Genomic DNA, 55,393 nt, shown 5'->3' with positions numbered 1-55,393 from the left:
GATCGTCACCGCCCCCGAGGTCTCCGACCACCGCCCCCTCCTCCTGGACCTCTGACCCGGTCGGCGATCCGCCCTCCCGCGGCGTCCCGCGCCCTGCCGCCGGATCAGCGACGGCCCCCGCTGCCGCACCGCCAGGCCCTGACCGCTCCCGATCCAGACCGCGCCCGGCCCGGCAGGCTCCGCAGCGCCCTTCGGCGAGCGTGCCCTCAGAGGGCTCACCGCAGGAGCGAGCGGTCGGTGGGGGCCAGGCGTAGGCGCTGGGGGTCTCTGGCCCAGCGCTTCGAAAGGTTCGGCAGGACGTCGTCACGCCAGGATCGTGAATTCCGGAGACGGTTCAGGTGGTCGGTGAGACGGGTTTCGTCGGGGAAACGGGCGAACCAGACGAAGACCTCCTCGTTCGTGCGAACCGGGAGCGCCGGGAAGGTGTTCGGGGCGTGTTCGGACTGAAGGCAGGCCAGGGGTTCGGCGCCGGTCTCGGTGAGCACGGGGCGGACCCGGCGTTCGAAGAAGTCGAGGAACGCGGCGTCGAAGGGGTCGTGGGCGTACCAGACGGTGGCGAGGACGAGGCCCGGGGGCGAGGCCGCCAGCACGCCGGGAGCCGGTCGGGGGTCGGCTGGCGCGGGGAACCCGGCCTGTTCCGAGCACGGGCGCAGCAGCAGGACGTCGTCGGAGTCGACCATCGTCGCGTTCGCCCTGTCGCGGTGCGCCCGCCAGACCGGGCCGCCGTAGAAGCCCGCCAGGGCCTCGGCGCGGCTCGGCATGTCCGCGAAGCCGCGGAGCCAGACGAAACGGTCGGGGTCGTCAAGATCGCGGAACTGGCCCAGGACGGTCATGCCCGCCGCCTCCTGGGATTCGACGAACTCCCGGTCGAACAGATCGATCAGGACGTCACGCCGTCCCGGATGCAGCGTGTACTGCCGCAGTTCGACGATCGGACACCTTACGGCTTCCATCCTCGCTCCTCTTCAGGTGATGTAACTAATCCTGTTACAACAAACGGCATGGTGAACGTCCGGCACCATGATCGATCGGTCAGTTCACCAGCGTCTCGCGCAGTACATCGGCGATAGACGTGTCCGCCAGTTCCCGTCGCATGGCCCGCTCGGCCCGGCCGTAGACCTCACTCAAAGCGGGTCGGATACCCCGGCCGACAGGACACTCCAGGTTGGGTTCGGTGTGGTGCAGGCCGAACGGCGGCTCCGCGTCGACGGCGTCGTGCACCTCGAGGAGGCTGATCTCCTCCGGCGCGCGGGCGAGGCTCCAGCCCGCCCCGGCGCCGCGGCGCACCTCCACCAGACCGGCCCGCCGCAGATCACCGAGACTGCGCCGGATGATCACGGGATTGGTGTTGACGCTGGCCGCGACCTGATCCGAGGTGAGCACCTCCCGCCCATCCCGCTGCGCCAGCGCCAACCACGTCAGCACATGCGTCGCGATCGTGAGCCGACTGTTCGCCGCCATCACACCCCCCTCGTTGCAACATCTTCTGTTACAACCAACCCGCGGTCAAGCGCTCCAGCCCGTACACGACGGGCCTTCCGCGAAGGATCCACGACGGGCACCAAGAGGAATTCACCCGCTCGGGTTCCGACGAACCAGTCGCGATCAGCCTCCTGCGCCAGTACGTCGAGTAGCAGAACCGCCCCGGCCAGGGCCCGCCCGGGCCTGGCGGCCCTTCTGCGCGAGGAGTCGTCCCAGCCGATGGAGCCCGTCTCGTGTTCGGACGGCCTTCGGCGACGAGGCGGGCGACGCGGCTCCGCTCGCCGTGGTCAGCCGCCGTGGACGGTGAGGGCGTAGCCCTCGGGGCCGGTGAAGGTGAACATGCGGCCGAAGGGCCCGTCCTGCGGAGCGCTGAGGACGGGGACGCCCGCGGCGGCGAGGCGGTCGTGCACGGCTTGCGCGTTGTCGGCGGCGAGCCAGAGGGCGACGCCGAGACCGGGCCGCCCGCTGTCGAGGTCGGTGCCGGGCAGGGGCTCGCGGACGGCGAACGGGATCGGCCGGGTGGCGAAGACGACGGCGTGCGGCGGCGAGACCGGAGCCCGCACCAGGCCGAGGTGCTCCTCGAAGAAGGCCGCGGCGGCCTCGACGTCGCGGACCTGGAGGGCGAGGAAGTCGGGACCGGTGACGGTGGTCATGGGCGCTCCTGGGCTGGTTGTTCACCAAGTCCTCATGTCAGGACTTTGACATGAGGAACGGTACGCGCAGCCCGCCGTTCATGTCAAAATACTGACATGGGAGAGGGAGGGCGGCCCGAGCCGCCGCACGAGGCCGGAGACATCACCGAGCACGTGGGATACCGGCTGAAGCGGGCTGCGGCCGCCCTGCGCGGGGCGATGGACCAGGCACTGCGCGAGCACGGCCTGACGGTGCCGCAGTACTCGTGCCTGGAGCTGCTGGACGAGCGTCCGGGCATCTCCGGCGCGGAGCTGGCGCGGGGCACGTTCGTGACCCGCCAGTCCTCCGCGGTGGTGCTGCGCGGCTTGCAGGAGGCCGGCCTGGTGACCCGGCCCGCGACCGCCGAGCACGGCCGGGCGCTGCCGGTGCACCTCACCCGGGAGGGGCTGGCCCGGCTGGAGGCGGCGCGCGGCGCCGTGTACGCGGTCGAGCGGCGCATGATCGACGCGATTCCACCCCGCCGCCTGGATGCCCTGCTGAGCGACCTAGACCGGATGGCCGACGCCCTCGGCGATGGGTGAGAGAACGGCCCGGGGTGAAGAAGGGCCGAGGGAACCGGAGCCGCTCGGGGTTCAGGCGACCAGGCCGGAGAGCAGGCCCCTGACCCGTTCCCGTCGATAAGACGAGATCACGCCGTCCCGTTCCCTTCGGGGGGCGGGACATCGTCCCGGGTGGGAGGGACAACGAGCCGGTTACAGTGGCCGCCTGCCGTGGGGAGGTCTGGGTGTCCAGAGCGCTTTGGGGGCTCGGATGGGCCGGGAGCACGGTCGGGCTGGTCGTGGCCGCTCTCTGGCTGGGGGTCGCCAACGGGAGCGGGCTGAAGGACCTGAGCCACCTGGCCTATGTGACGGCCTGCGCGGTGGTGGGCGGGCTGATCCGGTACCGGCAGCCAGGGAACGTGGTGGGGCGGCTGCTGCTGGTCAGCGCGTTCTCGTTCGCGGCGATGGACGCGTGCGGGGGGTACGCGATCCGGGGGGAGGGGCCGCTGGCGGGGGCTGCGGGGTGGCCTCAGACGTGGCTTTGGGTGCCGGCGAATCTGGCGCTCACCCTGCTGCCGCTGTACTTCCCGGAGGGGCGGCTGCCGGGGAGGCGGTGGCGGCCGGTGGTCGTCGCGGCCGTCGCGGCGGGGGTGGTGACGGCCGGGGTCTCGGCGCTGCGGCCCGGGGAGAACGGGCAGGTCGGCGGCGGCGAAGTGCCCAACCCGTACGGGTTGGCGGGGGTCGGGGGTGTCGCGGACGTCCTGGAGACGGGCTTCGACCTGATGATCAGTGCGGTGTTCCTCGTCGGAGTGATCAGTGTGGTCGTCCGGGCCCGGCGGGCCGTCGGGGAGGCGGCGCGGCCGTTCAAATGGCTGGCCTACGCGGTGGGGCTGTCCGCCGCCGGGGTGGTCGGGCGGCTGGCGATCGGGTTGACGGACGGACATCCCGATCTGTGGCCGGTGGAGAGCCTGGCGGGCGAGTTCCTCGGCACGTCGGCCATGCTGCTGATCCCGGTGGCCCTCGGCATCGGGATCTTGCGGCACGGGCTGTTCGACATCGACCTCCTGATCAGCCGGACGCTCGTCTACGCGGTCCTGACGGGGTGCGTCGTCGGCGGGTACGTCGTGGCCGTCAACTACCTGGGGGCGCTGTTCGAGGCCGAACTGCTGGTCTCGCTGGTCGCCACGGGGATCATCGCGCTGGTGTTCGCGCCGCTGCGTGAGCAGGTTCAGCGCGGTGTCGACAGGCTCATGTACGGGCAGCGCGACGAGCCGTACGCCGTCCTGACGAGGCTGGGACGGCATCTGGAGGAGCCCGAGGCCGCGGCGGGGGCGGCCCGGACGGTCGCCGAGGCGCTGCGGCTGCCGTACGTGGCGGTGGAGGTCTCCGCCACGGGGGCGGTGGTCGCGCACGGGAAGGCGAACGGGGAACCCGTCCCGCTTCCACTCGTCCACAACGGGGAGACCGTCGGGCGGCTGCTCCTCTCCCCCAGGCCGGGTGAGCGTGAACTCGGCGCCGCCGACCTCCGGCTGCTCCAGGACCTCGCCGGGCAGATCGCGGTGGCCGTGTACCTCCAGCGGTCCAGGGAGCGGCTGATCACGGCGCGGGAGGAGGAGCGTCGCAGGATCCGCCGTGAACTGCACGACGGTCTCGGCCCTACGCTGGCCTCGCTGACCATGCGCGCCGAGGCCGTCCAGGAACTGATGGACGGGCATCCGGAGCGCGCCCGGACGCTGCTGGAGGAGATCGTGACGGGCGCGGAGTCCGCGATCGGCGAGGTGCGGCGGCTGGTCGACGGGCTGCGCCCGCCCGCCCTCGACACCCTGGGACTGGCCGGAGCACTGCAGGCGTTCGTGGACGGGCAGCCGCCCGGCGGCCCGAAGATCAGGCTGAGCCGTCCGGACGGGTTGCCGCCGCTGGGCGCCGCCACCGAGGTCGCCGCCTACCGGATCGCCACGGAGGCCGTCGCCAACGTGTGGCGGCACGCGGGCGCCGGCGACTGCCTGCTCGCCCTCACCGCCGGGGCCGGGACGCTCACCGTGGAGGTGGCCGACGACGGCAGGGGGGCTGCCGAGCCCGGAACGGGAGTGGGCCTCGGGTCGATGCGGGAGCGGGCCGTCGAGCTCGGCGGCGCGTTCACGGTGGAGTCCGAGCCGGGCCGGGGCACCACGGTGCGGGCCGTCCTGCCGCTGGGGGCCTGAATGTTGCGGGTGCTGATCGTCGACGACCACGAGCCGTTCCGCAGCGGGTTGCGGGCGCTGCTGTCCTCCGTGCCCGACATCGAGGTGGTGGAAGAGGCCGCCAGCGGCGAGCAGGCGCTGGCGCTGCTGCCCGGCGTCCAGCCGGACGTCGTCCTGATGGACCTGGCCATGCCCGGCATGGGCGGCATCGAGGCGACCGGCCGGATCCTCAGGACGCACCCGCACATCCGGGTGCTGGTGCTGAGCATGTCGGACGACGACGACTCGGTGCTCGCCGCGATCAGGGCGGGCGCCCGCGGCTACCTGCTCAAGGGGGCGCGGCGGAGCGAGATCCTGCGTTCCCTGCGCGCGGTCGCCGAAGGCGAGGCGATCTTCGGCCCGGCGATCGCCGCCCGGCTGACGGACTACTTCGGGCAGATGGGCCGGCGGCCGGAGGAGCCTTTTCCCGAGCTCACCGGACGGGAGCGGGAGGTCCTGTTGCTGCTCGCCCGGCACCTGACCAACCCGCAGATCGCCGCCCGGCTCGGCCTCAGCGACAAGACGGTCCGCAACCACGTCTCGAACGTCTTCGCCAAGCTCCAGGTCGCCGACCGGGCCCAGGCGATCCTGCGCGCCCGCGAGGCGGGCCTCTGAGCCGTCGCTCAGAAGAGCGTCAGCGGCTCGTCGTCGACGATCGGCTCGGGGAGCGGTTCCAGTTCCGGCAGGCGGGCCCGGACGTCGTCGTGGAAGCGGCGGGCCAGGGCCGGGGCCTCCCGGTTGTCCGGGGTGTGCATGAAGAAGGTGGGCGAACGCCCCTCCTTGAGCCAGGCGACGACCGTGTCGACCCACGGATGCCAGCTCTCGGCGGTCGCCTCGGCGTCGTCCCGGCCCAGGTAGCGGATGACCGGGCGGTCCGTCAGCGCGCGGGTGCGGCGCGGCATGCGCGGTTTGCGCGCCCACCCCTCGCGTTCGGCGTCCGTGGTGGGCGGCCGTTCGAAGAAGAAGGTGGTGTCGAACGGCACCCATTCGGCGCCGACCTCCGCCAGCACCTGCTCCAGGAGCCGGGCGGAGCGCTCGTCCTCGAAGAACGCCCTGTGCCGGACCTCGACGACGTAGCGGTAGGAGCGGGGCAGCCCCCGCAGGAAGCCCGACAGCAGGGCCAGGTCGAGCGGCCCGAACGACCCCGGCAGCTGCACCCACAGCGCGTGGACCCGCGGCCCGAGCGGCTCGATCACGTCCAGGAACGGGTCGAGCTCCGCCTCGACGCCGGTGAGCCGCCGCTCGTGCGTGACCGGCTTGGGCAGTTTCAGCACGAACCGGAAGTCCGGGCCGGTCTGCCGCGCCCACGACTCCACGGTGCTCCGCGCGGGCGTGGCGTAGAACGTCGTGTTCCCCTCCACCGCGTCGCACCAACTCGCGTACGACCGCAGCCGCTCCCCCGCCGGAAGCCTCGACGAGAGGTACCGCCCCTGCCACGTCGTGTGCGTCCACATCGCACATCCCACATGAAGCCGCATGCATCCGACGTTATCCGAACCGGGACTCAGGCCCCTGGGGGTCGGGACACGGGGTGGGAGATCTTGCTCGCATGGGAATACGCGGGTTTCTGCGGGTCGTGCTCGGGGCGGGGCTGACGGCCGGGTGCTCTCCGGGAGCGCCCTCGGTGGACAGGGGCGTGCTGGAACGGGAGGTCAAGGAGAAGTACACCCGGGAGGGGCTGGAGGTCCTGGGGGTGAAGTGCTCGGACGACCTGTCCGGCAAGGCGGGGGACTGGGTGTTCTGCCACGTCACGGCCCCTCACGGGGTGGTCTACCCGGTGAAGGCGACCATCACCGGCGTCAAGGACCGGCGGCTCTCCTATGAGATCCGGATAGGCGGGACGGAGACCGACCCGGCCCAGTAAACGGACATCCCCCACCGAACAGGACCCGGGACACTGGGAGGGGGGACAGCCGTCCGGGGATCGTCGGGTCCATCACCACTCACGGACCCGAGGAAAAGACCATGCGCAAGCTCCTGGCCCCCGCCCTGCTGGGCGCCGCCCTCCTGACCGGCCTCACCGCCTGCGATTTCTCCGTCGGCGGCACCAAGGTCGCCGCCTCCGACGTCGAGCAGCAGATCAAGGACAAGCTCGGCAGCCAGCTCGGGGGCATCACCAGCGCGACCTGCCCCGGCGACCTGAAAGGCGAGATCGGCTCCACCCTCACCTGCACCATGGTCACCGGCGACGGCACCTCACGCACGGTCAACGTCACCGTCACCTCCGTCGAGGGCTCCCAGGTCAACTTCGACATGGAGGCCCCGCCCGTCGGCTGACCACTCGCCCCGAAGAGATCATGGGAAGATCGGGGCTTAGGGTGCATTCAGTGAATTTTGTCGCTGCGTAGTCGGGTTCGCGCGTGGCCTCAGAGAAGGGGAGAGGCCGTGGGGGACCTGCGTGCTTCGAGTGCCGGTGATCGGGAGCCGACGATGGGCGCGGAGGAGCTGTTCTTCTCCACCACTGATCGACGCGGGGTGATCCGGCAGGGGAACTCCGTGTTCGTCCGGATCTCCGGGTATCCGCTGGAGGAACTGGTCGGGGCGCCGCACAACACCGTGCGTCACCCCGACATGCCGGGCGGGGTGTTCCGGCTGATCTGGGACAGGCTCACCGCGGGCCGGTCGGTCGGCGCCTACATGAAGAACCGCACCAGGGACGGCGGCTCCTACTGGGTGTTCGCGGCCATCAGCCCGCTGCACGACGGCTACGTCTCGGTCCGCATGGCCCCGTGCGGACCGCGGTTCGAACTCGTCAAGCGGGTGTACGCGCAGGCGTCGCGCGTCGAGCGGGAAGCGGTCCTGCGGGACGGGATGAACCGCCACGACGCCGCCCTGCTCGGCATGGCCGAGATCGAGGCCTCGTTGTGGAAGCGCGGATACGCCTCCTACGAGGAGTTCATGCTCCAGGCGCTGCCCGAGGAGATCTCCGCCAGGAGCCAGCGGACGTCCACGGCCTACGCCAGGCCCGACGCGCGCGGCTCCATCGCGGAGGTCCTGTCCGGGACGGGGGCGCTGGACGAGGTGCTCGACGAGCTCGTCGGACGCCTCGCCGCCTACCAGAAGGTCGGCAATGAGCTCGCCTCTACCTCCGCCAAGGTCCTCGACATCGCGCACCGGCTGAACACCTCCGTGGCGGCCGCCCAGCGGGCGTCGGAGCTCGTCGCGGACTCCGCGCCGGTACTGGTGAACGTCGCCCGCGTCATGGCGAAGCCGATGGACAGGTCCGTCGCGTCCCTGGAGCGCCTGCAGGCGGAGTGCGGCCGGCTGCGGGACGACGTGGCGCACCTGCGGTTCCAGATCTCGCTGGCCAGCCTCTACAACGACATGGCCGCCGCGTTCGCCGCCGAGGTCTTCGACCGTGCCGCGCCGCCGGAGTCCCTCACCGCGGTGCCGCTGCTGTGCGACGCCGCCGGATCCTGCATCGAGGAGATGTCCGAGCAGGTGCAGCGGGTCAACACCTCCCTGCACGACGTCGCGAACCTCGTCGCCGAGACCGGGACCCTCCTGGAGGAGTTCCGCAGGTTCATCGGCCAGTGGCGCAACCTCGTCCTGCGCCACAACGCGGGCCCCGCCCTCGGCGACGCGGTCCGCCCGATCGACGAGGAGATCTCCGTGAGCTGGGAGTGGATGGAGCTCCTGCGCCACCTCGGCGGCCAGTACGAGTCCGCGATCGTCCCCTTCGACCCGGCCTTCCTCCAGACCCACCTCGACAAGATCAGGACCGCCCCGGCCGCCCTCTGACCCGGCGTCCCCGGCGTTTCCGGTTCACCCGGCGAAGGCCGCGGCCAGGCGGGCGAGCAGCCGCTCTCCCCCGGCGTCGAGGGAGGGGCAGAGAGCGGGGTGCTCTTTGCGGAACTCGTCCCGGTCGACTTCCCTGAAAGCGGCGGCCAGGGACTCGAACGTCGGCGGGTTCCGCTCGAAGTACGGGTCCCCGGCGACGCACATCTCCCGGAGCATCCGGACGTCCGGCTCCGCGATCTCGGCCAGCAGCATCGCGTCGTACAGGTCCTTGGCCTGCGGGTACATGTCGCTGATCAGCCACATGAGCTTCCAGGCCAAGGACAGCTCCGGCGTCGCCGCCAGGAGCACCAGGGGGTCCCCGCCGCCGGGACGAGGGATCTCCACCGGTTCGGGCGGCAGGGGCAGCGGTTCGTCGAAGACGAAGTCGAGCTGGACCGCGCCCGCGGGCAGGCCCTCGGCCCGCCAGGGCAGGACCAGCCGCCGTCCGGGCACCCTGTCGTAGGTCCAGATCTCGTCGCTGACCGCGCCGGACGCGGAAAGCCGGACGCCCTCGGGGCCGCCCTGCCGTGAAGCCTCCTCGGCGAGGTCCGCCACTTCGTCGAACATGCGTCCGGTGCGCCCGTCCTCCAGCTTCCAGGAGCGGGGTACGACCACGAAGTCCAGATCGCCCGGAGGACGCGCCGCCGATCCGAACCAGGCGGCCAGCAGGACGCTGCCGCGGAGCACCAGGTGGTCGACGTAGGAGGATCCGGCGATCGCGGTGAGAACGCGGTCGAAGGCGACGGCGCGGGCCGCGTACCAGCGGGCGGCCACCTCCTGGTCGGCGAACTCCGGGTCGCCCGCCCTCATCGCATGGGGATAGTGCTTCAGCGCCGGATCGAACACCGGCCGCTGCACCACGCCCTTGCCGGAGATCGGCCGCAGCGTCCTGGGCAGCTTCCGGCCCTCTTCCGGAAGCGCCTCCGGAATCCGGCTGTCCACGGGCCACGGGCCCCAGCCCAGTGCGCCCCATTCATTCGTCATGCCCGCCCCGTTCCTCCTCGATCCAACCGTCGTCCAGCGACTCGCCGTCGTCGAAGACCACGAACTCCCGTTCCACCTCGGCGATCCGGTGCGTCTTCAGCTCCGCGATCAGCGCGGCGAGGCGCCTTTCCGCCTCGAAAGCGCCGACCAGACGGCAGCGCTGGGTCACGAACCGCTCCGCCACCCCGTCGTCCCGGACCCGGCGCGCGTTGCGCGACAGGTGCGCGGCGTGCGGTTCGACCAGCCCCGCGAGCGCGGCGGTGTCGGCTCCCGGCTCCAGCAGGAGCTTGAGATGGTGTTCGAAGTAGTGCCCGGGGCCCAGCGCCAGCGCCTCCTCGTCGGCGGCGGGAACGCCCTCGTTCCAGGGGGCGGCCTCGACCTTCGTCCGCGTCACCTCGAAGCCGTCGGCCGCCAGGGCCGCCTTCGTCCGGTCCGCGGCCGCCAGGACGTCGGCGAGGTCGCCGGAGCCGCGTGCCGTCAGCATCGGCTGAGAGGCGACGCGGCCCCGGGCGAGCACGATGTGGCTGAACTTCAGGCCCCTGGCGGCGGCCCACCGCGCCAGGGCGTCGAGTTCTCCCGCACCGCACCGGACGGTCAGATGGGTCTCGAAGTCACCCGCCGTCTCCCGATCTCTCACCGACATTCCGGCATGATCGCAGGGAAGTGAGACAGAGACCTCTGGATTTCCGACCGGACGATCTTGCGGAAGCGCCGCTCAGGTCAGGGTGTAGCGGATGGGAAGGTGCTTGAGGCCGCCGACGAACGTCGTGGACGTCCAGCGCGGGGTGCCGGCGAGCTCGATCGAGGACAGGCGGGGCAGCAGCTCGCGGTACAGGGCCTGGATCTCCATACGGGCCAGGGCGGCGCCCAGGCAGTAGTGGACGCCGAAGCCGAAGGCCAGGTGGCGGTTGGGGTCGCGGCCCACGTCGAAGCGGAAGGGGTCTTCGAAGACGTCCTCGTCGCGGTTGGCCGACGGGTACGACAGCAGCACCGACTCGCCCTTCGCGATCGGCACGCCCCGGACCTCGGTGTCGGCGGAGGCCGTGCGCATGAACTCCTTGACGGGGGTGACCCAGCGGATCATCTCGTCGGTCGCCGTCGGGAGCAGGGACGGGTCGTCCTTCAGGCGGCGGAGCTGGTCGGGGTTCTCCAGGAGGGCGTGCAGGCCGCCGGAGATCGTGGCGCTGGTGGTGTCGTGCCCGGCGGTCGCGACGATCACGTAGTAGGAGGCGGTGTCGGTGTCGGAAAGCGGACCGCCGTCGACGACGGCGTTGGCGATCGCCGAGGCCAGGTCATCGGTGGGGTTCTCGCGGCGGGCGGCGGTCAGCGCGTTGAAGTAGTTGAAGAACTCGAAGACCGTGTTCATCTGCTCCTCGGCGCTCTCGCCGCGGCGCATCTCCTCGTCCTGCCCGCCGAACAGCTCCTGGGTGAGCTGCAGCATGCGGGAGAAGTCCGACTCGGGCAGCCCGAGCAGCGACAGGATGACGTACAGCGGGTAGTGCACGGCGATCTGCTGCACGAAGTCGCACTCACCGCCGAGCTCCGCCATCCGGTCGACGTACTGGCGGGCCAGTTCGTCGATCCGCGTCTGCATCGCCCGCATCGCCTTGGGCCGGAACCAGTCGGCCCCGATGGCCCGCACCACCCGGTGCTGCGGGTCGTCCATGTGGACGAGCGTGCGCAGCTCCATGCCCAGCTCCCGCTGCTGCGCCTGCAGCTCGTCCATCTCCGCCGTGGACAGCAGGGTGCGCTGGCCGCTGAGGAACAGCTTGTTGTCCCGCTCGATCTCCATGATGTCGGCGTGCTTCGTGATCGCCCAGAACGGGTTGTAGCCGGGCGCCTCGACCCGGTGCACGGGCGATTCCCGCCGCAGCAGCGTCAACGCCTCGTGCAGCCGCTCCTCGTCGGAGTACGCGGCCGGATCGGCCACGGCGAGACCTGCTTCATGGACGGAGAGGGTGCGGCTCATCTCATTCCTCCAGCTGGGGCGGGCCGGAAACCACGCAAGTAATCGAACACTTGCAGATCTTCGCGCGCCGGGACAACCCTTTCTCCGGGTTTCCTCCTCCCGGAACCGTCCCGAGCGATCAGCGCGGAGGGAGGAGCGGGCCGAGCGGGCCGAGGTCGAGGTTCAGGTCGCGGGGGTCGATGTCGAAACGCTCCTCCAGCTCCGTCATCGCCTCCTCCAGCCGCATCAGGGCCAGACCCAGCTGCTCGACCTTCTCGTCGGGGAGGTCCCCGACCTCCACCCGGCGCAGGGCTTGGCGTTCCATGAGCTGGCGGATGAGCTCGATGAGGGTGAGCACCAGGCGTACGAGGTCGCGCTGCACCGCCTCGGGGTCGGTCTCGATCCGGTGCGCCAGGCGCCTGCCCGGCTCCGGACGGCGCGCGCTCACGGCGCCGTGTCCTCGTCCAGGATCCGCGCCATCTCGGGCCGGATCGAGGCGATGACCGCGCGCAGGGAGATGTGGACGAGGTCGACGTCCGCGATGGAGATGGTGATGTCGCCCGTGATGACGACGCCGCCCGCCAGGAGCCTGTCCAGCAGGTCCACCAGCGCGACGGGCTGCCCCCTCGCCGGCCCCGTCGTGCGGAGCCCCGGGCGTTCCTCTACGACCCCTGCCATGCCTCTTCCACCTCCTCTTCGGGCTCCTCCTCGGTCGCGAAGGAGTAGGGCGCCCACGGGCCGGTGAGCCGCACCCTGACGTCGGGATCCAGGCGGGTCAGGTGCTTGACGGCGTCGCCGAACTCCTCGACACGGGTGTCGTCGACGAGGTAGGCGGCGTTGAGGAGCATCCAGCCCTGCTCTCCGGACAGCTGCGGATCCTGAGGGCGGTGCAGGCGCGTGGCGACGGCGAGGTCGCGGAGCTGGCAGTGGATGTACTCCGCGACGTCCAGGACCCTCCTGCGCTCCTCCTCCGCCGTGTTCCGCTGCACGAGCCGGCGCTGCAGATAGGACGTGCCGGGACGCGAAGGGGCTTCCTTCCCCGCCGGAGCGGCGGCCTCGGGCTGCTTCACGTCCGCGTACACCTTCACACCCCATTCGGTGCGCCCGGTGACGCGGTCCAGCGCCCTGGCGAACTCCTCATGGCGTGCCCCGAGCGCCTCACGCACCCGCTCCTCACTCCGGTAGACGGTGACCAGGCCCAGGGGAACGGTGGCCGCGCCGTCCGAGACGGCGTCCACCACCGCGTGGTGCGCGCGGGCGGTGGACTCCAGCCATTCGATGTCCTCCAGGTTCTCGCGCAGAGCCGCCTCGCCGAACTCCGACAGGCTCACCTCGCTCGCCAACGCGGTCAGCCCGTCCTTCTCTATGAGCCGTACGGGCGCGCCGGACACCCCCCGGACGTCCCCTACCTCCTCACCCGTCAGGCCGCGGGTGACGCCGTACACGTAGAACCCGGATCCAGGAGCCTGCACGTCACTCACGGCGGTCCTCCTCGTAGTACTCCTCGACCTCCTCCTGGTAGTCGTCCGTCCCGGCTTCCAGGTCGGCGATCCGGTCCCGCAGCCTCCGGTTCTCCTCCACCATGTCGCGGTGTCCGGAGGACAGCGTCGGATCGTGCTCCCACCAGTCGATGCCCATCTCCTTGGCCCGATCGACGGACACGATCACCAGCCGCAGCTTGATGGTCAGCAGCTCGATGTCGAGCAGGTTCACCTGGATGTCGCCCGCGATGACGATGCCCTTGTCCAGGACCCGCTCCAGAATGTCGGCGAGGTTCGCGGACTCGGTGCGCCGGTAGGGAGAAGGAGCCCCCCTTCCGTAGCCCCCGTAGCCCGACATCTCCCTGCCCGGCGGCTCGCTCATGACCGACCACCCGCCCGCCCGGAGACCATCCGGCTCAGCAGCTCGTTCTGAAGGTCCGCCGCCTCGTCCTCGGAGAGCTCACCGGAGGCTCGTGCCCGGTCGATCTCCGAGAGCCGCCTCCGGACCTCCGCGGGGTCGTACATCTGCCGTTCCGCCTCCTCCTGGATGCGTTCCGCCAGCCACATGACGCCGCGTACGGGAGCCAGAGGAAAGGTGAGCAGACCGCTGATCAGTCCCATGGCTCACGCCTCCTCCGGGGGCTGCGGCACGAAGTCGTACGGGGCGAGCGGGCCGAGCAGACGCAACCGGATGCGTCCGTCCCAGCGCTCTCCCAGCTCGTCCACCTCCTGCTCGAACCGCGGCCGGACCTCGTCGTCGACGAAGAAGGCCACGTCCGCCGCCGTGTCCTCGTCCTTCGGCTCACGCGGGGCCACCGCGAGCGCGTGGGGGGAGAGCGCCTCCACCAGGGTTTCGGTGTCGACCTCGCGTTTCGCTTCCAGCGCCTGGACGATGAGTTCCCCGAGCCGTATCCGGTCGTAGTACGCGGCCGCCTCCGGCAGATCACGGGTGGTCCGCTGAAGCCGCCGTATCTCCGGTTGCTCCTCCAGGACCTCGCGGAGCACCGTCTCCTCCACGTACGTGCCGGTGACGACGAACTCGTGACGACCCTTCAGGTCCTCCAGGACGGACACGAACCAGTCGTGGTGCGGGGCCAGCAGCTCCTCGGCCACCGCCTCCACCGTGGTGACCACGGCGCCGAACCGCAACGGGAGCACCGTCGTGCGCTCGGCTATCGCCGCCACGACGCCCTCGTGCGCGAGCAGGTCGTCACGGGTTCCGAGCGGCCCGCTGGGGAGGAACTCGCTGACCGCGGCGGCCACGTCCCCCTCCTCGACCAGGAACACCTCTCCTCCGCCGGTGCCCTTCAGCCCTCCGGGGAAATCGGCTTCGGCCAGGACGACCCCGTAGACGTAGCAGACGGGATTGGCTATATCCGTTCCGTCTTCCGGCCCGGTCATCGCTCACGCTCCTCGTGCGACGGCCTGCGGCGGCTCGGTTCCCGTACCTCCTCCTCGAAAGGCTCCTCTTCCGCCTCGTCATCGCCCCGGTCGAGCGCGCCGGTTCCCCCTCCCTCGTCCAGCTCCCCCCGGGACTCGCCCTCGACTTCCTTGGGCGCCCCGCCCCCGCTCATGCCCTGCACCAGGTCGGGCAGGCCCTTTCCCCCCTTGTCGTACAGGTCGAGCCGGTTGGTGGCCTCGGCGAAGCGCAGGTAGGTGTCCACGCTCGCCACCACGATGCGCGCGTCGATGGTGATCAGCTCGATGCCGACCAGGGACACCCGGACGAACGCGTCGATGACCAGGCCCTTGTCCAGGATCAGGTCGACGACGTCCGCCAGCCCCCCGCCGGACGAGCGCTGGACGGGAGAGCCCGCCCCTCTTTGCGGAGAGACCGTCATGGGTCCGCCTCCTCGTTCTCAGGATCCGCGTCTCGACGGCTGGCGCCCCCGCGTCGGCCGCTCCTCCTGCTCCGTCCCCGGACGCCTCCGGGCGGGCCGCCGGGACCGCTCTTCCTCTCCCGACGGGGCCGGCTGACGTCGCGGCCGGCGCTGCCTCTCCCCCCTCGGCTCTTCTTCGCCTTCCTCCTCGTACGGCTCCTCCTCGTACGATTCCTCCCCCTCCCGGGGCTCTTCCTTCTCCCGGGGCTCTTCCTCCTCCCCGGACTCGGCGTCCTCGTAGGACTCCTCCTCGTCGTAGGGCTCCTCCTGCTCCGACTCCTCCCGGCCGCTCCGCTCCCGCTCGGCCGTCTCCTCCTCATGGCCGGACCGCTCCTCCTCGAGCGCGTCCTCGTGGCTCTTCACGACCTCCCCGTCGCGGATCTCGCCGCGCCAGCCCTGGATCTCGTCCGCCTCCAGGATCGCGTGCGCCATCATGTGCCGCCGGAAGTGCTTGAGCTCCAGCCGGGCCCGCCGCCCCTGGGCCCGCCAGAGGTTCCCGGTGCGCTCGAAGAGCCCCTGCGGGTGGTACTCCATGACCAGGCAGATCCGGGTGAGGTTCGGGGCCAGCTCCGAGAACGACACCGCCCCGTCGACGTGCCCCTTGGCGCCCTTGGACTTCCAGATGATGTGGTCGTCCGGCACCTGCTCGACGATGCTCGCCTCCCAGGTGCGGTGCGACCACCACACCTGCGCCTTCCAGGTGCTCTTCCCCTCGTCGGTCTGCTCGGCCTGCTCCACCTTCTTGGTGAAGGTCGGGAAGTCCTCGAACTGGGTCCACTGGTCGTAGGCGAGCCGCAGCGGCACCCCCACGTCGATGGTCTCGACGATGTTGGTGAGCTTCAGCTTCCGCTGCCCGCCCCTGCCCGCCTTCTTGATCTTCTCCTTCAGCCCCGTCATCCCGGCGCTGACCGCGGCCCGGACCGGCCCCTTGCCCTCGGTGAGCGCCCCGACCCCGCTGAGCGCGGCCTTCACCTTCGGGCCTCCACCGTCCTCCTGCTCGGCCCTCTGGAGGAGGTTGTGCGCGGTGTCGCTCACCTTCTGCCCGGCCTTCTCCCCGGCCGACGCCAGCGCCTTCTCCGCGTACGCGCCCAGGAAGTCCTTCGCCTCGTGCGCAAGCCTGCCCACGGGCAGGTCATCGAGCAGGCCGGCGACCTTCCCCTTGGGGCTGCCTTCCTCGTTCATCCCCGCCACCTCGATCCCGTCATCCGCGACGGCCCCGTCAGAGGCCCTTACTCCCCGCCGGCCTCCCGCCGCCGGGCCTTCACCCTCCGAACCGGCTTCTCCTCGGATCCGCCTTCGTCCCGGTCGTCGTCCCGCTCGTACGCGCTGTACTCGTCCTCGTACTCACCGCCCTCGTCCCGCTCCGCCCCGCGCTCGCGTCCGCGCGTCTCCGGAGCCCCGCGCTCCTCGCTCTCCCGGTGCTCGGGACGTTCGTGCTTCTCGTGCCGCTTGCGCCCGGGTCCTCCGGGAGCCCCAATGCTGCCGGGAGCTCCAAAGCCGCCGTGTCTTCCATGCCTACGGCCGTGCCTCTCGTGCTCCCCGCGCTCTTCGTGCTCCCCGTGCTCTTCGTGCTCCCGGGACTCCCGGGGGCCGCCTCCGGAGGGCTCCTCCTCCCCGTGCTCTTCGTGCTCCCGGGGGCCGCCTTCGGAGGGCTCCTCGCGCCGGGGCCTCTCGTGTGTCTCCTCGCGCTCCTCCGTCTCCAGGAGCGATCCGGCTCTTCCGCCGAGCCCGCCGAGCCCGCCGACCCCGGCCTTCACGGTCTTCGCGGCTTTCTCGGCCTTCTTTCCGGTCCAGCCCTCCGCGTGCAGCGCCTCGGTGCGCTCGTGCAGGATGTCGCTGAACGACTCCACGGGGCTGCTCGCGGCCTTCTTCGCCAGCTCCGACCCCGAAGCGGCCAGCCTGCCGCGCAGGTCGCCGGTGATCTGGTCCAGTGAGCCGCCCAATGCCGTGCGGCGCAGCAGGTCCCCCGCGTTGCCCGGCAGCCTGCCGCCCGCGGCCATGAGCGCCAGCATCACGGCCAGCCTGGCCTTGTGGCTCCGCCCCAGCGCATAACCCCCGAGCACCGAGACGGCTATTCGGCCTCCGCCTTTCATGCCTACCCCCTGTGCGATCGCGGACGGCAGCATGCGGATGGACGAGAACGCGCCCTGGGGCACGTGATGACGCGGACAACCGCAGGTCGCCGCACATGTTTCCGTTGTCCCTTGCGAGACTAATGCCGCAAATAGCCACAGAACCGGACGTAAACCGACCCGCAGCGATTCTTTAAACCCTCTTCGCCTCCCTCGGGTCCTCCGCCGATCACCGCTTGCCCGATCAGGCCCCGGCCCGCCGCCTCTCTGGACGGCGGGCCGGGGGCGGATCAGGGACTCACCAGCGCTTCGGTCGGGGAGACCCGGGCGGCGCGGACGGCCGGGTAGAGGCCCGCCAGCGCGCCGATGAGCAGGGTGGCGGCCAGACCCCCCGCCGTCGCCCACACCGGGACGAGGACGGGCCACGACCGGGACGCGGCGTAGCCCGCCGTCACCGCGGCGCCCGCGGCCACACCCGCCGTACCGCCCAGCGCCGACAGCAGGAGGGATTCGGCCAGGAACTGCGCCAGGACGTGGGCCCGTGTCGCGCCCAGGGAGCGGCGCAGGCCGATCTCGCCCCGCCGCTCCAGCACCGAGACGACCATGGTGTTGGCGATGCCGACCCCTCCGACCAGCAGCGCCACCGAGCCCAGGCCCAGCAGCAGCCCGGTGAAGGCCCGGTCGGTCGCCTGGCGGGCGGCCAGCGCGTCCGAGGGGCGGGAGACCTTCACCTCGCTGGGCGCCTGCGGGTTGGCCGTCGCGGCCAGCACGGTCCGCACCGCCTCGACCGCCGAGTCCCCGGTACGGGTGTAGACGGTCGTGGCATGGCCGTCGAAGCCCAGGCGGTCCTCGGCCGCGGGCCAGCCGATCAGCGCGGCGGAGTCCAGTTCCGGGGCGAGGGGCGCGGGGGCGAGGACTCCGATGACGGTGAACCACTCGCCGCCGAGGCGGATCCGGACGTCGGGCCCCGCGGAGCCGATGCCCAGGCGCCGAGCCGCCCGGGCGCCGAGGACGACGGCGGGATGGCGGGCCGTCGCCGCGTTGAGCCAGACCCCGTCGGCCACGGCGGCGCCGACCGTCCCGGGCAGGTCGAGCCCCGCGGCCAGGACGGAGATGCCGCCGCTCTCGCCCTCGGGGATCTCGTCGCTCCGGTAGACCTTGGCCCCGGGCACCTCGCCCGCGGCCGAGACCCGGCGGACCGGGCCGATCCTGGAGATCATCCCGACGGCCTCGTCGGGGAGCGAGGCCTGCTCCCCGAACATGGTGTTCCCGGGGGCGACGGTCAGGAGATCGGTGCCCAGGGAGGCGAGACGGCGGTCCAGTTCGGCGCGGCTGGACGAGGAGACGCCGACCACGGCGACCATCGCGGTGATGCCCAGGGCGATGCCGAGGGCCGAGAGGAACACCCGGACCGGGCGGGTGCGCAGGCCGGCGACGCCCACGCGCGGCAGGTCGCGCGGGCGCAGCCGGGAGGGGGGCGGCGGGGCGCTCATCCGGTCACCTCGCCGTCGCGGATCGAGATCCGCCGGGGCAGAGAGGCGGCGATCTCCCGGTCATGGGTGATGATCACGATCGTGGTGCCCGCCGTGTTCAGAGCGCTCAGAAGCCCCATCACCCCGGCCCCCGACACCGAGTCGAGGTTGCCGGTGGGCTCGTCGGCGAGCAGGAGGGGCGGCTCTCCGGCCAGAGCCCGGGCGATGGCCACGCGCTGCCTCTCGCCTCCGGACAGCTCGTTCGGCAGGTGGTCCAGGCGATCGCCCAGCCCCACACGGGCCAGGGCGGCCTCCGCCCTGCTCCTGCGCTCCTTCATGGGGATGCCGGTGTAGAGCAGGCCGTCCGCGACGTTCTCCAGGGCCGGCTGGCCGGACGTGAGATGGAACTGCTGGAACACGAAGCCGATCCGGTGCGCCCTCAGCGCCGACAGCCGGCGGTCGGGCAGCACCGAGACGTCGTGCCCTTCTATGCGCACGGTGCCCGCCGAAGGACGGTCCAGCGTGCCGATCAGATGCAGCAGGGTGGACTTCCCCGAGCCGGAAGGGCCCACGACGCCGACCATCTCCCCCGGTTCTATGGAGAGCGTGACGTCGCGGAGGGCCGTGATCCCGCCCGGGTAGGTCTTGGTGACGTCCTCCAGTTCGACCACGGCGGTCATGAGGCCGTCCCCACCTTCATGCCCTCGGTGAGCCCGTCACCGGAGACCTCGACCCAGCCGTCGGCGAACAGCCCCGTCTCGACCGCCAGGATGCGGGTGGTCGTGCCCTCCACGACCTCCAGGCCGTGGCCGCCCTCGGAAAGCGCCAGGAGGGACGCCACCGGCACGGCGAGCACGTCCTTCCGCCGGGAAGCGGTGAAGACGACGTCCACCGAAGCCAGGCCCAGCCCCTTCAGCTCCTTCTCGTCCAGGAGGACGACGGTGACCTCGAGCTTCGTCTCGGCTTCGTCCCCCTCTTTCTCCGCCGCCTCGATCACCGTCTCGGCCTCGGAGACCTTTCCGCGGATGGTCTTGCCGTTCGGCAGTTCGACGTCCACGGAAGTCCCCTTGCGGGCCAGCTCCTGATCCGACGCCTCCAGCTCGACCGTGACGGCGCGTTCCGTCTCCGTGCAGGTGAGCACGGCCGCACCGGGTCGCACGTCTTCACCGATCTCCGCGTCGTGCGCGCTTATGCGCACCGGCCCGTAGGCGTAGACGACACGGCTCTCCTCGACCGTGCCGGTCTCCGCCAGGCCCAGGTCCTCCTGCCATTCCTTCACCGCGGTGCCGGTGGCGTACGTGTACTCGTCATCGACGGTGAAACCCCGGTAGCCCAACGCCCACAGGTTCTTCTCGAACTGCTCGACGTCTGCGCCCTCCACACCTGTCGACAGCGCGCGGTAGGAGGGCAGCCTGCCGTACAGGAGCACGACAGGATCATCGTCCAGACGGTAGAGGGCTTTTCCTCGCTTGACCGTGGAGCCGGTGGCGGAGAGGGCCGTCACGGTCCCGTTCAGACGGGTGTTCACCGTACGGGCGGAGGCATAACCCAGGTCACCTGACTCTGTCCGGGTGTCGACAAGGGTCTTCTTCGTCACCTCGGCGGTGGCCGGAGGAAGAGCACTGTGCGCGTCCGCGGATCCGTCGTCGTTCTGGAAGCCGAAACCAGTGGCCGTCACGGCCGCCGCCCCGAGGGCGAGCAGCGCCGTCCCCCAGAGCGCCGCCCGGCCCCTGCGCGGCTGGGAGCGCCTCACCGGCCGCTCTCGATGCTGGTCCGCTTCTTGGGGCCGCCCATGCCGCAGGCCTTCTCCGCCTTCTTCAGCTCGGGGTCCGTCGGGTCGAAGCCCTCGTCGCCGTCGATACGGATGCCGCCGTTCTCGTCCGGGTCGGGGAAGTTCGGGAAGCCGTGCTCCCGGATGCATTGGGAAGCCTGCCGCGCCCTCTCCAGCTGCTCCGGATCGGCCTTCTCGGGAACGCCTCCGTTGGGCAGGTACTGCCGGCACTTCTCCGTCGCGGCCTCGACCTTCTCCTTGTCCGTGCCCGCGGGCACCCTCATATTGATGGCCTCGCCGTCACGCTCCGGATCAGGCATGTCGACGCCCTGCTCCCGCATGCACTTGACGTGGTCCAGCATCGCCTCGTACCCGTCCTTCTCGGCGGTGGGACTGCTGCTGGCGGTGGCCGTGCCGCCTGCCGTGGCCACCCCGTCGTCGCCGTCCCGCCCTCCGCATCCGGTGAGGCCCAGGACCAGCAGCAGGCCCAGAGCCGTACCCGTCTTCAAGCGCATGGTCGTCTCCGCTTCCCGGCCGGGCGAGTCCCGGCCGCCGGCTCCGAGTAGAGCGAGACGGGCGTTTCCCCGCCGTTTCCGAAAGGCTTAACGCCGAGGAAACGCCGCCTCGGGTAATCCAGAGGGTGTGCGAATCCTGGTGGTCGAAGACGAGCCGCTGCTCGCGGACGCCGTGGCCGAATGGCTCCGCGGAGACGCGCACGCGGTGGACGTGGTGCATGACGGAGCCTCCGCACTGGAAAGGATCGACGTCCACGACTACGACGTGGTGGTCCTCGACCGTGATCTGCCCGCCGTGCACGGAGACGACGTGTGCCGTGCCGTCGCCGCGGGCCGGTCGGCCGCACGGGTGCTGATGCTCACGGCCGCGTCCGGAGTGGAGGAGCGGGTGGCGGGGCTGACGCTGGGCGCGGACGACTACCTGCCCAAACCGTTCGCGTTCCCGGAGCTGGCCGCGCGGGTCGTGGCGCTGGGACGGCGCTCCCGTCCGGCGTTCCCGCCGGCCCTCGAACGCGCCGGCATACGCCTGGACCCGCACCGCCACGAGGTCTACCGGAACGGCCGGTACGTACCGCTGTCACGCAAGGAATTCTCGGTGCTCGCCGAGCTTCTGTACGCGGAAGGCGGGGCGGTGTCCGCGGAACGGCTGCTGGAGAAGGCATGGGACGAACACGCCGACCCGTTCACCAACGCGGTCCGGATCACGATCCTCAAGCTGCGCCGCAAACTCGGGGAGCCGCCCGTGGTGCTGACCGAGCCCGGAGTCGGGTACCGCGTCCCGTGAACGGGCCGCGCCCTTCCAGGATGACGATCCGCGCCCGGCTGACCCTGGTCTACGGCGGGCTGTTCCTGGCCGCCGGGATCGTCCTGCTCGGTGTGACGTACGTCCTCGTCTCCGCCCGGCTGTCCGGCCAGAGGGTCACCTCTTTCACAAGGTCTCCGACGACTCCCCCGGACGTGGTGTTCACCGAGGCGCCGGAACCCGGCGGCATCCTGAAGGAGGGGCAGTTCATCCAGAACGCCCAGCAGGATGTGCTCGGCTCGCTGCTCACCCAGGGCTCCGTCGCGCTCGTCGTGGTCGGGGCCGCCTCCGTGGCCTTCGGATGGCTGCTGGCGGGCCGCCTCCTCCAGCCGCTGCACCGGATGACCGAGACCGCCCGGCGCATCGCCGAGGCCCCCGCCGCCGACCGGGGCCTTCACGAGCGCATCGCGCTGTCCGGCCCGAACGACGAGGTCAAGCAGCTCGCCGACACCTTCGACGTCATGCTGGAGCGGCTCGACCACTCCTTCGACGGCCAGCGCCGTTTCATCGCCAACGCCTCGCACGAGCTGCGCACCCCGCTCACTCTCAACCGGGCCCTGCTCGAGGTGGCCGTCCACCGCAGGAACGCCTCCTCCGAGGTCCTCCAGCTCGGCGAGACGCTCCTGGAGATCAACGCCCGCCACGAGCGCCTCATCGACGGCCTGCTCATGCTCGCCCGCACCGAGCCGGAGGTCGTCGACGCCTCCTTCGTCGACCTGGCCGACATCGTGGAACACGTCTGCGCCCGGCTCCCCCAGGGCCCCGTCACGGTGCGCACCGAAGCCGGCGAGGCCCCCACCTCGGGCGACCCCGTGCTCCTGGAACGCCTGGTCCAGAACCTCGTGGAGAACGGCGTCCGCCACAACGTCCCCGAAGGCGGCCGGCTCCACGTCGCCACCCGGACCCTCCCCGACGGCTCCGCGTCCCTGGTGGTGAGCAACACCGGCCCGGTCGTCCCCCGTTACGAGGTCCCGTCCCTCTTCGAGCCGTTCCGACGTCTGAACGCCCAGCGCCTCGCCTCCCCCGGCGCGGGCCTGGGCCTGTCGATCGTGCGGTCGACGGCCCGCGCCCACAACGGCGACGTCCGCGCCGAACCGCGCGAAGGCGGCGGCCTGACCGTCACCGTGACGCTCCCCTGCGGCCCGGCGTCGTGACCGCCTCCGCTCCTGTCTCTGATCTGTCTCCGCCGGTTCCCGGAGAGGAGATTCCCGTGTGTCTCTTTTGTGTCCTGTCAGAGACACGGTGTTTCGCGCCGGTAAAACCCGGCTAGCTGCGTAAATGTGCGATTAAGAGGAAGTTTCGCCTCTTCAGTCCCCCTTGCTGCTGTGGTTGCATCCTCCTGACAGCAACAGGAGACAAGGCCGACGACGCTCCCGCAGCCGCCCTGTTGCTCGCCGGAGGCACACATGGCAGAGGAAAAACTCGACCTCAAAGTGATCAACGGCACGGTGGTGCTGGGCGACGGAAAGTACAGGCTCGGGATCGGCGTCAAGGACGGCGTCATCGTCGCGCTGGCCCCGGACGAGCTGCTGCCCGACGCCAAGGAGGTCGTGGACGCCCGAGGGAACTACGTGATCCCCGGCGTGGTCGACTCCGAGGCGCACCCGGGATGCTACGTCCCGTTCGAGTACGACATGCGGACCGAGTCGAAGGCCGCGGCCTGCGCGGGCATCACGACCTGGGGGATCCAGGCGCCCGTCACCCGGATGGGGACCGAGCCGTTCAAGGAGATCGTGGGCAAGGCCGACGTCGTCTCCTTCCACGAGGCGTTCCCCTCGGCCAAGCGCGTCATCGAGGACGTGTCGTTCACCGACGCGTACCTGACGTACATGCTGGAGACCGACGAGCAGGCCAACGAGATCCCCGAGTACGTCGAGCAGCACGGCGTCACGGACTACAAGCTGTACCTCCAGACGCGCGGCATGAAGGGCATGTCCGACGCGGAGGACAACAACTGGCCGTCGCGCCGCGCGGGGCTCGGCACCGGCATCGACGACGGCACCGTCTTCCGGGTGATGGAAGAGGCCGCGCACTACGGCGGCATGGTCCACATCCACCCGGAGAACTGGGAGATCGGCCGCATCTTCGAGGAGCGGCTGCGCAAGGCCGGACGCACCGACTTCGGCGCGTGGACCGACCGTTCGCCCGACTTCCTAGAGGCGCAGCACATCCGCGCCTACTCCTACATGGCCCAGCAGACTCCCGGCCGCGTGTCCCTCTACCTCCAGCACTGCACGACCCAGCTCAGTTTCGACGAGGTGCTGAAGGCGCGCGGCGAAGGCGTCGACGTCTACGCGCAGACCGGCCCCGCGTGGTTGTGGGCCGAGCCCGAGTACGGCTGGCGCATCAACGTCCCGCTGCGCCGCCGCGAGAACATCGAGGCCCTGTGGGTGGCGCTCGCCGACGGCATCGTCGACGTCGTCGGCTCCGACCACGTGGTGGGCTGGGAGCCGGCCACCTACGAGGAGATGTACAACGCCAACATCTGGGACTGCCGCACCGGCTTCTCCCGGGTCGAGATGCTGCTGCCCGTCCTGCTCTCCGAGGGCGTGGCCAAGGGCCGCATCTCCATCGAGCGCATGGTCCAGGTCGTCTGCGAGAACCCGGCCAAGACCGCAGGGCTGTGGGGCAAGAAGGGCTCGCTGCTGCCCGGCTTCGACGCCGACATCACGATCGTCGACGCGGGCCGCGAGGTCACCGTCGGCAAGGAGCACTTGAACACCCGCTCCGGCTGGTCAATCATGGAGGGACACACCTTCACCGGCTGGCCCGTCAAGACGATCCTGCGCGGCAAGGTCACCGCCGAGTGGGCCGACGATTCCCCCGGCATGCGCCCGGTCGGCGAGGCCCGCGGCCTCTACCTTCCCCGGACTCCCGCCGGCTCCAAGCAGGCGTACGCCGTCACCGAGCCGACCCGCGTCGCCCCCAGCAACCGCTGGCTGGGCACCGACTTCACCCGTCCGGGCTTCTCCAAGGAGACCCTCAAGTACACCGCCATGAAGGGGAACTGACGTGGGCGCCCTCTACGAGCGGGGCACGGCCCCGTGGGACGACGTTCTCGACGACACCGACCGCACCGTCTTCGAAGCGGCCGGATGGGGCCGCCGGGCCGGTTTCGGCTCGCGCCCGGCGATCGTCGTCATCGACGTCAACTACAACTTCTGCGGCGACAACGCCGACCCGATCCTGGAGTCCATCAAGCGCTGGCGCTACGCCTGCGGACCCGAAGCATGGACGCGCGGTGTGCCGGCCATCATCCGGATCCTGGAAGCGGCCCGGAGCAAGCGCCTTCCGATCATCTACACCACCAACCCGCGCCGCCCTGACGGCTTCGACCTCGGCGTATGGAACGACAAGAGCCACCGCTCCGAGGACGTCGTGGACGTCATGGGCCACCGCGGCAACGACATCGTCGACGAGGTGGCGCCCGAAGACGGCGACATCTTCATCGAGAAGCGCAAGCCGTCCGCGTTCTTCGGCACCCCGCTGATGAGCCACCTCACCAATCTCAAGGCCGACTCGCTGATCCTGATGGGCTCCACCACGAGCGGCTGCGTACGGGCCACCGCCGTGGACGCCATCTCCTACGACCTGAAGGTGACGATCCCGCACGAGGCCGCGTTCGACCGCTCCCAGCTGTCGCACAAGGTCGCGCTGATGGACGTCCACATGAAGTACTGCGACGTCACCGACACCGACGACGTCGTCGAGTACCTGGAGTCGCTGGAGGCGGGTCTGTTCGACGCCCAGTTCCCGCCGTCGGCGGCGAAGGCGGGGTCGTGATGGCGGGTTTCCCGATCCGCAGGTTCATCACCCAGGTCACCGAGGACCTCAGCTGCGAGGGCATCACCGCCGACAAGCCGCTGCGCAAGGTCGTCGTCGGAGCCGTCCTGGCCAACCCGTTCGCCGGCAAGTACCACGAGGACCTGTCCGCGGCCGTGGAGTGGTCGCCGGAACTCGGCAAGCTGCTCGGCGGCATGGCCGTGGAGGTGCTCGGCGAGCCCGCGCTCAGCTACGGCAAGGGCGGCATCGCCGGGACCGGCGGCTCCCAGGAGCACGTCGTCTCCTTCGTCACCACGCCGTTCGGCAACGCGCTGCGCGACGCGGTCGGCGGCGGCGCGGCCTGGGTCTCCTCGGCCACCTGCGTGGGCGCGGCGGGCACCCCGCTGACCCTCCCGCTCGCGCACAAGGACGCCCTGTACGTCCGGGACCACTACGACGCGGTCACGCTCTACCCGGCCGACGCGCCGTACCCGGACGAGGTCCTGGTCGCGGTGGCCGTCGCCAACCGGGGACGTCTCAACGCCCGTCTCGGCGGCATCTCCGCCGACGAGGTGGTCGGAAAGGACGGACTGACGTGACGAAGCCGGGTCCGCTGCTCTCGTTCAACGCCGTCACCAGGACCTTCGGGAAGGTCCAGGCCGTCGCCCCGGTCGACCTGCAGATCTCCGCGGGCGAGTTCGTCTCGGTGATCGGCCCGTCCGGTTGCGGGAAGTCCACGCTCCTCCGGCTGGCCTCCGGCCTCGACCGGGCCAGCTCGGGCGAGGTCGTACGGACGACCGACAACGTCGGGTATGTCTTCCAGGACGCCACACTGATGCCCTGGCGCACCGTCCGGCGCAACGTCGAACTCCTCGGCGAGCTCTCCGGCGCCAACCGCGGCAACGTGAAGATGCGCGCGCAGGCCGCTCTGGAGTCCGTCGGCCTGGCGGACTTCGGCGACCATCTGCCCCGGCAGCTGTCCGGCGGCATGAAGATGCGCGCCAGCCTGGCCCGCGCCCTGGTGCTCGAACCGGAGCTGTTCCTGTTCGACGAGCCCTTCGGCGCCCTGGACGAGATCACGCGGACCCGGCTCAACACCCAGCTCATGGAACTGTTCGTCGAGCACCGGTTCGGCGGGCTGCTCATCACCCACTCGGTGGACGAGTCGGTCTTCCTGTCCGACCGGGTGCTGGTGATGTCGGCCCGCCCAGGCCGGATCGTCGCGGAGTTCGCCGTCCCGTTCGCGTTCCCCCGGCCCCCGGAGCTGCGCTACACCGCGGAGTTCGCCGAGTTGTCCGGGCGGGTGGCCAAGGCCCTGGAGGAGGCGTCATGACCGCGCTCAAGCGCAGGCTCGGCCGGTTCCTGCCGCCGCTGGGCGTGCTGCTCCTGGTGGCGGCCGCCTGGTACCTGACCACCTACGTGCTGCTGGAGCCCGACCGGCGCTTCCTGCTGCCCCCGCCGCACGAGGTGGTCGACGAGGGCTTCCTCGACGCGAAGGTCCGGGCCGACCTCCTGGCGGCGGGCTGGGTGTCGATGAAGGCCGCGCTGATCGGCCTGGCCATCGCGTTCGTGATCGGCTCCGTGCTGGCCGTCCTGATGGCCCAGGCCCGCTGGATCGAGCGCTCCCTCTACCCCTGGGTGATCTTCCTGCAGACCATCCCGATCCTGGCGATCGTCCCGGTCATCGGCTTCTGGTTCGGCTACGAGCTGACCGCCCGGGTCGTCGTCTGCGTGATCATCGCCATCTTCCCGCTCGTCATCAACCCGCTGCAGGGCCTGCTCGGCGTCGACCGGGGCCTGCACGACCTGCTCACCCTGGCCCACGCCAAGCCGGTCACCCGGCTGATCAAGCTGCAGATCCCCGCCGCGATGCCGCAGGTGTTCACGGGGCTGCAGAGCGCCGCCGGCCTGGCCATCGTCGGCGCCGTGGTCGGCGACTTCTTCTTCGGCCGCGGCGAGATCGGCCTCGGCCTGCTGCTGTCGCGCTACAGCTCCCGGCTGGAGTCGGCCGAGATGCTCGCCGCGGTCTTCGCCGCCGCACTGCTCGGCATGGCCGTCTTCTGGATCTTCGGCGCGCTCGGCCGCCGGATCGTCGGGCGCTGGTCCGACGCCTGGGGAGCCGCCGAAAGGCAGTCGGCCCCGTCGGGCCCCTGAGAACCTCCCACCCGCGAGTCCCTCCTTTCGTTCTCCCGTCCCTTCTCCCCAGACCTCTCCCGGTCACCGCACCGGACGCCACGAAAAGGACGCCCCATGCCCGCCAACTCCTTCCTTCGCCGTGCCCTGGGCACGACGGCCCTGCTCACCTCCGTCGGCCTGCTCGCCACCGCCTGCGGCGGCGACGACACCACCGAAGCCTCCTCCGACCGCTCCGGAGTGCTCTCCGGGGTCTGCCCCGCCACCGTCGTCTTCCAGGCCGACTGGGAGCCCGAGTCCGAGCACGGCGGCCTGTACGAACTGCTCGGTGACGACTACGAGGTCGACACCGGCGCCAAGGCCGTCCGCGGCCCGCTGATGGCCGAGGGCGTGGACACCGGCGTCGACGTCGAGATCCGCATCGGCGGCGCGCCGGTCGGCTACCAGAGCGCCCAGTCGCTGCTCTACCAGGACAAGAAGATCATGTTCGGCTACGGCCGGGTGACGGAGTACCTGGTGACCCAGAAGAAGAACCCGCTCGTCGCGGTCATGGCGCAGCTGGAGAAGAGCCCCTACGCCGTCTACTGGGACCCTGAGACCTACCCCGCCGCCGAGAAGATCGCCGACCTGAAGGCCGACGGCGCCCGGATCCTCATGGGCCCCGAGGTGACGGTCTGGCAGGAGTACCTGGTCGGGACCGGCGTCATCGCGAAGTCGCAGGTCGACCAGAGCGACGCGCCCAAGCCCGCCACGTTCGTGGCCGCGGGCGGCAAGGACGCCGAGGCCGGCTTCATCACCGCCGAGCCGTTCATGTACGAGAAGGAGATCAAGGCCTGGGGCCGCCCGGTCAAGGGCCAGCTCATCCACGACACCGGCTACCCCGAGTACTTCCAGTCCCTCGTGGTCCGCAAGGAGGACGTGACGGCGGAGAAGGACTGCCTCGCGAAGCTCGTGCCGATCCTGCAGCAGGCCCAGATCGACTACATCACCGACTACGCCGGGACCAACGAGCTGATCGTCGAGCTGGTCGAGGAGTACGCCACCGGCTGGACCTACACCCCCGCCGGAGCCGAGTTCTCCGCCAAGGCCCAGCTCGACATGGGCCTGGTCTCCAACGGCGACGACGGGACCCTCGGCAACTACGACCTCGACCGCGTCAAGAAGCTCATCGGCCTGGTCGACGAGTACGCCGCCGACGCCGACGTCAGCGGCCTCACCCCCGAGGACCTGGTGACCAACGAGTTCATCGACGCCTCGATCGGCCTGAAGAACTGACCATCCCCTTCACGGGGGACGGCGCGCCTCCTCTCCCCGGCGCGCCGTCCCCCGCCCCCGCACCGCCCCCGACCCCTGAGTGAGGTCTCCATGTCCCGCGACAGCTACACGCTCGCCGTCGCCCAACCCCGAACCGCGCCTCCCGAACGCCGTGCCGAGAACGTCGGCCGGGCCGTGGAGCTGATCGCCGAGCCCCGCGACGGCCTCTTCGACTACCACGCCTACCACGCCCTGCCCGCGACGGAGGCCGCGTCATGAGCGGCAAGACGCTGATCCGGGGCGCGTACGTGCTCACCGGGGGTCCCGACGGAGCGCTCCGCGACGCGGCGGTGCTGGTCGAAGGCCGGGTGATCGCCGCGGTCGGCCCCTACGCGGAGCTGAAGGCCGCCCACCCCGACTCCGCCGAGCTCGGCGGGCCGCACGACCTGGTGCTGCCGGGCTTCGTCAACACCCACGGGCACTTCTCCGAAGGGCTGATCACCGGGCTGGCCGAGGGATACACCCTCTGGGAGTGGATCCACGCGCTCATCGACCCGGTGGTGCCGCACCTGGACCGCGCCTCGGCCCACATGGGCACGATGCTCTCCGGCATCCAGATGCTGCGCAGCGGCATCACCACGGCGAACGACATGTTCTGCTCCGATCCGGGCGCCGCCGAACCCCTGACCCCCGGCGTCGTCGCCGCGCTGGACGAGCTGAACCTGCGGGGCGTGGTCTCCTTCGGCGCCGGCGACACCCGCGTCCGCTCCGTCACCGCGCAGCTGGAGGAGCATTCGGCGCTCCTGGAAGCCGCCGAGGCGAGTCGGCTGAGCACGTTCCGGGTCGGCGTCGGCGCGGTCGGCGGGCAGAGCGAAGAGCTCTTCGCCGCCTCGGTCGAACTCGCCGTCGGCGGCGGCCACGGCGTGCACATCCACCTCCAGGAGGTCCGGGAGGAGGTCACCGCGACCTTCCAGCGGTACGGGGCCACGCCGATCGCGCACTGCGCCCAGGAAGGACTGTTCGGCGCACCGACGCTGGCCGCGCACTGCGTCTGGGTCGACCGGCACGACCGGCGGCTGCTCGCCGAGCACAACGTGGGGGTGGCCCACAACCCGGTCTCCAACATGATCCTCGCCTCGGGCGCGGCTCCCGTCATGGAGATGCGCGAGCTCGGCGTCAACGTGGGGATCGGCGTCGACGGAGCCGCGTCCAACGACGGTCAGGACATGCTGCAGGCGATCAAGTCGGCGGCGCTGCTGGCCCGCGTGCACGCGATGCAGGCGACCGCGATGACCGCCCGCGAGGCGTTCGAGATGGCCACGATCGGCGGTGCCCGGGCGCTGGAGATGGACGACCTGATCGGCTCCCTCGAAGTCGGCAAGGCCGCCGACGTGGTGGTGCTCGACGGCTCTTCGCCGACGCTCGCCAACATCCACGACCCCTACCAGGCCGTCGTGTACGTGGCCGGATCACGCGAGGTGAAGGACGTGCTGGTGGACGGACGGCCGAGCGTGGCGAACGGAGAGGTCGTCACGGTGGACACGGTGGAGATCGCCGAGCGGTCCCGTCCGATGGCCCGCGACCTGGTCCGCAAGGCCGGGCTGGCCCACCTCTCGGAGCTGGCGCGATGAGGATCCTGATCACCGGCATCGGCACCCTGCTCACCGGGAACGTGGACGCCCCCGTCGGGGAGCCCGGCGATCTGCTCGTCGAGGACGGGCGGATCGCGGAGCCGAACACCTCCGTCACCGCCGAAGAAGTCGACCAGGTCATCGACGTGAACGGCGCGACGCTCGCCCCCGGCCTGATCGACTCGCACTGCCACGTGGTGCTCGGCGACTACACGCCCCGCCAGACGGCGGTCGGCTTCCTCGCCTCCTACGTGCACGGCGGGATCACGTCCGTCATCTCCCCCGGCGAGATCCACCTGCCCGGACGGCCGCACGACGCCGCCGGGGTCAAGGCCCTGGCCGTCCTGGCGCAGCGCTCCTGGAGCGAGTACCGGCCCGGCGGGATGAAGGTCAACGGCGGCTCCGTCGTGCTGGAGCCCGTGCTCACCGAGGCGGACTTCCAGGAGCTCGCCGCCGAGGGGGTGCGCTGGGCCAAGTTCGGGTTCGGCCGCTACGCCGACCCCGCCGACGGGTTCGCTCAGGTCAGCGCCGCGCAGCGGGCCGGGATCCTGGTCACCTGCCACTCCGGCGGCGCCTCGATCCCCGGCTCCAAGCCGATCACCACCGAGCACCTGCTGCTGCTGAAACCCGACGTCTGCGGGCACATCAACGGCGGCCCGACCTCGCTGGACTCCGACGGGCTGCGCACGATCGTCCGCGACAGCGACATGGCGCTCCAGCTCGTCCAGGCCGGCAACCTGCGCAGCGCCATCGAACTGGTCGAGCTGGTGCGCGAGTACGGGGCGGAGCACCGGGTGGTACTCGGCTCCGACACCCCCACCGGGACCGGGACGATGCCGCTGGGCGTGCTGAAGACCGTCGCGGAGATCAGCTCGCTCGCCGGGGTGGACCCGGCGGTGGCGTGGGCGTGGGCGACGGGCAACGTCTCGTCGGTCTACTCGCTGGAGGCCGGGCTGATCGAGCCGGGCCGCCCCGCCGACCTGGTGGTGCTCGACGCGCCGTGGGGGTCGCAGGCCCCCGACGCGCTCGGCGCGCTCGCCCGGGGCGACATCCCCGGCATCAGCCTCGTGCTCATCGACGGCGAGATCAAGGCCCTGACCAGCCGGAACACCCCCGCCGCCGCGCGGCGCGCCCGAATCACCCCGCCCGTGCCCGAGCCGCCCGGCTCCGCACACGTCTGTTAAGAGGAGGAACCCCATGATCGTGGCCGATGTCCTCATCCCGGCCCAGGAGGGACGCGGGGTCCGGGTCGCCGCCGGGCAGCTGCTCGACCTGATCGACCTGGAGGGCAGCCAGGTCGCCGACCTCGTAGCCTACGACGCCGCCCAGCCCGAGGAGGAGTACCTCTCCCCCGCGCACACCGCGGCGGTGAACACCTCCGTGCTGCTGAAGGTCGGGCAGAGCCTGTACTCCAACCACCGCAACCCCCTGCTCACCATCGTCCGCGACGACGTCGGCGAGCACGACATCGTGGTGCCGTGCTGCGACGCCGAGCGCTACGAGTACTCCTACGGCGTGACGGGTCACCGCAGCTGCCTGGAGAACCTCTTCCAGGCCCGCGACCTGCTCGGACTGGACCTGGCGGTACGCGGCGAGAACGCCTGGAACGTCTTCATGCACAACCGGGTGACCGACGCCGGCGAGGTCGTCACCGACCCGGCGCTGCACCCGGCCGGCTCCACCATCACCCTGCGCGCCGAACGCGACCTGATCGTGCTGGTGTCCGCCTGCCCGCAGGACCTCAGCCCGTGCAACAACTACGACCCGACCTCGATGCGGCTGGTCGTCCGCGACCCGGAGGACGAGCAGTGACCACGGCATCCGAGCTGACCAGGCAGGCGCGCCTCCCCTCTTCCGCACGGAAGATCCGGCCGCCGTTCGCCATCGACCCGACGATGTGCTTCTACTCGCCGCAGGAGAACGTCGACTCCCTCCAGCACCCCAGGGTCGCCGAGTGGCTCGACTTCGTCCGGCGCGAGTGGACGCCCTCCGCGGTGCCGGGAGCCGAAGCGGGGCGGATCGCCGTGCTGATCCCATGCACCAAGTACAAGCCCTACCCGACGAGCCGTGAACACCGGGGCATCAACGCCGCGCTGCTCGCCGCAGGCTGGGAACCGTCCGGTGGGGACATCCCCGGCGGACTCGCCGAATGCCTGGAGCCCGGCGAGGACCCCCGCCTGCTCGACGTGTCGCCGATGGTCCGCGACGGGTGGGTGCTGGACCGGTTCGTGGTGAGCGAACCGCTCGCACTGGTGCCTTACGAGCACGTCTACCACTGGCGCGGCGAGCAGAGCCCTGCCGCCTCCTACGACGACCCGGGCCTGTTCGAGTCGCGCGGCACCTCCGTGACGCCCTACCGGACCGACAGCACCGCCACACCCGCGTCCGACGGGACGTGGCGCTGGGGACCGGGCGAACGCGAGGCGTACGCCGACATGCACAACGCCCTGGTCGAAGTGCTCGCCACGGCGCTGGGGCGCTTCGGTTCCGCCTACGCGGGGATCGGCGCGTGGGTGTCGCCCGGCCTCACCCACGTCAGCTTCCTGGCCGACCTGGCGCGCCGCAGGACCGACGGCATACCCGCGTCGCGCCGCGGCCTGACCGGCGCCAAGCCCCTGACCGGAGTGCTCGACCTGCTTCCCGGAGTGCTCACCCTGATGCCCACCCGGCCGCAGCTCGACACCGCATTCGAAGCCCTGGCCGCCCGCCTCGCCGAGCAGGGCCGCTCCTCTTCGCCGGGCTCGGCCCGCTCGGTGTTCGCCCGAGGCGACGGCCGCGACACCCCTCTGGCCCTCCCCGAAACCCTGGTCCACCTCACCGGCTGGATCGACGGCGTCACGGAAGGGCGTTCATGACCTCCCCCGACGCCGTTCCCGGCATCGTCGCCGCCGCCCGCGCGGCCTTCCCGGGCTGGCGTGACGCCGCCCCGCACGCCCGCGCCGACGTGCTCCGCCGCGCCGCCGACCTCGTCCGGGGGCGCTTGGAGGAACTCGCCGTCCTGCACGCCGGCGAGTCCGGCAAGGTCATCTCCCAGGCCCGCAACGAGGTCCGCGGCGCGGCCCGCCTGCTGGAGGTCAACGCCGAACTCGGCCGCACCTGGACGGGCACTCTCGCGCCGACCGGCGCCCTGCCCGGCGGCGAACGCGACCTCACCCTCGTGGAGCGTGTTCCCGTGGGCGTCGTCGTCGCGGTGATCCCGTTCAACTTCCCCGTCGAACTGACCGTCGAGAAGGCCGCCGCCGCCCTCGCCACCGGCAACGTCGTCATCGTCAAGCCGCCGCCGCAGAACCCGCGGGCCACTACCGAGGTCTGCGAGCTGCTGCACGAGGCGGGCGTGCCCCGGGACGTCCTCCAGGTGGTCCCCGGCGGCACCGAGCTGTCCGCCGCCCTGTGCGCGGCCCCCGGCGTCGACGCGGTCTCCCTGACGGGATCGGTCGGCGCGGGCGTCGCCGTCGCCTCGGCGACCGCCTCCCTCCTGCGCCCCCTCCACCTGGAGCTGGGCGGCAACGGCGCCGCGATCGTCCTGCCCGACGCCGACCTGGACCTGGTCGTCAGCGAGACCCTCCGCGGCCGCCTGCTGATGAACGGCCAGGCCTGCGCCGCCACCAAGCGCGTCCTGGCCCACCGATCCATCGCCGCCGACCTCACCGAACGCCTCCACGCCGCCCTGGCGGAGATCCGCCCGGAGGACCCGCTGAAGGAGGACGCCCGCCTCGGCCCCCTGATCGACGCCGGGGCCGCCGCCCGCGTCGCCGGGCAGGTCCGCCGCGTGGTCTCCGAAGGCGGCCGCCGGATCCTTGGCGCCCCCGAGGCGGACGGCCCCTGGTACGCCCCCGCCCTCCTGGCCGACGTCCCCGCGAGCGCCGCCGTGGCGTGCGACGACGAGATCTTCGGCCCGGTCTTCCCCGTCATCCCGGTCGAGGACGAGGCCGAGGCCGTCGCGGTCGCCAACTCCAGCGCCCTCCGGCTCACCGCCGCCGTCTTCTCCCCCGACCTGCCCCGCGCCATGGCCGTCGCGCAGCGGCTCGACTTCGGCGGCGTCGTCCTCAACGGCACCAACAACTACCGGCCTCCGGTGGTCCCGTTCGGCGGCGTCGGCCTGGCGGGCGCCGGGCGCGAAGGCGACGGCTACACGATCGAGGAGATGACCCGCACCCGCTTCCTGGCCATCCGCGGCCTCCGCCCCGCGGGCGCCCCTCTGGACGGCCCCCGATGAGCGTCGAGCGGATCCGGGAGGAGGTCGCCGAGACCGCGCGCATGATCGTGGCGGCCGGGCTGGTCGAGGCGTTCGGGCACGTGTCGGCTCGGCTGCCGGGAGGAGGGGTCGCGATCACCTCGACCCGGCCGATGAATCAGGCGCGTGCCGAGGACGTGGTCCTGCTCGACGAGTCGGGCGCGGCCGTCGGCGGCGCGCTGGAAGACGTGCCGTTGGAGATCTGGCTCCACCTGGAGACCTACGCGGCCCGTCCGGACGTGAGCGCGATCTGCCGCGGACACTCCCCCGCGGCCGTCGCCTGGGGCGTCTCGGACGCCGACCTGCCCGCGCTGCACGGCCTCGGGCTGCTCGCGGGACGCCGGGTGCGGGTGCACGACGACATCGCCCTGGTCTCCACCCCCGAACGGGGACGGGCCGCCGCCGAACGGCTCGGTCCCGACCAGGCCCTGCTGCTGCGGGCCAACGGGGCGCTCGCCGTGGGAGGGAGCCTCCTGGAGGCCGCGACCCGGCTGTACGCGCTCGAAGAGCGGGCGCGGGTGGCGATCGGCCCCTCGCCCTCCGCCGCCCGCCCCGTCGCCGAGGCCGAGTGGGACGCCCGTGAACCGGACGGCGTGAAAGAGCTGGTCCGGGCCTGCCGCTGGTTCGCCCACCGATTCCGCCCCGCCCGCAACGACCGGCACGACCAGAACTGAGGAGAAGACCGATGCTGAACTCGCTGGAGCCCTCGGCGACGATGACCGACGAGGAACTGGAGTCCTACCGGGACCGGTTCGCCGCCCACCTGTCCCAGACCGTGCCGGGGCGCAAGGAACTGGTGGTCTCCGCCGCCGACGCCTGCACGCTGCGGTCCGCCGACGGACGGGTGTACCTGGACATGACGTCGGGCATCGCGGTCGCCAACGTCGGGCACTCCCGCCCCGAGGTGGTCGAGGCCGTGCAGCGGCAGATGAGCCGGTACGCGCACGTCAACGTGTACGGCCGGTTCGTCATCCCCGAGCAGGTGGAGATGGCCGAACGGCTGTCCCGCGCGGCGGGCGGCGAGCTCAGCACCGCCTACCTGACGTCCTCCGGCGCGGAGTCCACGGAGTGCGCGCTGAAACTGGCCCGCAAGTACACCGGGCGGCCCAAGTTCGTCGCGATGGAACGGGCCTACCACGGGCGGACGTTCGGCGCCCTGTCGGTGAGCTGGCGGGAGCAGTGGCGGGCCCCGTTCGAGCCGCTGCTGCCCGAGGTGGAGTTCGTCCCGTTCGACGACCTGGAGGCCGCCGCGGCCGCGATCGACGAGCGGACCGCCGCGGTCATCGTCGAGCCGATCCAGGGCGAGGGCGGCATCCGCGTCCCGTCCGACGGGTTCCTTCCGGGGCTGCGCGAGCTGTGCGACCGCAGCGGGGCGCTGCTCATCTGCGACGAGGTGCAGGGCGGCATGGGCCGGGCCGGCGCCTGGTTCTCCCACCAGCTGTGGGGCGTGCAGCCGGACATCGTCACCTGCGCGAAGGCCGTCGGCGGCGGGCTTCCGCTGGGCGCGGTGCTGGCCCGCCCGGAGGTCTTCCAGACGTTCCTGGAGCCCGCGCTCAGCCACCTCACCACGATGGGCGGCAACCCCGTGGCCTGCGCGGCGGGGATCGCGGCCTTCGACGTGATCGAGCGCGAGGGGCTCGTCGACAGGTCCGCGCGGGTCGGCGAGTACCTGCGCGAACGGCTGGAGTCGGTACGCGGCCAGTTCCCCGACCTGCTCACCGACATCCGGGGGCGCGGCCTGTGGTGCGCCTTCGAGCTCAGCGTCCCGGCCCAGCAGGTGGCCGACGCGATGCAGGAGCGCGGCGTGCTCGTCGGCTCGGTCCTCAACTCCGAGGGCACGATCCGCGTGACGCCGCCGCTGGTCATCACCCCCGCCGAGATCGACGTCTTCATCGGCGTGCTCCGCACCGTCCTCGGGCGGCTGGCGTGAGCGGCCCGCCACCCGCCCGCGAGGAGGTCCTGATCCGGGCCGCCTGGGTGCTGACGGTCGGACCGGAAGGAGACGTCCCCGATGGCGCGGTGCACGTACGCGACGGCGAGATCGTCGCCGTCGGCCCCTACCCGGACCTGCGCGCGGCACTCCCCGACGTTCCCGTCACCGGCGACGGCACGGGGCTGCTCATCCCCGGCTTCGTCAACGCCCACACCCACCTGTCGGAGGCGCTGGCCACCGGGATGGGCTCGGAACTGACGCTCTTCGAATGGGGCGAGCGCCTCGTCGGGCCGCTGGGCTCGGTGCTCACCGAGGAGGACGCCCGCGAAGGCACCCGCCTGCGCGCCGTGGAGATGCTCCTGTCCGGCGTGACGACCGTCAACGACATGTTCGTCCACTGCAACGCCGAGGAGTACGCCAGCCTCGGCGTGGTCGCCGGACTCGAATCGGCGGGGATGCGGGGCGTCGTCTCCTTCGGCGCCGAGGACGTCGCCGCCCCGGGCCAGCCCGCCTGGGCGGACGTCACGCGGATCATGGCCGAGCAGGACGCCCTGGCCGCCGCCGCGGACGCCGCGGAGCTGGTCGTCTACCGGTACGGCGTCGGGACGCTGCTCGGGCAGAGCGACGAGCTGCTCGAAGCGGGCGTGGACGCCTGCCGCCGCCACGGCTGGGCCGTGCACACCCATCTGGCGGAGGTCCGCGAGGAACTCGTCGCCGCGGCGCAGCGGTGGGGGCGGCGGACCATCCCGCACGCCCTGCGCCTCGGACTGTTCGAACGGCCGCTGATAGCCGGGCACGGCGTCTGGGTGACCGAGCCCGACATCGAGATCCTCGCCTCGCACGACGTGGCGATCGCCCACAACCCGGTCGCCAACATGATCCTCGGCTCCGGCGTCTGCCCGGTGCCCCGGCTGCGCAAGGCCGGGATCGCGGTCGGCATCGGCACCGACGGAGCCGCCTCCAACGACGGCCAGGACATGCTCCAGGCGGTCAAGATGGCGGCGCTGCTGCAGAAGGTCCACACCCTGGACCCGTCGGTCATCGACGCCCCCGACGTGCTGCGTATGGCGACCCTGGACGGGGCGCGGGCCCTCGGGCTCGACCACCTCGTCGGAAGCGTCGAGCCCGGCAAGCGGGCCGACCTGGTGCTCCTGCAGGACTCCGTCTGCGTCTCGGTCCTCCACGACCCCTGCGGCCAGCTCGTCTACGGCGCCTCGCCGCGCGCCGTACGCGAGGTGTGGGTGGACGGGCGGAAGCTCGTCGACGACCACGCCTGCACCGTCATCGACGAACGGGAGCAGATCGAGGTCTGCCGCCCCCTCACCCGGCGGATCGCCGAGGCCTCGGGACTCGCCTCCACCGGCTTCTCACGGCTCGGAGGCACCGCGAAGTGAACACGGTCGTGATCGGAGGCGGGCACAACGGGCTCGTGGCCGCCGTCTACTTGGCCCGGGCCGGAGTGGACGTCACCCTCCTGGAGGCGTCCAAGACACCTGGCGGCTGCGTCTGGACGGAGGAACTCCCCGGCGGAGCCATCGCCGAACGCGGAGCCGTCGACCATGGAGGCGTCGCGGCGATCGCGTCCGACCTCGGGTTGGACGCCTTCGGCCTGAAGTACGTCGAACGCAGCCGCCTGCAGACGGTCCTCTTCGGTGACGGCGAACGCCGCGTCTTCGAGGTCTCGGCCGAGGAGACGGCAGCCGGATTCGGCGCTGACGGCACCCCGTACCTGGAACTCGTAGAGCAGGCGCGATCCTTCTTCTCCGTGCTGGACGGTTTCGGCAGTCCTCCGACGATGACCGAGCTGGCCGCCGTCCTGAACGGTCTACGCGGTGGTGACACGACCTTCCGGATGCTCCTTTCGTCAGCGGAAGCAGTTCTGGAACGCACCTTCAGCGACCCGTACCTGCGGGCTTCCCTCGCCCTCTACGCGGCGCACGGCCAGATCCCCGCCTGGGCGCCCGGTTCCGGAATGCTCGCGCTGCTGCTGCCGTCCATGCACGGCGAGCCCGCGGTGCGTCCGGTAGGCGGCTCCGGTGCCCTGGTCTCCGCTCTGGTCGCGGCGCTGGAAGCCGCCGGAGGGAAGATCCGTACGGAGGCCGAAGTCGTCGGCCTGGAGCGCTCCGGGGACTCCGGATACACCGTGATGCTGGAAGACGGAGACCGCCTCACCGCCGGCAGGGTCATCTCGACGCTGGACGTGCGGCGGACCACGGACCTGCTCTCCTCCCCGCCCGACGCGATGCGCAAGGCGGCCGGCAGCGTCACTTCAGGACGCTTCAACGTCTGCGAACTGACCATCTCACTGACCGGGCTCACCCCTCCCGAACCCTTCTCGGACCCCACGGGCCCCCTCTGCTTCGTCCAGGACGGCCTGGAAGACCTGCGGCGGGGCTTCGGCGACGTCATCGCCGGGCGCCTCCCCGAATCCCCTTGGGCGATGGTCACCGGCGCCGGGACCGGGCTGTGGGTCTCCTCGGTGGTCCCCTTGCACCGCGCCGACGGCCCGTGGACCCCCGGTCTGGAGGAGCAGGCCGCCGAACGCGTCCTCGCCTCCGTCTCCAAGGTCCTGGGAACCGACCTGTCCGGCGACCTCCTCGTCACCGGCCCGGCCACGTGGGCGCGGCGGCTGCACGGCGACGGCAACCCCAACCACCTGGATCTGAGCGTCGACCAGCTGCTCGGCTGGCGTCCGCCGGGCCTGAGGGCCCCCCGCACCCCGCTGCCCGGCCTCTACCTCGCCGGAGCCGGAACCCACCCCGGCGGCGGCCTGTCCGGCGTCTCCGGCAGGACCGCGGCCACCGCCCTCCTCGCCGACGCAGGCCGCCCCGCCCCCGTCGACGGGCTCTGGACCAGGACCCGCCGCGAGGCGGCCGGACTGCGGTCCGGCCTCCGTGCCTACCGGGCGATGCGCGCCACCGAAAGGAAGACCCGTTGAAGAACGCCTTCGAACTCATCGACGCGATGACCGGCTACCAGCCCGCCGCGGTGATCGCCGCCGCCTGCCGCCTGGGCGTGTTCGACGCGCTCGGCGACGCCCCCCGCGAGGCCGCCGCCCTCGCCGCGGAGCTGGGCCTGGCCCCCGCCCCGACCGGCACGCTGCTCGCCTCGCTGACCGCGCTCGGGCTGCTCGGCCCCGGCAACGCCCTCACCCCCCTGTCCGAGCGGCTGCGCACGGGCGCGGACCTGGAGCTCCTCGTCCGCAAGGAGTCGTTCTTCGCCCGGGTGTGGACGGATCTGGACCCGACGATCCGCACCGGCGAACCCCGCCTGGCCCCCTGGGCCGAACGGCTGGAACGCGAACCGCGGGTCGCCCGCGACTTCCTCGCCGCCCTCGTCACCCTCGCCCGGGAGACCGGCCCCGACCTGACCGCCCTGCCGGAGTTCGCCCCCGGCAGGCGTGTCCTGGACGTCGGCGGCGGCCTCGGCTCCTACGCGGTCCCCCTGGCCGCGGCGGGCGCCGACGTGACGCTGGTCGACCTGCCGCGGGTCGTCGACTGGGCTCGCGCCGAACTCCCCCGAAACGTGAAGACCCTCGCCGCCGACGTCCTGAACGAGCCTTCTTGCGGCGTCGAACCCGGCTCGGCGGACACCGTACTGATCTCGCATCTGCTGCACGACCTCACCGACGAGCAGTGCGTCCGGGTGCTCCGCGGAGCCCGTGCCGCGCTCGCCCCCGAAGGCCGTGTCGTCATCGTGGAGATCCCCGGCGACTCCCCCGGGACGATGGGGCCGCTGTTCGACCTGATGATGCAGGTCGAGGCTCCCGGAAGAGCCAGGACACCCGAGGCGCTCAGAGGTCTGCTCGCCATTGCCGGGCTGTCCGGAATCCGGGAGGCGGCCTATCCTCGTCCCGTTCTGGTATTGGTCGGAGAAACTGGATGAGTGGTGCTGCCTTGTTGACGCTTAACGATGTGCACCGCATTCTTCGCGATCGTATCGGCGCAGGCGTCTACACCGTCGGTTCGAAACTCCCGTCCTGCCGCGCGCTCGCCGCAGAACTGGGGACCAATCCCTCGACAGTGGACCGCGCGATCCAGCGGTTGGCGGCCTCCGGCCTGGTCCGGACTCATGCGCGGCAGGGGAGTTTCGTCACCCGGATCCCCGAGTCGACGCTGCTCGGCGCCGAGAGTTTCGGCACGGACCTGCGCACGCTCTTCACCCGCGCCCAATCCGCGGGCCTGTCCGCCAGGGATATCCGGAATCTGGTCGACGAGGCGCTGACCGCGCTGCACCCCGCGCCCCGGGTGGCTTTCGTGGAATGCAATCCGCGCGACCTGGAACGCATGAGCGCTCTGGTGGAGAACACCTCCGGCATCTCCGTGGAACCCATTCTCCTGGAGGACGCGGCGGGAAGGCGTCTGGACGCCGAATACGACGTCGTCACGACCCCCATCTTCCATTTGCGCGACCTGGAGCCCCTGGTGGGCTCTTTCGACAACGTCGTCGAGATCAACGCCTCGCCCGGCCCCGCCGTCCTGCGCCGTCTGGCCACCCTCTCCGCCGACCGCAGGATCGTCGTGGCGGCCCCCACCGAACGCGGCCTCGACCGCATGGTCGCCCTCGTAGGCCAGTACCACCAGACCAGCCCCGGGCGCTTCCTCATCGGCACCGACGACGTGGCCTCCCTCGCCGGGACCGACACCCTCGTCCGCAACAACGCCCGCGACCTCCCCGACGGCGCCGCCTTCCTGGCCCGCGAGGTCATCACCATCGAGTGGGAGCTCGACCCCGACTTCGGCGGCACCTTCCCCGCCCGCGTCAACGCGGTCGTCCACCGGCCGAGAGCCCCTCGGGCCCGCTGAGGACGGAGAGGGAAGGCGCGCCGACCACCGGCGCGGTCTGATCACACTGTGGGTGATCTTCCGTTCACACGTGTTCTTCTCCCGAAAAACCCTTGCCCCGAAGCATTGCCTGAGCCGTTCGCAGACTCTAATCTGCGGAACAGTAGTTCGCTCTGCGAAACACTGTTTCCTTTTCGCGAGAGAAGGAGACGCACCCCCCATCCGACTCGAGGAGACGACGGCCGGCGCGACGCCGATCCGGTGAGGCCGTCGCTGTCACCCATCACGCCTGCCCTCGGACAGGCGTGGCCAAGTCCAGCTCAGTGAGCACCAGGAGAGACAGTGAAGGTCACCTTCAGCCGACGTCCGAAGAAGATCGCCCTCGCGGTCACCGCAGCGGTCGGAGCGCTCATGGCGTCCGCGGTCGTCGCGGCCCCGGCGGCCAGCGCCGCCACCGCCTGCAGCGGTTACTCCTCGAGCAGCACCACCTGTGTCACGGAGTCCGCGAACATCGGCGGCACCTCCTACAACCTGAAGTGGTACCTGCCCAACGGCACCGCGTCCGCGCTGATGCTCGTCGAGCACGGCTTCAGCCGCAGCTGCAAGACCCTGACCAACACCAGCAAGGCGATCGCCGAAAAGGGCGTCATGGTGTTCTGCGTCGACGCCGACATGACCGCCGGCAACCCGGCCCTCGGCAACGCGCTGGGCAACGTGCTCAGCGCCCGCACCCTCACCCCGCCGAACGGCAAGGCGCTGCCCGCCAAGTACATCGTGGGCGGCCACTCCGCGGGCGGCCACTTCGCCTCCGTCGTCGGCGCCCGCCTGGCCGCCAACGGCTACGCCAACCTGAAGGGCGCGATCCTCTTCGACGGCGTCGCCGCCGACGGCTTCACCGCCAACCTCCAGGCCATCTCGGCCGGCGGCACCCGCCCGGTCCTGCAGGTCGCGGCCCGCCCGAGCGTCATCAACCTGTTCAACAACGCCTTCGGCGCCCTGGCCTCCCTCGGCGCGGACTTCGTCGGCATCCAGCTCGTCTGGACCAAGTACAACGCGGGCATCTCGCCCTCCGGCGGCAGCTGCCACATCGACGCCGAAGGCGACAACACCGACACCATCGGCATCCTCGGCGCCGCCTGCTCCCCCAACAGCACCCAGACCGCCAGGCTCCGCGACTTCAGCTCCACCTGGGCCAAGGACATGGCGACCGGCTCCTACACCGCCAGCCACTACTGCGGCAACTCCGACAGCCTGTCCACCTGCGGCAGCACGGCCATGACCATCCTCGGCGGCTCCCTGCCGCTGGCCGCGGTCATCCCCAACTCCTGACCCTCACCCCCGTCGCCGTTCTCCTCCGGCGACCCGAAGGGCCCGCCCTCCCCCGGCGGGCCCTTCCCCTTTTCCCGGCGGCCCGTGCCGCCCGACCCATCCGGGCGGCACGGCGGCCGGAACCGCGAACGACGAAGGGACGGGGCGCCGTGCGCTCCCGTCCCTTCGTGTTCGGGGTCATGCCCCGTGGCGTCAGGCCGCGTTCGTCAGCTTGAGGACGTACTCGATCAGGTTGACCAGGATGTTCTTGACGGACTCGCGCTGGCGCACGTCGCACAGGACGACCGGGACCTCGCGGCCGATGTCCAGGGCGTCCCGGATCTCGTCGGGGCTGTGCCGGTCGGCGCCCTCGAAGCAGTTCGCCGCCACCACGAAGGGGATGCCGCGCTGCTCGAAGAAGTCGATCGAGGCGAAGCTCGACTCCAGCCGGCGGGTGTCGGCGAGGACGATGGCGCCGGTCGCGCCGTAGGCCATCTCGTCCCACATGAACCAGAACCGCTCCTGGCCGGGCGTGCCGAACAGGTAGATCCGCAGGCCGCCGCTGAAGGTCAGCCGGCCGAAGTCCATCGCCACCGTGGTGGTGGACTTGCGCTCCACGCCGGTGGTGTCGTCGACGCCCACGCTGGCGTCGGTGAGGTCCTCCTCGGTGCGCAGCGGGCGGATCTCGCTGATCGCGCCGACCAGGGTGGTCTTGCCGACGCCGAAGCCTCCCGCGACCAGCAGTTTCAGCGCGACGGTCGGGGCGTCGGCGACTTCCCGGTGGGAGGGGTCAGAGGTGGCGAAGTTCATCGAGGACTCTCATCAGCAAGTGAGCGTCAGGACGCTGGTTGGAAGCTGCGGGTTGGCGGACCTCTTCGATCAGCCCGTGGTGGTAGAGGTCGCCCAGGAGCACCTGGACGACCCGGAAGGGGAGTTCCACCTCGGAGGCCAGGTCGGCGGTGGTCGACGGACGCCGGCACAGGTCCAGCAACCGCCGGTGCTCGCTCGAGAGCCTGACGTTCTCGGCGGGGCCCCGGCCGCTCACGACCAGGATGGTGACCAGGTCGAGCCGCACGCCCCGGGGCTGGGTGCGCCCGCGGGTCATGGTGTAGGGGCGCACCAGGGGGCCGGCTTCCCGGCCCACCCAGCGTTCTCTCGGCCGGTGCCCTCCCGGCCCGCTCATCCGGCGCTCGCCGTCGGTTGCCTGCGGGGCGCGGCGGCCATGTGCTGGCGCACCCTCTTGATCAGCAGCGCCATCTCGTAGGCGACGAGCCCCGCCTTCGGCCCGGCGGTGCTCAGCACGGCCAGGCAGCTGCCGTTGCCGGCGGGCAGGACGAAGAAGAGCTTGTCGTCGAGTTCGATGACCGCCTGCCGGACCTGCCGGGCGCCGAAGTGCTCCCGGGCTCCGTTGGACAGGCTGTGGAAACCCGAGGACAGCGCCGCGAGGAACTCGGCGTCCGCGCGGGAGACGGTGCGCGAGGCGCCCATCACCAGGCCGTCGCGGGAAAGCAGTACCGCCTGGTGCACCTGTTCGACCCGCTGGACCAGGTCATCGAGCATCCAGCTCAATTCGCCGGATGGCTGCGGCTGAGTCACGGCCTCTCCCGTTCATCGTAAGTGTCGAATTCTGTGGTCTCGTCGTCCGAGCCGCGTCCCTGGAGCCAGCCCGACTGGAGGGCGGACATCAGGTCCCGGCTGAACTCCGGATCCGGCTCGATGAAACCCTCTTCATCGCCGCCGGAGGAACCGTCCCCCGGACCGGCGTACGAGGACTCCGACGACTTGCGCAGCTGCGGCGCCAGGTGCTGCTGCCGGTTGCGGCGGGGCAGTCTGCTCGGCTGGCCGCTGCCTCCCTGGCCCTGGCCCTGCTGTCCCTGGCTCCGCTGCTGCGGTGCGGGGGGCGCGACGGGCGCCGCGGGGGCCTGCGGGAACAGGCTCTCCGGGCTCTCCGGAACGGCCGAGTAGGGGTCCTGGGAACCGTAGGCCTCGAAGCCGCCGGTGAGCGTGGCGTTCGGGTCGGTGGGAACCGAGGAGGGAAGCGCGGGCGGCGCGGTGTACCTGCCGGACGACGAGGTCGGAGGCGCCTCGGGCAACGCGCCCGTGGCGCCGCTCGCGGCGGGGATCTGGCCCGCCGGGGACATCCTGCTGGCCCGCATGGGCTCCTGCTCCTTCCGCGCGTGGGCCCCGCCCGCCCGCACGACCAGGCCCTCCGGAATGAGGACGACGGCCGAGGTGCCTCCGTAAGCGGACGGCTGGAGCGTGACCTTGATGCCGTGGTGCGCCGCCAGCCGGGCCACCACGAAGAGTCCGAGCCGGTCGCTGTCCGCCAGGTTGAACTCCGGCGGGTCGGCGAGGTTCCGGTTGAGCATGGCCATCTGGTCGGGGTAGATCCCGATGCCCCGGTCGACGATCTCGACGACCACGCCGTTGGCGACGGCCTCGGCCCGAACCAGCACCTCGGTGGTCGGCGGGGAGAACATCGTGGCGTTCTCGATGAGCTCGGCCAGCAGGTGGATGACGTCGGCCACGACCTCGCCGCTGATCGAGACGGGGGAGGAGACCGCGGAGTCGACCCGGGTGTACTCCTCCACCTCGCCGAGCGCGGCGCGGACCACGTCCTCCATCTCGACCGGGTGGTCCCAGGCGCGGACGGTGGGCGCGCCGGAGAGGATCACCAGACCTTCGGCGTGCCGGCGCATGCGGGTGGTGAGGTGGTCGAGCTTGAACAGGCCGTCCAGCTCCTCGGGGCTGGAGGCGCGGCGCTCCATCACGTCGAGCAGCTGGAGCTGGCGCTGCAGCAGCGCCTGGCTGCGCCACGACAGGTTGACGAAGACCTGGCCGACGCTCTGGCGCAGCTGCGACTCGGCGACGGCGACGTCGACCGCGGTGTGCTGCACGCTGTCGAACGCCTCGGCGACCTCGTTGATCTCCTTGGTGCCGCCGGGCGTGATCGGCGGCGCCTCGGCCGTGGAGTCGACCTCCTCGCCGCGCCGCAGCCGGGCCACGACCTGGGGCAGCCGCTCGCGGGCCAGGTCCCACGCCGCCAGCTGCACGTCCTTCAGCTCCCGCGAGATGCTGCGCGCGAACCGCAGCGACAGGAGGATGGACGCGACCACCGCGAGCAGACCGAGACCACCCGCCAGGGCGAACTCCGTGATGATGCGCTGGCCGATCGGCGCGACCTTCTCGTTCCGCAGGTAGGTGCCGGCGTTGCGGAGCTCGACGCCCCAGCTGAGGGCCAGCTGCCCGCCGACCGCCCGCCACTCCTGGGGGTTCTGCTGCAGGCGGCCGTCGAGGACCGACTGCTCCATCTGCTCGTACTTCTGGTACTCGGGGCTGTTGACGACCCGGTCCATGTACTTCTGCAGCTCGCCGTTCATGCCGCTGACGCCGAAGTCGAAGAACCGCTTGCGGCTTCCGGCCCATTCGGCGAACGCGACCCGGCGGGCGGCGTCCACCTTCTTGCCGGGGGGGAGCGCGGCCATCAGCGAGGTCTCGCGCATCAGCAGGTCGTGGGACCACATCAGGTGGAGCATCGACTTGGTGTCCTGCACCACTTCGACGTCCTCGACGCTGACCAGACCGGCGACCGAGCTCAGCATGCTGTCGATGAGACCGCCGTAGCCCTGGAGGACGTCGATCAGGTCGGCCTGGCCGCTCTCGGTCCTGGACCTCAGCTGCTCCAGTCCGCCGAGGGCGTCCTTGGCCTTCGCGAGGTGCAGGCTCGCTCCGTCGTCACCGAGCCTGCCGACGATCTCCTCGTTCTCGATGTTCGGCACGAACACCCCGAGGGCCCCGTCCAGCTCCTGCTTGGCCTTCGTGTAGGCGGCGTTCCCGGCGGCACCGGTCATCACCACGGTGGAGGCCGCGACGCGCTCGGCCCCGATCTTCTCCACGAGTGCGGTCGCCGGCAGGCCGAGCTGCTCGTAGGTGTCCGTGTACTCGAACTTGCGCAGCGCGGCCGACAGCGTCGTGCTCGCCGCGTATCCCCACAGGACCGTCAGGGAGAGCAGCGGCAGCAACAGCAGCGCCGCGATGCGTCGAAGAATCGGCCGCCCGCGGCGAGGGGTCGGAGATTTTTGGCGTTTGAACAACGTTTTCCGCTCCGTGATCGGGTCCCCTGATCAACCAAGGTCGCTCACAGTACTGAGTTTTAGGGGGTTTTGGCCACTGGACCAAACCCGGGACTTTCCGTAATGGAATCTCTTACCGGGCCCATGTCCGGGGACGACCCTATGCCAACGCCCCGATAGCGGGGCCAAGAGGGAGACTCCCCGGCGGAAGGACGGTGTAGCAGCAGTTCAGGGCGTGTCCATCCGCGTGAAGCGGGCCTGCGAAAGAGGATCGGCACCGGATCGCGCGCCCGCCGAAGGTGATCCATTGCTCAAGAACGGCCCTGCCGCCCGAGACCATTGATATCGAACAGGTAGGCGCGCTTTGTTCCGTCGCGAATACCCCGCGTGATGTTGATCTCCAAGAGGGAGAGTTCGCGCGACCGAATCCCCACCTTCTCACGGATCACAGGCCCGCAACGGACCCCGCGGCGGCCACCGTGCGGGCGCCGCCGCCGGACGGCGCCCCTCGCGAAGACCGAACCGACCCGCCGATCCGGCGAACTAACCTTCACGGGAAGTCATGACGGCGCGGAGGTGCGGACAGTGGTAAATGGAGTGCGCTACCTCGGACGGGGAATCGGCTGGGTGGCCAGGCACCCCTCCCAGTGGGTGTTCGGGCTGATCCCGGCCCTGCTGACCCTTCTGCTGTTCGGGGGGCTGCTGACCTGGCTCGGCTTCCAGATCGGCGACCTCGTCCAATGGATGACGCCGTTCGCCGACGGCTGGGCGTCCGGAGCGCGTGAAACGCTGCGCCTCGTCTCCGGGATCGCGGTCTTCGGCGCGGCGCTGTTCGTCTCGCTGCTCCTCTTCACCGCCGTCACCCTCATCATCGGCGAGCCGTTCTACGAGGCGCTCGCCGTGCGGGTGGAGAACTCGGTCGGCGGCGCCCCGCCCGAACCCGACGAGCCGTTCTGGCTCGGGCTCGGGCGCGGCATCCGCGACGCCCTCATCCTGGGCGCGACCGCGCTGGCCTTCGGCGTGCTGTTCTTCGCGCTGAGTTTCATCCCGGTCATCGGCCAGACCGTCGTCCCGGTCGTCGCGCTCGTGGTGTCGGGCTACTTCCTCACCGGGGAGCTGACCGGCATCGCGATGGAGCGTCGCGAAATGCGGCGCAAGGAGCGGTTCGCCCTGCTGAAGTCGCGGCGGCCGACCGTGCTCGGTTTCGGCACCGCGACCGGCGCGCTGTTCCTCGTCCCGCTCGGCGCGGTGCTGTTCATGCCGGGCGCGGTCGCCGGCGCGACCCTCATGGCCCGCGATCTGTGCCAAGCTGACACCTCGACAGCCCCAAAGGTTGCATGAATATCTCCTAACAAATAAGAATCTTTAGCCATATTTCATAACCGACCGGTACCGTCCTGAGGGTCAGGAGGAGTCGACCCCGGGGTGAAGGATGCAAGTCGCCAAGCGCAAGCGCGTGATCAAGAAGGCCATCCGGCGCAGGGGAGCACACCTGCTCGAGGCCGTGAGGCCTCCGGGAACGGCGCTCAAGCGGAGGGCGCCGCTACCCGACCGGTCGGCCACACGCCTGGTCGCCTCGCCCGTCTTCGTCCTCTCATCGGTACGGTCGGGGTCGACCCTCCTGCGCGTCCTGCTCAACAGCCACTCGCGCGTCAGGGCCCCGCACGAGCTGCACCTGCGCACGCTCAAGGTGGAGCCGAGCCGCAAGTACTCCGCCGACATCATGGAGGCGGTCGGGCTCACCCTCACCGAGCTGGAGCACCTGCTGTGGGACAGGGTGCTCCACCACGAGCTGCTGAAGAGCCGCAAGAGCGTCATCGTCGACAAGACCCCGTCGAACGCCCTGCAGTGGCAGCGCATCTCCTCGGCCTGGCCGCAGGCCCGGTACATCTTCCTGCAGCGCCACCCCGCCGCCGTCGTCGAGTCGGTGATGAACCGGCGCAGGGAAGCCGACCTCGACATCGTCGTCAAGGAGGTCCTCGAGTACCTGGTGGGCGTCGAGACCGCCCGCCAGAGCCTGGAGGGCCTCACGGTCCGCTACGAGGACCTGACCGCCGACCCGGCCGACACCACGAAGAAGATCTGCGCCTACCTCGGGGTGCCGTGGGAGTCCTCGATGCTCGACTACGGCTCCCACGACCACGGCCCGATCAAGCCGGTCTTCGGAGACTGGAGCGCCAACATCAAGTCCGGCACGATCCAGCCGGCCCGCCCGCTGCCCCGCCGCGAGGACGTGCCGGAGGAACTGCGCGAGATCACCCGCCTCTGGGGCTACTGAACCCCGCTCCCGGCCCGCGGCGCACACCGCCGCGGGCCCCCTTTCCCCCACGAGTTGAAGAATTCTTCAATTTCATTCATACTAAATAAGACATCTCACCTCCTCCACCCGTGAAACGAGTTCCGCGTGCCCGTCCCGCTGTACCAGGCCAAGGCCGAGTTCTTCCGCACCCTGGGCCACCCCATGCGCATCCGCGTCCTGGAACTGCTCCAGGACGGCCCCCGCCCGGTACGCGAACTGCTCGAGGAGCTCGAGGCCGAACCGTCCAGCCTGTCGCAGCAGCTCGCGGTACTGCGGCGTGCCGGGCTCGTCACCGGCACCCGCGAGGGCGGCACCGTCGTCTACGCCCTCAGCACCCCCGACGTGGCGGACCTGCTGCGCGCGGCCCGCCGCATCCTCACCGAGATGCTCGCCGACCAGGGCGAACTGCTGGCCGAACTCCGGGCGCAGGAACCCCGATGACCGCCCCCGACGTGCTGAGGCGGCTCCCCGAACTGCTGCCCGTGCGATCCGACTGGCGGCCGGCCCGCCGGTCCCCCGGCCGCGACCTGCTCGCCGGGATCATCGTCGCGGTGGTCGCGCTCCCCCTCGCCCTGGCCTTCGGCGTCAGCTCCGGACTGGGCGCGCAGGCCGGACTGGTCACCGCGATCGTCGCCGGGGCGCTCGCCGCCGTCTTCGGCGGCAGCAACCTGCAGGTCTCCGGGCCGACCGGGGCGATGACGGTGGTGCTGGTGCCGATCGTGCACCGGTACGGGGCCGAGGGGGTGCTGCTCGTCGGGCTGATGGCCGGAGTCGTGCTCGTCCTGCTGGCCGCGCTGCGCGCCGGACGGTTCGCCCAGTACCTCCCGATGCCGGTGATCGAGGGATTCACCGCGGGCATCGCGGTGGTCATCGCGCTCCAGCAGGTCCCCGCCGCGCTCGGCGTGGCGGCCCCCGACGCCGAGCAGGTGTGGCGCGCCGCGTGGGAGGCGCTGCTCGCCTTCCTCCGGGATCCCGGGGCCGCGGCGCCCGTCATGGCGCTCTCGGTCGCCGCGCTGATGCTCGCCGGCGCCAGGTTCAGGCCCGCGGTCCCGTTCTCGCTGGCGGGCATCGTGCTGGCCACGGCCGTCGCCGAACTCGCCGGCCTCGACGTCGCCCGGATCGGAGCGCTGCCCTCGGGTCTGCCCTCCCCGTCCCTGGAGTTCGTGTCCCCGGACGCGATGGGGGCGCTGCTGCCGTCCGCGCTGGCCGTCGCGGCGCTCGCCGCGCTGGAGAGCCTGCTGTGCGCGACCGTCGCCGACGGCATGACCGTCGGGGAGAAGCACGATCCCGACCGGGAGCTGTTCGGGCAGGGCATCGCCAACCTCGCCGCGCCGGTCTTCGGCGGGGTGCCCGCCACCGCCGCGATCGCCCGCACCGCCGTCAACGTCCGGGCCGGGGCCCGCTCCCGGCTGGCCGCGCTCACCCACGCCGTCGTGCTCGCCGTCATCGTGCTGGCCGCGGCCGGACTCGTCGGCAGGATCCCGCTGGCGGCGCTGGCCGGCGTCCTGCTGGCCACCACCGTCCGGATGGTCGAGGTCGGATCGCTGCGCGCCATCACCCGCGCCACCCGCGGCGACGGCCTGGTGCTGCTGCTCACCTTCGCCGTCACCGTCGCCCTCGATCTCATCACCGCCGTGGCCGTCGGCGTCGCGCTGGCGGTCCTGGTGGCGCTGCGCGCCGTCGCCCGCACCGCCAGGCTCGACCAGGTACCGCTGGAGGGCGGCGACCACGGCGAGGAGGAACAGCGCCTCCTCGACGAGCACATCGTCGTCTTCCGCTTCGACGGCCCGCTCTTCTTCGGGGTGGCCCACCGCTTCCTGCTGGAGCTGTCGGAGACCGCCGACGTGCGGGTCGTCATCCTGCGCATGTCCCGCGTCACCGCCCTGGACGCCACCGGCGCCCAGATCCTCGGCGACGCCGTCACCCGCCTGGAGCAGCGCGGCGTCACCGTCCTCCTCTCGGGCGTCCGGCCCGGCCACGACCAGGTGCTCGCCGCCCTGGGCATCGCCGGCCGCCTGCGCGAGGACGGGCTGCTCTTCCCCGACACCCCCGCCGCCATCGCCCACGCCCGCACCCTGCTGCCCCGCGCACCGTCCCTCGCGCCCTGACGGCGCACGCCCGTGGCGGTGGAGCGGGCCCGGCAGGCACCGCGCGGCGCCTCGCCGGTGTGCCGGTCGGACTGATCCATGCCCTGATCGGGCGATTGCCGGGAGAAGCCGCGTGGTAGAAGGAACGCGTGGAGGCTCAGAAGATCGGATACGGGGACGTCGAGCGGGCGGCGCGGCGGGTCGGCTCGGGGATCCGCGAGGTCGCCGTCGCGGACGCGGGTGACGGGGTGTGGTTCGCGCTGGAGTTCATGCAGCACACCGGCTCCTTCAAGGCCCGCGGCGCGCTGAACCTGCTGCTCGCCCACCGCGAGGCCGGGACGCTGCCCGCGGCCGGGGTGACGATCGCCAGCGGGGGCAACGCCGGGATGGCCTGCGCGTGGGCGGCGGGCAGGTTCCAGGTCCCCGCGACCGTCTTCGTCCCCGAGACGGCGCCGCCGGTGAAGGTCGAGCGCCTGCGCGGTTACGGCGCGGACGTCCGGCAGGTCGGCACGCAGTACGCCGACGCGCTCCAGGCCTGCGAGGAGTTCGCCGCCTCGTCCGGGGCGCTGGCCTCGCACGCCTACGACCACCCGCTGATCGCCGCCGGAGCCGGGACGCTCGTCGACGAGATCCGCGCCAAGGTCCCCGACCTCGACACGATCGTCGTCTCGGCCGGAGGCGGCGGGCTGTTCACCGGCGTGGCGACGGCCGCCGACCACCACGGGCTGAGCACGGTCGTCGTGGAGCCCGAGCACTGCCGCGCGCTGAACGCCGCGCTGGAGGCGGGGGAGCCCGTGGACGTCACCGTCGACTCCGTGGCCGCCGACTCCCTCGGCGCCCGCCGCGCCTCCCGGCTGGCCCTGGACACCGCGCGGGCCACCCGCGCCGACAGCGTGCTCGTCACCGACGAGGAGATCGTCGACGCCCGGCGGCAGCTGTGGGAGCACTACCGGCTCGCGGTCGAGCACGCCGCCTCGACCGCCTTCGCCGGGCTGCGGCGGCTCGAAGGCCGCCGGGGCACCACCGCGGTCGTCCTGTGCGGAGGCAACACCTCCCTGTCCGACCTGGGATGAAGTACCGAACCATCTGCGGTCGGCTGAATAGAACCATCTGGGGGGCGACCCCCAGACCCCCGGAGAGATCGGTTCAACCGATCCTCGCTTCGCTGCGGTCGGCTGAATAGAACCATCTGGGGGACGACCCCCAGACCCCCGAGGGGATCGATTCAACCGATCCTCGCTTCGCTGCGGTCGGCTGAACCGATCTAGAAACTCTCCGCGACAACTCGAAACAAACGGCGTAGCTTCGAGGGATGCCCACTACCAAGGAGCGGGCCGACGAGGCCGCGCGGATCCTCGCGGCCCGGCTGCGGCAGTTGCTCTCCGAGTCGCCGCTCAACACCATCTCGCTCGCCGCCGAGGTCGGCTGGGCCAAGTCCAAGGTCTCCAAGATCCAGAACGGGGTGCAGATCCCCACCGAGAAGGACATCCGCGTCTGGTGCGAGGCCACCGGCAACGACAAGAGCGTCCCCGACCTCATCGCGGCCGTGCGCAACATCGACGACCTCTACATCCAGTGGCGCCGGATCGAGCAGACCGGGCTGCGCCGGGTCCAGGAGTCCTTCCAGCCCCAGTACGAGGGCACGTCCGAGTTCCGGATCTTCCAGCACAGCCCCATCCCGTCGCTGCTCCAGACCCCCGCTTACGCCAAGGCGCACCTGACCTCCATCATGCGGTTCCGCGAGGTGCCCGACGACGCGGACGACGCGGCGAAGGAGCGGATCAAGCACCAGCAGCACCTCGCCGACGGCGGCAAGCGCTTCAGTTTCGTGGTCTCCGAGGCCGCGCTGTACGCTCCGATGCTCGACGAGGAGGGCATGCGCGAACAGCTCGACCGCCTGATCCACTTCGTGGGCGGGCAGGTCAACGTCTCCCTCGGGATCCTGCCCCTGGCCGCCCCCCGCACGGTCTGGCCGTGGGAGGGGTTCTGGATCTACGACGCCGATGAGGTCCGTCCGGATCTGGTCGCGGGACAGATCCGAAACCGCCAGCCGGTGGACGTCGCGCACTACCTCAAGACCTTCGAACACCTGGTGGAGGCCTCCGCCTACGGCCGTACCGCGCAGAATCTGATCGAGGCGGCAAAACCCTGAAGAAACTCCGAGAAACAACCTGGACGCGGCCCCCGTCGGATCCTTAGTTTTAGGCACGTCCGTCGGAAGCACGCTGACTGGAGCGATCCGTGAACAGACCCACCGCGGTCGGCAGCCAGGCGAGTCCGTCCGCGTCTCCCGGGTGGACGGCGGAACGGACGCTTCCGGTGGATCTGCGGGCCGGGACGGCGGCCCGCACCTGGCTTCGCGGCCTCTTCGCCGCCTCCTGCCCGTTCCGCGACGGGTTCCTGCTCGTGGTGTCCGAGCTGCTCGGCAACTGCGCCGAGCACGGCGGCGACGGCAAGGTCTCGCTGAGCGTCGTCCACGGCGGGGACCGCGTGTGGGGGCGGCTGGTCCACCACTCCCCGCCCACCGGCAAGCCGGTGCTGCGCGGCGACGTCACCGCGCAGACCGAGCTCCTGCTGGCGCAGGCCGGGCCGCGGGTCCCCGTGGAGGAGCTGGCGGAGGACGGGCGGGGGTTGTTCGTCGTCCAGATGCTCTGCTCGGAGTACGAGCACGTCTCAGGGCCGGGCTCCTCGATCACCGAATGGGCGATGACGGGCCGCTGCTGCTTCGGTTAGGCGAGCATCCCGGGTGGACCCCGGCGAAGCCGCTCCGGCTAACTTACTCAAGTCCGGTAAGTAGTAATTCGGGAGCGCCCCAGGAGTACCCCCTTGACCAGCACCCTCGATCCCCCGGCGACCGAGTCCGACTCCCCCTCCCGACCCTCCCGGCTGATCCTCGTGACGCTGGCGCTCTCCTGCTCCCTGGTGGCCGTGCAGCAGACCCTGGTCATCCCGCTGCTGCCCGCCCTCATGCGGGAGTTCGACGCCTCGGTCGCCTCGGTCACCTGGGTCTTCACCGCCTCCCTGCTGGCCGGCGCCGTCGCCACCCCGCTGCTGTCGCGCTTCGGCGACATGTACGGCAAGAAGCCGCTGATCCTGATCATCCTCGGGACGCTGCTGGCCGGCTCCGTCCTGTGCGCCCTGGCCCCCTCGCTGGGCGTGCTGTTCGCCGGCCGCGCGGTGCAGGGCGTCAGCGTCGCGCTCTTCCCGCTGGCGGTCGGGGTGATCCGCGACCTCCTCCCGGCGGCCCGCGTCATGAGCGCGATCGGCTTCGTCAGCGCCACCATGGGCATCGGCGGCACCCTCGGCATGCTCATCACCGGTCTGCTGGCCACCACCACCTCCCACCACGCCCCGGTCTTCTGGGTCGCGGCCGGGCTCAGCGTCCTGTGCCTCGCCCTCGTCGCCCGCTGCGTGCCCTCCGGGGGCGTCGGGCACGGGGGCAGGCCCGACTACCCCGGCGCGGTCCTCACCGCCCTGATGCTGCTGTGCCTGCTGCTGGCCATCAGCCAGGGCAACGCCTGGGGCTGGACCTCGGGACGGATCCTCGGCCTGTTCGCCGCCACGGCGGTGTTGTGCGTCTGCTGGACGCTGACGGAGATGAAGGTCCCCGACCCCCTGGTGCGGCTGTCCCTGCTGACCGGCCCCAAGTCGCTGTCGGCGAACCTGATGTCGCTGCTGCTCGGCTTCTCGATGTACTCCTCGTTCACGCTGATCTCCAGCCTGATCCAGACTCCGACGAGCGAGGGGTACGGGCTGGGCGGCTCGGTGCTGGACGTGGGCCTGTACTCGCTGCCGAGCACGGTCACGATGTTCTACGCCTCCACCTACTCCGGCCGGCTCGCCGCCCGGACCGGACCGGCGTTCGCCCTGGCGCTCGGTTCCCTGCCCGCCGGCGGCTCCTACCTCTGGCTGGCGCTCTCCAACTCCGACGGCTTCGACTTCCTCGCCTATGGAGCGCTCCAGGGCGTGGGCTTCGGCATCGCCTACGCCGCCCTGGGCACCCTGGCCGTCGAGCACGTGCCGATGGACCAGAGCGGCATCGCCAGCGGCGTCAACTCCCTGGTGCGGACGGCCGGCGGCGCGGTCGCGGGCGCGGTCGTCGCGGCGATCCTCACCGGCGGGGGCACGGTCACCACCCTGGACGACTACGTCCTGTGCTTCTTCATCGTCGCGGGCGCGGCCTGGCTGTCCGGGGCGGTGGCCCTCTTTCACGGAATCCGGCACCGTCGCTGATCTGAAAAATTACAGATCGAGAGTTGCTGATTGAGATAATCAGCTCTGAAAATGTTCACCTAAAACAGAACGGAGCGGCACCGA

The 55,393-nt window shown here is 71.2% G+C and carries 60 protein-coding genes (1 of these 60 running past the window's edge); 36 read left to right on the top strand and 24 right to left on the bottom strand.

Annotated elements, in window-relative coordinates; translation table 11 throughout:
• Positions 1-55, top strand: partial view of an endonuclease/exonuclease/phosphatase family protein gene (locus tag ABD327_RS03510; RefSeq protein WP_344448647.1) — the end only. Its footprint begins 743 nt before the window's first position; the window shows 55 of its 798 coding nt (coding positions 744-798); its start codon lies off the left edge, out of view; it ends in the stop codon at positions 53-55.
• A gap of 160 nt (positions 56-215) precedes the next feature.
• Here the strand turns inward: ABD327_RS03510 and ABD327_RS03505 are convergent, their stop codons facing one another.
• The 3 genes from ABD327_RS03505 to ABD327_RS03495 all read right to left on the bottom strand — a co-directional run bounded on the left by ABD327_RS03505 (position 216) and on the right by ABD327_RS03495 (position 2,135).
• Complete coding sequence (locus tag ABD327_RS03505) at positions 216-953, bottom strand: NIPSNAP family protein (RefSeq protein WP_344448645.1); 738 nt, start codon at positions 951-953, stop codon at positions 216-218.
• A 79-nt stretch (positions 954-1,032) separates the two neighbouring features.
• Entirely contained in the window at positions 1,033-1,461 is a 429-nt protein-coding gene (locus tag ABD327_RS03500; protein ID WP_344448644.1) for an Rrf2 family transcriptional regulator, read from the bottom strand.
• 308 nt (positions 1,462-1,769) lie between these two features.
• Positions 1,770-2,135: a VOC family protein gene (locus ABD327_RS03495; protein ID WP_344448643.1), complete on the bottom strand. Its 366-nt coding sequence runs from the start codon at positions 2,133-2,135 to the stop codon at positions 1,770-1,772.
• Between the two features lie 96 nt (positions 2,136-2,231).
• Between ABD327_RS03495 and ABD327_RS03490 the strand changes: the two genes are divergently transcribed.
• The 3 genes from ABD327_RS03490 (at position 2,232) to ABD327_RS03480 (ending at position 5,488) form a co-directional block, all read left to right on the top strand.
• Positions 2,232-2,696 carry a MarR family winged helix-turn-helix transcriptional regulator gene (locus tag ABD327_RS03490; RefSeq protein ID WP_344448642.1) on the top strand — a complete coding sequence of 155 codons (465 nt, stop codon included), beginning with the start codon at positions 2,232-2,234 and terminating at the stop codon, positions 2,694-2,696.
• Between the two features lie 203 nt (positions 2,697-2,899).
• Complete coding sequence (locus tag ABD327_RS03485) at positions 2,900-4,855, top strand: GAF domain-containing sensor histidine kinase (RefSeq protein ID WP_344448641.1); 1,956 nt, start codon at positions 2,900-2,902, stop codon at positions 4,853-4,855.
• Positions 4,856-5,488: a response regulator transcription factor gene (locus ABD327_RS03480; protein WP_344448640.1), complete on the top strand. Its 633-nt coding sequence runs from the start codon at positions 4,856-4,858 to the stop codon at positions 5,486-5,488.
• An 8-nt stretch (positions 5,489-5,496) separates the two neighbouring features.
• On the opposite strand, the gene ABD327_RS03475 is transcribed toward ABD327_RS03480, so the two are convergent.
• Positions 5,497-6,327: a DUF72 domain-containing protein gene (locus ABD327_RS03475; protein ID WP_344448639.1), complete on the bottom strand. Its 831-nt coding sequence runs from the start codon at positions 6,325-6,327 to the stop codon at positions 5,497-5,499.
• A gap of 95 nt (positions 6,328-6,422) precedes the next feature.
• Here ABD327_RS03475 and ABD327_RS03470 point away from each other — a divergent pair, with 95 nt between their 5' ends.
• The 3 genes from ABD327_RS03470 to ABD327_RS03460 all read left to right on the top strand — a co-directional run bounded on the left by ABD327_RS03470 (position 6,423) and on the right by ABD327_RS03460 (position 8,614).
• Entirely contained in the window at positions 6,423-6,737 is a 315-nt protein-coding gene (locus ABD327_RS03470) for a DUF4333 domain-containing protein (protein WP_344448638.1), read from the top strand.
• A gap of 101 nt (positions 6,738-6,838) precedes the next feature.
• Positions 6,839-7,150 carry a DUF4333 domain-containing protein gene (locus ABD327_RS03465; protein WP_344448637.1) on the top strand — a complete coding sequence of 104 codons (312 nt, stop codon included), beginning with the start codon at positions 6,839-6,841 and terminating at the stop codon, positions 7,148-7,150.
• 108 nt (positions 7,151-7,258) lie between these two features.
• The gene (locus tag ABD327_RS03460) at positions 7,259-8,614 is read left to right on the top strand and encodes a PAS domain-containing protein (protein ID WP_344448636.1); all 1,356 of its coding nucleotides are present in this window, start codon (positions 7,259-7,261) and stop codon (positions 8,612-8,614) included.
• Between the two features lie 24 nt (positions 8,615-8,638).
• Here the strand turns inward: ABD327_RS03460 and ABD327_RS03455 are convergent, their stop codons facing one another.
• From ABD327_RS03455 to ABD327_RS03380, 16 genes are all read right to left on the bottom strand, one after another.
• Positions 8,639-9,637: a nucleotidyl transferase AbiEii/AbiGii toxin family protein gene (locus ABD327_RS03455; protein ID WP_344448635.1), complete on the bottom strand. Its 999-nt coding sequence runs from the start codon at positions 9,635-9,637 to the stop codon at positions 8,639-8,641.
• Positions 9,627-10,280: a hypothetical protein gene (locus tag ABD327_RS03450; protein WP_344448633.1), complete on the bottom strand. Its 654-nt coding sequence runs from the start codon at positions 10,278-10,280 to the stop codon at positions 9,627-9,629. Before ABD327_RS03450 ends, ABD327_RS03455 begins: the two co-directional genes overlap by 11 nt.
• A 72-nt stretch (positions 10,281-10,352) precedes the next feature.
• Positions 10,353-11,606, bottom strand: coding sequence for a cytochrome P450 (locus ABD327_RS03445; RefSeq protein WP_344448632.1), 1,254 nt, complete (start codon positions 11,604-11,606; stop codon positions 10,353-10,355).
• Between the two features lie 118 nt (positions 11,607-11,724).
• Positions 11,725-12,033: a gas vesicle protein K gene (locus ABD327_RS03440; RefSeq protein ID WP_344448630.1), complete on the bottom strand. Its 309-nt coding sequence runs from the start codon at positions 12,031-12,033 to the stop codon at positions 11,725-11,727.
• A complete protein-coding gene (locus tag ABD327_RS03435) occupies positions 12,030-12,263 on the bottom strand; it encodes a gas vesicle protein (RefSeq protein WP_344448629.1) in 234 nt (77 codons plus the stop codon). Before ABD327_RS03435 ends, ABD327_RS03440 begins: the two co-directional genes overlap by 4 nt.
• On the bottom strand, positions 12,248-13,066 hold the full coding sequence (locus ABD327_RS03430; RefSeq protein ID WP_344448628.1) for a GvpL/GvpF family gas vesicle protein: 819 nt from the start codon (positions 13,064-13,066) through the stop codon (positions 12,248-12,250). The genes ABD327_RS03435 and ABD327_RS03430 overlap by 16 nt, the downstream gene beginning before the upstream one ends.
• Positions 13,059-13,448: a gas vesicle protein gene (locus tag ABD327_RS03425; RefSeq protein WP_425547045.1), complete on the bottom strand. Its 390-nt coding sequence runs from the start codon at positions 13,446-13,448 to the stop codon at positions 13,059-13,061. The genes ABD327_RS03430 and ABD327_RS03425 overlap by 8 nt, the downstream gene beginning before the upstream one ends.
• The gene (locus tag ABD327_RS03420) at positions 13,445-13,687 is read right to left on the bottom strand and encodes a gas vesicle protein GvpG (RefSeq protein WP_344448627.1); all 243 of its coding nucleotides are present in this window, start codon (positions 13,685-13,687) and stop codon (positions 13,445-13,447) included. Before ABD327_RS03420 ends, ABD327_RS03425 begins: the two co-directional genes overlap by 4 nt.
• Before the next feature lie 3 nt (positions 13,688-13,690).
• Positions 13,691-14,467: a GvpL/GvpF family gas vesicle protein gene (locus ABD327_RS03415; RefSeq protein WP_344448626.1), complete on the bottom strand. Its 777-nt coding sequence runs from the start codon at positions 14,465-14,467 to the stop codon at positions 13,691-13,693.
• Complete coding sequence (gene gvpJ / locus ABD327_RS37410) at positions 14,464-14,907, bottom strand: gas vesicle protein GvpJ (protein WP_425547043.1); 444 nt, start codon at positions 14,905-14,907, stop codon at positions 14,464-14,466. The genes ABD327_RS03415 and gvpJ overlap by 4 nt, the downstream gene beginning before the upstream one ends.
• A gap of 18 nt (positions 14,908-14,925) precedes the next feature.
• The gene (locus tag ABD327_RS03405; protein ID WP_344448625.1) at positions 14,926-16,128 is read right to left on the bottom strand and encodes an SRPBCC family protein; all 1,203 of its coding nucleotides are present in this window, start codon (positions 16,126-16,128) and stop codon (positions 14,926-14,928) included.
• Positions 16,129-16,175: 47 nt separating this feature from the next.
• Positions 16,176-17,039 (bottom strand): hypothetical protein, encoded by an 864-nt coding sequence (locus ABD327_RS03400; RefSeq protein ID WP_344448624.1) that lies wholly within the window; start codon positions 17,037-17,039, stop codon positions 16,176-16,178.
• Positions 17,040-17,308: 269 nt separating this feature from the next.
• Complete coding sequence (locus tag ABD327_RS03395; RefSeq protein ID WP_344448623.1) at positions 17,309-18,511, bottom strand: ABC transporter permease; 1,203 nt, start codon at positions 18,509-18,511, stop codon at positions 17,309-17,311.
• Complete coding sequence (locus ABD327_RS03390) at positions 18,508-19,170, bottom strand: ABC transporter ATP-binding protein (RefSeq protein WP_344448622.1); 663 nt, start codon at positions 19,168-19,170, stop codon at positions 18,508-18,510. The genes ABD327_RS03395 and ABD327_RS03390 overlap by 4 nt, the downstream gene beginning before the upstream one ends.
• Positions 19,167-20,243 carry a peptidoglycan-binding protein gene (locus tag ABD327_RS03385; protein ID WP_344448621.1) on the bottom strand — a complete coding sequence of 359 codons (1,077 nt, stop codon included), beginning with the start codon at positions 20,241-20,243 and terminating at the stop codon, positions 19,167-19,169. The genes ABD327_RS03390 and ABD327_RS03385 overlap by 4 nt, the downstream gene beginning before the upstream one ends.
• A complete protein-coding gene (locus tag ABD327_RS03380; protein ID WP_344448620.1) occupies positions 20,240-20,776 on the bottom strand; it encodes a hypothetical protein in 537 nt (178 codons plus the stop codon). Before ABD327_RS03380 ends, ABD327_RS03385 begins: the two co-directional genes overlap by 4 nt.
• A gap of 127 nt (positions 20,777-20,903) precedes the next feature.
• Here ABD327_RS03380 and ABD327_RS03375 point away from each other — a divergent pair, with 127 nt between their 5' ends.
• From ABD327_RS03375 to ABD327_RS03275, 21 genes are all read left to right on the top strand, one after another.
• Positions 20,904-21,560 (top strand): response regulator transcription factor, encoded by a 657-nt coding sequence (locus ABD327_RS03375; RefSeq protein ID WP_344448619.1) that lies wholly within the window; start codon positions 20,904-20,906, stop codon positions 21,558-21,560.
• A gap of 20 nt (positions 21,561-21,580) precedes the next feature.
• Entirely contained in the window at positions 21,581-22,732 is a 1,152-nt protein-coding gene (locus ABD327_RS03370) for a sensor histidine kinase (protein WP_344448618.1), read from the top strand.
• Positions 22,733-22,984: 252 nt separating this feature from the next.
• Positions 22,985-24,589, top strand: a complete 1,605-nt coding sequence (locus tag ABD327_RS03365; RefSeq protein WP_344448617.1) for a dihydroorotase — start codon at positions 22,985-22,987, stop codon at positions 24,587-24,589.
• Position 24,590: 1 nt separating this feature from the next.
• Entirely contained in the window at positions 24,591-25,361 is a 771-nt protein-coding gene (locus ABD327_RS03360) for an isochorismatase family protein (RefSeq protein ID WP_344448616.1), read from the top strand.
• Entirely contained in the window at positions 25,361-25,939 is a 579-nt protein-coding gene (locus tag ABD327_RS03355; protein ID WP_344448615.1) for an amino acid synthesis family protein, read from the top strand. The genes ABD327_RS03360 and ABD327_RS03355 overlap by 1 nt, the downstream gene beginning before the upstream one ends.
• Positions 25,936-26,673, top strand: coding sequence for an ABC transporter ATP-binding protein (locus ABD327_RS03350; protein WP_344448614.1), 738 nt, complete (start codon positions 25,936-25,938; stop codon positions 26,671-26,673). The genes ABD327_RS03355 and ABD327_RS03350 overlap by 4 nt, the downstream gene beginning before the upstream one ends.
• Positions 26,670-27,494, top strand: a complete 825-nt coding sequence (locus tag ABD327_RS03345; protein WP_344448613.1) for an ABC transporter permease — start codon at positions 26,670-26,672, stop codon at positions 27,492-27,494. The genes ABD327_RS03350 and ABD327_RS03345 overlap by 4 nt, the downstream gene beginning before the upstream one ends.
• Positions 27,495-27,590: 96 nt before the next feature.
• Positions 27,591-28,748 carry a hypothetical protein gene (locus ABD327_RS03340; protein WP_344448612.1) on the top strand — a complete coding sequence of 386 codons (1,158 nt, stop codon included), beginning with the start codon at positions 27,591-27,593 and terminating at the stop codon, positions 28,746-28,748.
• Between the two features lie 90 nt (positions 28,749-28,838).
• A complete protein-coding gene (locus ABD327_RS03335) occupies positions 28,839-29,006 on the top strand; it encodes a hypothetical protein (RefSeq protein WP_344448611.1) in 168 nt (55 codons plus the stop codon).
• Positions 29,003-30,358 (top strand): amidohydrolase family protein, encoded by a 1,356-nt coding sequence (locus ABD327_RS03330; protein WP_344448610.1) that lies wholly within the window; start codon positions 29,003-29,005, stop codon positions 30,356-30,358. The genes ABD327_RS03335 and ABD327_RS03330 overlap by 4 nt, the downstream gene beginning before the upstream one ends.
• Positions 30,355-31,542: an amidohydrolase family protein gene (locus ABD327_RS03325; RefSeq protein ID WP_344448609.1), complete on the top strand. Its 1,188-nt coding sequence runs from the start codon at positions 30,355-30,357 to the stop codon at positions 31,540-31,542. The genes ABD327_RS03330 and ABD327_RS03325 overlap by 4 nt, the downstream gene beginning before the upstream one ends.
• Positions 31,543-31,555: 13 nt before the next feature.
• On the top strand, positions 31,556-32,170 hold the full coding sequence (locus ABD327_RS03320; RefSeq protein WP_344448608.1) for a DUF1989 domain-containing protein: 615 nt from the start codon (positions 31,556-31,558) through the stop codon (positions 32,168-32,170).
• Positions 32,167-33,213, top strand: coding sequence for a hypothetical protein (locus ABD327_RS03315; RefSeq protein ID WP_344448607.1), 1,047 nt, complete (start codon positions 32,167-32,169; stop codon positions 33,211-33,213). Before ABD327_RS03320 ends, ABD327_RS03315 begins: the two co-directional genes overlap by 4 nt.
• On the top strand, positions 33,210-34,574 hold the full coding sequence (locus ABD327_RS03310) for an aldehyde dehydrogenase family protein (protein WP_344448606.1): 1,365 nt from the start codon (positions 33,210-33,212) through the stop codon (positions 34,572-34,574). The genes ABD327_RS03315 and ABD327_RS03310 overlap by 4 nt, the downstream gene beginning before the upstream one ends.
• Positions 34,571-35,266: a class II aldolase/adducin family protein gene (locus ABD327_RS03305; protein ID WP_344448604.1), complete on the top strand. Its 696-nt coding sequence runs from the start codon at positions 34,571-34,573 to the stop codon at positions 35,264-35,266. The genes ABD327_RS03310 and ABD327_RS03305 overlap by 4 nt, the downstream gene beginning before the upstream one ends.
• 11 nt (positions 35,267-35,277) lie before the next feature.
• Entirely contained in the window at positions 35,278-36,522 is a 1,245-nt protein-coding gene (locus ABD327_RS03300; protein ID WP_344448603.1) for an aspartate aminotransferase family protein, read from the top strand.
• Complete coding sequence (locus ABD327_RS03295; RefSeq protein ID WP_344448602.1) at positions 36,519-37,919, top strand: amidohydrolase family protein; 1,401 nt, start codon at positions 36,519-36,521, stop codon at positions 37,917-37,919. The genes ABD327_RS03300 and ABD327_RS03295 overlap by 4 nt, the downstream gene beginning before the upstream one ends.
• Positions 37,916-39,463 carry a phytoene desaturase family protein gene (locus ABD327_RS03290; protein ID WP_344448601.1) on the top strand — a complete coding sequence of 516 codons (1,548 nt, stop codon included), beginning with the start codon at positions 37,916-37,918 and terminating at the stop codon, positions 39,461-39,463. The genes ABD327_RS03295 and ABD327_RS03290 overlap by 4 nt, the downstream gene beginning before the upstream one ends.
• Positions 39,460-40,410, top strand: a complete 951-nt coding sequence (locus ABD327_RS03285) for a class I SAM-dependent methyltransferase (RefSeq protein WP_344448599.1) — start codon at positions 39,460-39,462, stop codon at positions 40,408-40,410. Before ABD327_RS03290 ends, ABD327_RS03285 begins: the two co-directional genes overlap by 4 nt.
• A 29-nt stretch (positions 40,411-40,439) precedes the next feature.
• Positions 40,440-41,330, top strand: coding sequence for a GntR family transcriptional regulator (locus tag ABD327_RS03280; RefSeq protein ID WP_344448598.1), 891 nt, complete (start codon positions 40,440-40,442; stop codon positions 41,328-41,330).
• A gap of 321 nt (positions 41,331-41,651) precedes the next feature.
• The gene (locus ABD327_RS03275; RefSeq protein WP_344448597.1) at positions 41,652-42,638 is read left to right on the top strand and encodes an alpha/beta hydrolase family protein; all 987 of its coding nucleotides are present in this window, start codon (positions 41,652-41,654) and stop codon (positions 42,636-42,638) included.
• Positions 42,639-42,830: 192 nt separating this feature from the next.
• Here the strand turns inward: ABD327_RS03275 and ABD327_RS03270 are convergent, their stop codons facing one another.
• Genes ABD327_RS03270 through ABD327_RS03255 form a run of 4 tightly spaced genes read right to left on the bottom strand, consistent with a single transcriptional unit; the run spans position 42,831 to position 46,639 of the window.
• Entirely contained in the window at positions 42,831-43,427 is a 597-nt protein-coding gene (locus ABD327_RS03270; protein ID WP_344448596.1) for a GTP-binding protein, read from the bottom strand.
• Positions 43,408-43,761, bottom strand: coding sequence for a DUF742 domain-containing protein (locus ABD327_RS03265; protein ID WP_344448595.1), 354 nt, complete (start codon positions 43,759-43,761; stop codon positions 43,408-43,410). The genes ABD327_RS03270 and ABD327_RS03265 overlap by 20 nt, the downstream gene beginning before the upstream one ends.
• A 35-nt stretch (positions 43,762-43,796) precedes the next feature.
• A complete protein-coding gene (locus ABD327_RS03260; RefSeq protein WP_344448594.1) occupies positions 43,797-44,177 on the bottom strand; it encodes a roadblock/LC7 domain-containing protein in 381 nt (126 codons plus the stop codon).
• Positions 44,178-44,209: 32 nt separating this feature from the next.
• Complete coding sequence (locus ABD327_RS03255) at positions 44,210-46,639, bottom strand: sensor histidine kinase (RefSeq protein ID WP_344448593.1); 2,430 nt, start codon at positions 46,637-46,639, stop codon at positions 44,210-44,212.
• Positions 46,640-47,275: 636 nt separating this feature from the next.
• Here ABD327_RS03255 and ABD327_RS03250 point away from each other — a divergent pair.
• The 8 genes from ABD327_RS03250 (at position 47,276) to ABD327_RS03215 (ending at position 55,309) form a co-directional block, all read left to right on the top strand.
• A complete protein-coding gene (locus ABD327_RS03250; protein WP_344448592.1) occupies positions 47,276-48,031 on the top strand; it encodes an EI24 domain-containing protein in 756 nt (251 codons plus the stop codon).
• 91 nt (positions 48,032-48,122) lie between these two features.
• Entirely contained in the window at positions 48,123-48,968 is an 846-nt protein-coding gene (locus tag ABD327_RS03245; RefSeq protein ID WP_344448591.1) for a sulfotransferase family protein, read from the top strand.
• A 126-nt stretch (positions 48,969-49,094) separates the two neighbouring features.
• Positions 49,095-49,430, top strand: coding sequence for an ArsR/SmtB family transcription factor (locus ABD327_RS03240; protein WP_344448590.1), 336 nt, complete (start codon positions 49,095-49,097; stop codon positions 49,428-49,430).
• On the top strand, positions 49,427-51,097 hold the full coding sequence (locus tag ABD327_RS03235) for a SulP family inorganic anion transporter (RefSeq protein ID WP_344448589.1): 1,671 nt from the start codon (positions 49,427-49,429) through the stop codon (positions 51,095-51,097). Before ABD327_RS03240 ends, ABD327_RS03235 begins: the two co-directional genes overlap by 4 nt.
• A 128-nt stretch (positions 51,098-51,225) precedes the next feature.
• Positions 51,226-52,149: a threonine/serine dehydratase gene (locus ABD327_RS03230; protein ID WP_344448588.1), complete on the top strand. Its 924-nt coding sequence runs from the start codon at positions 51,226-51,228 to the stop codon at positions 52,147-52,149.
• A 239-nt stretch (positions 52,150-52,388) separates the two neighbouring features.
• Positions 52,389-53,228 carry a Scr1 family TA system antitoxin-like transcriptional regulator gene (locus ABD327_RS03225; RefSeq protein ID WP_344448586.1) on the top strand — a complete coding sequence of 280 codons (840 nt, stop codon included), beginning with the start codon at positions 52,389-52,391 and terminating at the stop codon, positions 53,226-53,228.
• Positions 53,229-53,317: 89 nt separating this feature from the next.
• Entirely contained in the window at positions 53,318-53,809 is a 492-nt protein-coding gene (locus tag ABD327_RS03220; RefSeq protein WP_344448585.1) for an ATP-binding protein, read from the top strand.
• A 93-nt stretch (positions 53,810-53,902) separates the two neighbouring features.
• Positions 53,903-55,309 (top strand): MFS transporter, encoded by a 1,407-nt coding sequence (locus ABD327_RS03215; protein ID WP_344448584.1) that lies wholly within the window; start codon positions 53,903-53,905, stop codon positions 55,307-55,309.
• Positions 55,310-55,393: the final 84 nt, after the last annotated feature.

Origin of the sequence: Actinocorallia aurantiaca (assembly GCF_039533685.1) — a bacterium.
GTDB lineage: Bacteria > Actinomycetota > Actinomycetes > Streptosporangiales > Streptosporangiaceae > Actinocorallia > Actinocorallia aurantiaca.
Note: the sequence above shows the minus strand (reverse complement) of the source record. Positions and strands in the feature narration are given on the sequence as shown.

Excerpts from the sequence above, each read along its gene's own strand:
- ABD327_RS03380 (WP_344448620.1), bottom strand. The coding sequence starts at position 20,776 with ATGCGCTTGAAGACGGGTACGGCTCTGGGCCTGCTGCTGGTCCTGGGC.
- ABD327_RS03480 (WP_344448640.1), top strand. The coding sequence starts at position 4,856 with ATGTTGCGGGTGCTGATCGTCGACGACCACGAGCCGTTCCGCAGCGGG.
- ABD327_RS03475 (WP_344448639.1), bottom strand. The coding sequence starts at position 6,327 with ATGTGGACGCACACGACGTGGCAGGGGCGGTACCTCTCGTCGAGGCTT.
- ABD327_RS03330 (WP_344448610.1), top strand. The coding sequence starts at position 29,003 with ATGAGCGGCAAGACGCTGATCCGGGGCGCGTACGTGCTCACCGGGGGT.
- ABD327_RS03450 (WP_344448633.1), bottom strand. The coding sequence starts at position 10,280 with ATGTCGGTGAGAGATCGGGAGACGGCGGGTGACTTCGAGACCCATCTG.
- ABD327_RS03455 (WP_344448635.1), bottom strand. The coding sequence starts at position 9,637 with ATGACGAATGAATGGGGCGCACTGGGCTGGGGCCCGTGGCCCGTGGAC.
- ABD327_RS03445 (WP_344448632.1), bottom strand. The coding sequence starts at position 11,606 with ATGAGCCGCACCCTCTCCGTCCATGAAGCAGGTCTCGCCGTGGCCGAT.
- ABD327_RS03340 (WP_344448612.1), top strand. The coding sequence starts at position 27,591 with ATGCCCGCCAACTCCTTCCTTCGCCGTGCCCTGGGCACGACGGCCCTG.
- ABD327_RS03415 (WP_344448626.1), bottom strand. The coding sequence starts at position 14,467 with ATGACCGGGCCGGAAGACGGAACGGATATAGCCAATCCCGTCTGCTAC.
- ABD327_RS03425 (WP_425547045.1), bottom strand. The coding sequence starts at position 13,448 with ATGAGCGAGCCGCCGGGCAGGGAGATGTCGGGCTACGGGGGCTACGGA.
- ABD327_RS03465 (WP_344448637.1), top strand. The coding sequence starts at position 6,839 with ATGCGCAAGCTCCTGGCCCCCGCCCTGCTGGGCGCCGCCCTCCTGACC.
- ABD327_RS03335 (WP_344448611.1), top strand. The coding sequence starts at position 28,839 with ATGTCCCGCGACAGCTACACGCTCGCCGTCGCCCAACCCCGAACCGCG.
- ABD327_RS03395 (WP_344448623.1), bottom strand. The coding sequence starts at position 18,511 with ATGAGCGCCCCGCCGCCCCCCTCCCGGCTGCGCCCGCGCGACCTGCCG.
- ABD327_RS03260 (WP_344448594.1), bottom strand. The coding sequence starts at position 44,177 with ATGCTCGATGACCTGGTCCAGCGGGTCGAACAGGTGCACCAGGCGGTA.
- ABD327_RS03505 (WP_344448645.1), bottom strand. The coding sequence starts at position 953 with ATGGAAGCCGTAAGGTGTCCGATCGTCGAACTGCGGCAGTACACGCTG.
- ABD327_RS03495 (WP_344448643.1), bottom strand. The coding sequence starts at position 2,135 with ATGACCACCGTCACCGGTCCCGACTTCCTCGCCCTCCAGGTCCGCGAC.
- ABD327_RS03345 (WP_344448613.1), top strand. The coding sequence starts at position 26,670 with ATGACCGCGCTCAAGCGCAGGCTCGGCCGGTTCCTGCCGCCGCTGGGC.
- ABD327_RS03245 (WP_344448591.1), top strand. The coding sequence starts at position 48,123 with ATGCAAGTCGCCAAGCGCAAGCGCGTGATCAAGAAGGCCATCCGGCGC.
- ABD327_RS03225 (WP_344448586.1), top strand. The coding sequence starts at position 52,389 with ATGCCCACTACCAAGGAGCGGGCCGACGAGGCCGCGCGGATCCTCGCG.
- gvpJ (WP_425547043.1), bottom strand. The coding sequence starts at position 14,907 with ATGACGGTCTCTCCGCAAAGAGGGGCGGGCTCTCCCGTCCAGCGCTCG.
- ABD327_RS03400 (WP_344448624.1), bottom strand. The coding sequence starts at position 17,039 with ATGAAAGGCGGAGGCCGAATAGCCGTCTCGGTGCTCGGGGGTTATGCG.
- ABD327_RS03490 (WP_344448642.1), top strand. The coding sequence starts at position 2,232 with ATGGGAGAGGGAGGGCGGCCCGAGCCGCCGCACGAGGCCGGAGACATC.
- ABD327_RS03310 (WP_344448606.1), top strand. The coding sequence starts at position 33,210 with ATGACCTCCCCCGACGCCGTTCCCGGCATCGTCGCCGCCGCCCGCGCG.
- ABD327_RS03270 (WP_344448596.1), bottom strand. The coding sequence starts at position 43,427 with ATGAACTTCGCCACCTCTGACCCCTCCCACCGGGAAGTCGCCGACGCC.
- ABD327_RS03390 (WP_344448622.1), bottom strand. The coding sequence starts at position 19,170 with ATGACCGCCGTGGTCGAACTGGAGGACGTCACCAAGACCTACCCGGGC.
- ABD327_RS03370 (WP_344448618.1), top strand. The coding sequence starts at position 21,581 with ATGACGATCCGCGCCCGGCTGACCCTGGTCTACGGCGGGCTGTTCCTG.
- ABD327_RS03420 (WP_344448627.1), bottom strand. The coding sequence starts at position 13,687 with ATGGGACTGATCAGCGGTCTGCTCACCTTTCCTCTGGCTCCCGTACGC.
- ABD327_RS03405 (WP_344448625.1), bottom strand. The coding sequence starts at position 16,128 with ATGAACGAGGAAGGCAGCCCCAAGGGGAAGGTCGCCGGCCTGCTCGAT.
- ABD327_RS03365 (WP_344448617.1), top strand. The coding sequence starts at position 22,985 with ATGGCAGAGGAAAAACTCGACCTCAAAGTGATCAACGGCACGGTGGTG.
- ABD327_RS03305 (WP_344448604.1), top strand. The coding sequence starts at position 34,571 with ATGAGCGTCGAGCGGATCCGGGAGGAGGTCGCCGAGACCGCGCGCATG.
- ABD327_RS03470 (WP_344448638.1), top strand. The coding sequence starts at position 6,423 with ATGGGAATACGCGGGTTTCTGCGGGTCGTGCTCGGGGCGGGGCTGACG.
- ABD327_RS03325 (WP_344448609.1), top strand. The coding sequence starts at position 30,355 with ATGAGGATCCTGATCACCGGCATCGGCACCCTGCTCACCGGGAACGTG.
- ABD327_RS03320 (WP_344448608.1), top strand. The coding sequence starts at position 31,556 with ATGATCGTGGCCGATGTCCTCATCCCGGCCCAGGAGGGACGCGGGGTC.
- ABD327_RS03435 (WP_344448629.1), bottom strand. The coding sequence starts at position 12,263 with ATGGCAGGGGTCGTAGAGGAACGCCCGGGGCTCCGCACGACGGGGCCG.
- ABD327_RS03300 (WP_344448603.1), top strand. The coding sequence starts at position 35,278 with ATGCTGAACTCGCTGGAGCCCTCGGCGACGATGACCGACGAGGAACTG.
- ABD327_RS03355 (WP_344448615.1), top strand. The coding sequence starts at position 25,361 with ATGGCGGGTTTCCCGATCCGCAGGTTCATCACCCAGGTCACCGAGGAC.
- ABD327_RS03500 (WP_344448644.1), bottom strand. The coding sequence starts at position 1,461 with ATGGCGGCGAACAGTCGGCTCACGATCGCGACGCATGTGCTGACGTGG.
- ABD327_RS03235 (WP_344448589.1), top strand. The coding sequence starts at position 49,427 with ATGACCGCCCCCGACGTGCTGAGGCGGCTCCCCGAACTGCTGCCCGTG.